Source organism: Glaciimonas sp. GG7 (assembly GCF_052976905.1).
This window is the reverse complement of record NZ_JBRIIQ010000028.1, coordinates 1-47555: the sequence shown is the minus strand read 5'-3', so window position 1 is coordinate 47555 and position 47555 is coordinate 1. Positions and strand designations below refer to the sequence as shown.

The following is a 47555-nucleotide window of genomic DNA, read 5'->3' as shown; positions in this document are numbered from 1 at the left end:
GGGATATTACTGATTGGGCAGATTGGGTGGTTACGCTCGGAATGGTTGCTTCTTTGGCTGCGGTGCGGTGTTTGTGGGCTGTTGTACCGGATCGTTATTGCCGCTTCTGTCAGGTGGATGTGGCTTGGCCGGAGAGGTTGTGTGATGTGGAGTGTCAGGATGATTAGGAAAGGGAACGGACGGCGGCGTTGCGTGCTGGGAGGTGGTTAATTATTAATAGTCATTTGCTTCGATCCATAGCCGCCGACCTTCGACATTCAAAAAATGTCCTGTGAGACTTACTTTTTCTGTTGTTGGATATAGTCTTGAGTACGGCGAACCTCACTCTCCAGACGTTGGACTGATCCGTTTACCATTTCGATAGAGGTAGTCTGCTTAGTGCTCTTTTCGTCCAGATTTCCTATCTTGTTTTTTTCTTCTCTCATATCAGATTTTACGTCAGATATATTTGAATCCATATGATAGAAGAATATTACGATGGATATTAGTATTGCTACACCACCAAGTGCGGTACAGACTTTCTCCCATGTCCAATACGCCGCATGATGTCTTTCAGCCATCGGAGGCAACGGCACATAGTGCAGATTGTGAACTCCAAGATGAGTTCCTAATTCGGCTCTTGGCCCTTCCTTATTATTGGTTCTTGATGTGCCTAAGTTGCTTTTAAGTATTGAATTCGGAGATTGATTAGGTGTTTTTTCAGCACTTGTCCTTTTCATTTCTTGAATCCAAGCTTTAAAATTTGCTCGTCAAACTTCTTTAACTCCTTTTTGAACGCAAAGAAATGCTTTTCAGTTTCTTCTACTATTTTTGTATTAAGAGAAGGTGCGTAATATTTTTGATAGTCGATATTCGCATTAATTTTGCCTTCGATAGGCACGGACGTATCAAGGGCACTATCGTAGAAATCGTGAATGCAATTGGTGAAAGCTCCTTTCATTGTATCTAAGGATGATCCTGTTGATGGAGCACGATTTTCGTAGTGGAGTGTGAAGTGTGCTGGAAATTCCATTACCGGAAGTTTAGTCAGAGTAGCCAACAATTCTGTATTGTTATTTTTTACTGTATTAAATCTGTGCTCTGCGATAAGCCCAATTCTGCGAATCCCTTTGAACTTTATGATTCGTTGAATTACACCAAAAATTGCCATGAACTCCTTGAAAGTCTTATCCAAATCAATGTGGCCGTTATTAGAATATGCACTCTTAGTAAAAAAGATGTTTTCTTTATCAACTAACAGGAGATTGCCGTCACCTTCGCTCATCAAGCTAAAAACCCCATCTAAACCTGTTGCTATGTTTGCGTAGTAATCAATAGGAATGTCAATTCCTCTAGCGTCTAGCAAGGTATCTATCAGCAAACCACGCATCGATTCGACTCGAAAAGCTCTAGTGTCGGGTCGAAAACCTAGGGTTAACTTCCTTACAACATTCATAAGTACCTTTTCTTTTAAATAAGTAAAAACTTGTTGAAAGGTTACTCCTTTCGTTTGTGGCATGCAACGACAAGCGGATGGACATACTGCCACCAACACCCCACAAATAATTGTGTATTCGTGTGTATAATTCCAACATGAACAGCACAGACATCATTAATCAACTCAAAGCAGCGGGCTGGACGCATGTTTCGACTCGCGGTAGTCATCACAAATACCGACACCCGGTTACCGGTAAATCTGTAGTTGTTCCGCACCCGAAGAAAGATTTAGCCATTGGTACGGCCAAGAGCATCTTGAAACAAGCTGATTTGAAATGAGGACGACAATGTTATATCCACTGTATGTATGGAAGGATGCCAATAGCGCTTACAGCGCGAGCTTTCCTGATCTGCCCGGCGTCTTTACGGCGGCAGACGACTTGAATGATCTGCCTGAAATGGCGCAGGAAGCTGTTGCAACGATGTATGAAGGTGAAGCACATATTCCCGAAGCATCGTCTATTGAGAAATGGAAGAATGCGACGGACTATACGGACGGCTTTTGGATGCTGATGAATATTGACCGCTCCAAAATCAACACGCGCCCTGTACGTCTGAATATTTCATTGCCGGAAAGTCTGTTGCATGACATCGACGCTTTTGCCAAATCGCATCATTTGACACGCTCGGGATTTTTAGCGCAGGCTGCGTTAAAAGCAATGGCGCAATAGATACCAACCTGTCTTCGCAGTCACAATAAGCCGCCTTCGGGCGGCTTATTGCATTTAGAGACCTGATGCCTTCGCGGCGACGCAGAACCCTTCATTGAAGCCCCGATAAGATCATTGCGATAATAACAACACAACTCCGACCGCCGGCGCGCAGCTATCCCCCCGCCACGCCTGACCGCTAAATTGAGGGGTTCTGACTCAAATTTTTAAAAGTGATGCGCATAGGGGAAAACTGGCGTCTGAGGGCGAGAACACGCGGCAAAAAAGTGACGCGAAATGACGCACCTGGAGGTGAAAATAGGGTTCCTGATGCGCGCAGGGTAATGGCCACTGAACTGTCGCTTAATTTTGTCAGGGAAAGATCAGTCGAGTTGATGCGGGATTTGTATATTTGGTATCTTAAAGGTACTTAGATCGGGGACATCTACTCCCAGCGCATCGGATACGCGCCGCAAGTCGACAAAGAGTCCAGCGCGAATTGCCGAGCTGCTGTTTTGCTCAATTTGTTTCATGAGTTTGTACTTTTGCTCATGTAACAACATCATGTCGCGGACCTTGAGAACATTGTTGCGCACGCGGTCGCCGAGTGGCTGGACTGGATCACGCGGCAATAACATCGGTAAGCCGTTGATGCTGCTTGAGCGGCTGTTAGCTCCCCTAGTCCAACATCCCATAGGGCATCATCACATTCGTCCTGGTAGCGAATGATTTTTTGTCGCAGCTCCGGTGCCACTTTGTTGGGATTGACTGAATAAAGCCAGGCAGTAATTTTGCGCAATGGCAGACAGGTCATGCTGTATTGCTTGCCATCAGCACCAGTTGTGGTGATTTCCGCGATAACTGAATTAAATTTCTCAGTTAGTTTGACGTGCTGACTTTTCCAATCTAATCCGATATTTTCGACTACCGGTTTCATGGCTACAAATGGCTCATCGCTATGCCCGACCAATAGCAAAGTGTCTTCGTAGAAGGGGATAGGCATCAAGTGGGTGGTCATCATTGGCTCTCACAAAACAGTATTTTTTGGAAAATACCATGCCTGAGAGAGCATGACTATTACTTAAAAGAAATTAAATAACCATCCGATTTCAGGTTTCACCTTGGGGAAAAGGTAACCTTGGTAACCTCGTCTATTTTCCGAGTGTAAGTCATTGATTTATATGGATTTAGATAGTTACCTTTGAAGGGTAATCTTCGGTAACCAGAAAGGTAACATCACGCTAAGTCATTGATATATATAACTATTATTTTATAGCTATATTACCTTCTACTACGGTAACCAGATTACCTTAAGGTTACCCTGATGTTACCTTTCGTCAAAACTCGCAAAGCCTTACCCAGCAACGGTTTCCGACTGATTTCCTGAAAAGGTTACCAATGTTACCTTTTCCCCGAGGGGGACTTTATTTTAGCGGCTTGGCCGTTTTGAGTTGGAAATATTGCCATATTAATATGTGATGCTGGTTCAATTACCAGCATCATCCCTCTATTAATATGGGGCTACTAAGTATGGGAATGACAGCTTTTTGCCAGCATTTCTCGGGCAACGGCTTGATATAAAGGTGTAGCGGCAGTTCGAATCCCCCTTTCTCCGCCAAAACATAACGCGTAAGCCTTTGATTTCAAAGACTTACGCGTTTTTTATTGGGTGATCGATAGGGCTACTGTTGAGCGCGCCCTCAACTCCCTCTACATTTATCAGGCATTGCCAGATACACATCCACAAACATCCTCGCCGTGTAGTAGGCAGAACACTAAAGTAGCTGAGTGGCCGCCGAACAACACGCAGTAATAGAAATTATGCTACAAGTGAACACTCTAATCGGTGCTGCAATCCAAAAATATGACCTCTATTCCAATAGTTTCTTCCAAAGCTGCATCTGTGCCTGGAAAATGTGTGCAATGCAAAGACGTCAATGAGCTGGGATTTGATTTTATATATGCCTATCAGCCTATCGTTGATCTGAGCGCGCGATCAATTTATGCACACGAAGCATTGGTGCGAGGGCCGAACGGCGAATCTGCTTATTCCGTGCTATCACAAGTCACCGATGCAAACCGTTATGCGTTTGATCAAGCCTGTCGGGTAGCAGCTATTCGGGGCGCATCTGAACTAGGCATGCATGAAATGTTATCGATCAATTTTTTGCCTAATGCGGTATATCAGCCTGCAGCTTGCATTCGTAGCACTTTTGAGGCGGCGCAACTGTATAAATTTCCCATTGAACAAATCATTTTCGAAGTAACTGAAGGAGAACAAATTGCTGACCGGGCGCATCTGGTCAATATCTTTCGCGAATACCGAAAGTTCGGCTTTCACACCGCCATCGATGATTTCGGCGCAGGGTATGCAGGGTTGGGGTTGTTGGCGGAATATCAGCCCGATATCATTAAAATCGATATGGAACTGGTCCGCGATATTGATACCAGCAAACCGAAACAAGCAATCGTCAAAGGAATAGTGTCAATTTGCGCGGCGTTAGATGTGAGGGTATTGGCAGAAGGGATTGAAACCATCGCTGAGCGTGATTTCCTGCACAACGCTGGTATCGATCTGATGCAAGGTTACCTGTTTTGCAAGCCTGTCTTGCAAGCCATAGGCATTATCGATCCGACGTCGTGGGTATAGAGGAAAATTGCTCTATAAAATAACTATGTTTATGTTGACTCGACTTTTGTCACGGTAATTCTGTCGATAAAAAACTCACCATCAATGCATTTTCTATGGGGTACGCCGCTAACGACAAATCCATGATTACATTCCTGGATCCATAACTTTGCGACGGTATCAAACTCCTCCGGCTCCAAACCCAGCATGGCCCCCGAAATAATAAATTTCGCACCATCTTTTTGTCTTTTTACAATATCGTCAATTCTTGCCATGTCACTTTCCAGTCGTTTAATGATGCGTCACGAATCATAACGCGACTCGGCGCTGCATCAGTAAGGGATGTGGTTGGAATGTGCAGAAACAGCTAATTGCGTCGGGGGAAATTCGTATTAATTTATACCTTTATTATGCAATTAACTCCCGCTCATAAAGTCAGGGAGTTAATTTTTCATCGTAGATGAATGTGCGCGAAAAAATTAACGCTAGTGATGCTACCGCCAATGACGCTCGCGCCACTCATGTTCACGCCAGCCATCGCCTCTGCGGTAATAACCGGGATGACGATAATACGGTCGAGGGTAGCCTTCCACATAGACAGGTGGCGGTTGAATATACACAGGACGCGGGGCATAAACGACAGGTGGTGGGGGGTAATAAACTGGCGGTGGCGGGTAGTAGACGGGTGGCGGCGGATAATACACGGGGCCGGGAACGCCGATGTTAACCGACCAATCAACCTGGGTCCGAGCAAATGCCGGTGTTGCTGACCAGAGCAGGCTTGCAGCAGCGAATATGCCAACTACTACAATGCGCATAGCTTTTTTCATGACGGTTCCTGATGAATTAAATGAGTAATGCATGCCTACATTTAACCCAAAATTTAACCGCCCTTCCATGCCAAAGTCGTAAGGCTTGTAACAACGTGTATCGCACCAAACAAGTACCCCTCCCCTGACATCTTTAACCGTTGTCGGCTTTCGGCGCACTTAGCATGCGTTCAACATAGCGAGCAATTAAGTCGACCTCCAGATTCACCTGTTTACCGACCATCAGATGCCGTAATGTGGTGACTTGGATCGTGTGTGGAATCAAGTTAATCGAAAACAAACACGCATCCGCAATATCTTCAACACGATTGACTGTGAGCGATACGCCATTGACGACGATTGAGCCTTTGTAGGCAAAATATTTCGCCAGATCGCGCGATGCCTGAATCACTAGCTCCCAAGACTCACCCACTGGCTCAAACTTCGTTACAACACCCAACCCATCAACATGGCCTGACACTAGGTGCCCTCCTAGCCGATCAGCCAAGGTCAAAGCTTTTTCAAGATTGACTTCGCCGATAGCATCGAGACCCACAGTGCAATTGAGACTTTCGCGCGATACGTCAACGGTAAACGTATGATCGGTTTTCCCGGTCACGGTCATGCAAGCACCGTTGAGTGAAATCGAATCGCCAAGAGCGACATCGGCCATAGACAAACCGCCTGCATCTATCTGTAGCAAAACGCCGTCCTCGGCACCTGCGCCTTGGGTTTGGATGGAAGTAATTTTGCCGACTGCGGCGACGATGCCTGTAAACATAGAATGAAGAATAGAAGTTAATCGAATCGTGCAAGGATACGCAAATCTTCGCCAATTTGCTTGACATCATGAAACTGAAGAGAAAACTTGTCCTGTAAATTGTCTAATCCCGGGAGATCAAACATGCCACGTGCGTCACCCAAAATACTAGGGGCCAGATAGAGCAACAATTCATCAACGCATCCCTCATTAATCAGCGAGGCATTCAACTTTGCGCCTGCCTCAATATGCACCTCATTGATCTGGCGTCTGCCTAGTTCCAGCATCACTAGCGGCAATGAAACCTTGCCATGGGCGTTAGGTAGCACCATGATTTCGGCTCCGCGCTTTTTTAATTGTGCTTCTTTTTCAGGATTTTCTACGGCCGAAAAAATTAAAATTGGATCGCCGCTTAATAAGCGTGCTTTAGGATCAATTGCGAGTTTGCTATCGATGATGACCCGCAAAGGTTGGTGCGTGACAGGAATAGCGCGCACAGTGAGTTGCGGATCATCCTCTTTAACCGTACCAATTCCAGTCAAAATCGCACCAGCACGGGCTCGCCAAAAATGTCCATCGTCACGCGCCGCTTGGGAGGTAATCCACTGACTTTGTCCGTTATAAAGGGCTGTTTTCCCGTCAAGACTAGCGGCAATTTTCAGTCGAACCCAAGGCATGCCGCGTTCCATCCGTGAGAAAAATCCGATATTTAATTCTCGCGCCTCCCCTGCCAGCACGCCAGTCTCTACGGCGATTCCAGCGGCCCGGAGTCGCTCAAAACCCTGCCCTGCGACTTGCGGATTAGGATCCTCCATCGCTGCCACAACTTTGGCCAGACCGGCAAGAATCAACGCATCTACGCACGGCGGAGTACGACCGAAATGGTTACACGGTTCCAGTGTGACGTAGGCGGTTGCGCCACGCACAGCGTGACCTTTCTCACGCGCATCGTTGAGTGCCTGAATTTCGGCGTGATTGCCACCCGGCGGTTGGGTAAATCCCTCGCCAATAATCAAGCCATCTTTAACGATGACACAGCCGATAGCGGGATTGGGAGCGCTGGTGGGGAATCCGTGCATCGCCATTCGCAATGCATGGGCCATAAATACGTCGGCGTGGGTCATGATGTAAAAACCTGAAGAGTTAAAAATGAGGAAAAGCAACAACTACACATAAATTGGAAAATAAGTGAGAACTATCGCGCAAAAGCTAGTCACGATACCAGCAATTTCTCGTAACGAAGTCAGCCTGTATTACTCAATGCTGACCGTGTTATTGCGCAGATTAATAATACTGGTCATCACAGCGCGTAAGCCATCACTTTTAGCCTGCTCGATACCGCGGCAATCGACGTAATGCTGCTTCATGCGTGAGGATTCTGGAGCGTGCAGTTGCAAACACAACTTAACCCGGACCACTCTCTTCCAGTTTTGATGCTGATCTGTTGATAGTGCTTCAACGTCTGTAGCACTCAAAAATTGTTGCGCAGAGAACCCGCCAATCTCAGCCACACCAAACGACAGTCGCATGTCTTCAACGTTATTCAGTATTGGCTGTGCGATGTTGAGACCGTTGCCTGTATTACCATGACAATACAGCGATTTCGTTTTACTCCCACTTGGAGTGGCGACAAAAAATCTGTTCATCGCAACGGCTACTTGCTGCCTGATATTGTAGGCTGGATGACTTTTCGGCAAATCGATGACACCGGCTTTGGAGCCGTTGCAATCAGCCCCAGCACTATTGTCGAAAACAAAAGTATCGGCAACCCGATATGCCACTTCGAAGCTCGCGCTTCCTTCTCCGCCATGACAACCGAATTTATAACTCAATGGGTCTTCAAACCCGGCATCGCAACCACGTAATCCTTGCCCCGGTTTGCCATTCGATCTGACGAAATCAGTTCGCTCAATCTCTGCGGCATTCACGCTAGCAGAGGTTAAATGCCCAAACCCGGCCTGCCGTAAATTACTCTCCATTAATAGCATCGCGTAACGACCATCCTGCTGCAAACGAAGACGGGCCTCATTGAGTCGATAACTTGCATTGCTACTCAAAAACAAACTGGCTACTCCCGCTATCAATGCAAAACTAATAACCATCGTCACCAATAGTTCAATCATGGTGACACCGCATTGTTGCGTAGAACTATGTATTCTTGATTTTTTCAATCGGAGGCAGTTTTTTATTTGCATTCTGTCTTTCCCGGCAAGACCCGCATACGACCACTGCGATTAATGCATAAAATGCGTTCAAATTTTTTATTATCGCTAAATACAAGGCTAGTAAAAGTGCTACCTGGTCTGCCAAGACCGTCATACTTTATCGCCCGATTCTTTCCAAGTACGATGATGCTTTCGTTCAAAGCGCCTTGTCGGAGCAAGACTTGATCATCGCTCTCCACCTTCACTATCCAGCCGCTGCCCCAGTCGAGATTGCTGCGCCCTTCGCTCATGCTGACAGCGCATCGCGCCGTTTGATCAAACTCAGCATCAACGCTGCGACAAAGCACCACCGAACGACCGCGCTTAATCGCCTCAGTACGTGCAAACGTGGCGGCGGCAATAAATTGATTTACGCTGACACTCAAGCGTGTTTCGACAATAAAATCACGCATCGATGGCATGCCCATCATCAGCAAAATGCTCACGATACTCATCGTTAGCATTAGCTCGATCAAGGTAAAACCCGAGCGCAAGGTGATCGCTTGAGCGACGTTTAACAGAGTAGGTGGATTGGCAGGTTGCAGCATGAAGAGCCGGCCTCGCATCGAACGAAGGAGCGGCAAATACTATCGGTTTTGGAGCCGTTAAACCACTTTCGGTAGGGGGAGAGGTTGCAAGTTAAGCCGAAGGCCTATCCCATGATTGCTATTTTTTACGCGCAGGGCCAGAAAATTCTTCGATCATATGTTGAAATTCAGCCACATCTTCAAAGCTTTTATAGACCGAGGCAAATCGAATATATGCAATCTTGTCGAGTCGCTTGAGCTCATGCATGACCAACTCACCCACATGGCCCGAAATGATTTCTCGCTCTCCGCTTGCGAGTAATTTTTCCTGTATTTTTTGTAAAGCAGCGTCCAGAGACTCTGCCGAAACAGGGCGTTTGCGCAGCGCCAACATCAAACTGGCGCGCAACTTGGCAGGGTCGAATTCCGTACGGCTGCCATTTTTCTTGACGATGACAGGCATCACCAACTCAACGCGCTCATGCGTCGTAAAGCGTTTATCGCATTTTATGCAGCGACGACGACGACGAATCGCGTCCCCCTCTTCCGACACGCGAGTGTCGAGAACCTGGGTTTCTTCATGATGGCAGAAGGGACATCTCATGATGGCAGCAATCTATATAACGGTGGATCGACGCGTAGCTGGATACTCTTTTATTACCTTAGTACACAAAGCCCACCCTGGCTAAAACCAGAATGGGCCTTGATTAAATGCTGACAAATAGTTAGCGCGCCTTATTTGCCATACACAGGGAAAGCATCGGTCAATTTCTTGACTTCGATTTTGACACGTTCAATCGTCGCTGCATCATGCGGGTTATCCAGCACATCAGCGATCAAATGACCAATCTTTGTCGCTTCCGCTTCTTTGAAACCGCGGGTAGTCAATGCAGGGCTACCCAAGCGAATACCCGAGGTCACGAATGGCTTTTCGGGATCGTTAGGAATCGCGTTTTTGTTGCAAGTCATGTGTGCCGCACCGAGAATAGCCTCGGCTTCTTTTCCGGTAATGTTTTTGGCACGCAGATCAACCAGCATGACGTGCGATTCTGTGCGACCAGAAACAATCCGTAAGCCACGTTCAATCAGTGCTTTCGCCAATGCATCGGCATTCTTGACAACTTGTTGCTGATAAGTCTTGAATTCCGGTGTCAGCGCTTCTCTGAAAGCAACTGCTTTAGCCGCAATCACGTGCATCAAAGGACCGCCTTGTATGCCGGGGAAAATCGCTGAATTGATGATTTTTTCGTACTCAGCCTTCATCAAAATAATCCCGCCACGAGGGCCGCGCAACGATTTGTGCGTGGTCGAGGTAACGAAGTCAGCGTAAGGCACAGGATTTGGATACTCACCGGCGGCGATCAAACCGGCGTAGTGCGCCATGTCGACCATAAAATACGCACCGACCGCTTTGGCAACTTTGGAAATACGTTCAAAGTCGATGCGCAATGCATAAGCAGAAGCGCCGGCAATAATCAACTTAGGCTTTGTTTCATGTGCCAGGCGCTCTAGCGCTTCGTAATCGATTTCTTCTTTTTCGTTGAGGCCGTAGGAAACCACGTTGAACCACTTGCCTGACATATTCAATGCCATACCGTGGGTCAAGTGGCCGCCTTCCGCCAGCGACATGCCCATAATGGTGTCGCCCGGCTTCAATACTGCGAAGAAGACGCCCTGATTCGCTTGCGAACCGGAGTTCGGCTGGACGTTAGCCGCCTCAGCACCAAATAATTCTTTAATGCGATCAATCGCCAACTGCTCGACAACATCAACAAACTCACAGCCGCCGTAATAACGCTTGCCTGGATAACCTTCGGCGTATTTATTAGTAAGCTGCGTTCCTTGCGCTTCCATCACGGCCGGCGAGCAGTAGTTTTCAGAGGCAATGAGCTCAATATGCTCTTGCTGACGGTTGTTTTCTTTCTGGATTGCGCTCCACAATTCTGGATCAGCGCTGGCGATGGTGTGGTTTTTTTCAAACATGAGATATTCCAATCGATAGAGGTTAACCTTTGCAGGTTCTACATCGAATGAGGGCCAGAATAATGGGGGAATGCGGCAGCCTCAGTCGTACGTTCCATTCGGGCTGCCCAGGCGCACGGCGAAAATAAATCTCACGCTTCCCGGTGGATGCCCACCTTTGCCGGAAATCAAGACAGTCGGCCTTAATTCGGTTTTGCGCCAGTTACGTGAGACGAAATGGTGCAGCATTGTAAATGGTAAGTGAAGCGCTTGGATAGAGCAAGATGAGACTATCACGCGTATTTGCGACGACGCAGAGTACGAAAAGACACGCTTTTGCGCAGCATCAATTGCAAAGCAAATAGCTAGTTATCAAGACACATTCTGCCAGTATCAATTTCTGATGCTTATTAGAGCAAGTTTGGGCTACAATTTCTCTTTATTTTGCATTGCAACACCAAAAAATATTACTTAAACAACATGCCTTACCAAGCAGACTCGTAAAAAATACACATACGTGCGATGCACTACGCGAAAATCATCGTCAAACACCCTCTCAGCATCTTCGTTATCTGCACGCCATCGCGTCACTATTCATCTTTTCAAGCAAATTCAACACATCCCACAATGAATTCAGCATTACTTTACACACCAAAAGATTTTAGCTGGACTATCCGCGTGTATTACGAGGACACTGATGCTGGCGGCGTTGTGTTTTACGCAAACTATTTGAAATTTTTTGAACGTGCGCGCACAGAGTGGTTACGTGCTGTTGGGATTGAACAAAGTCGATTGATTGAAACAGATAAGGTCATGTTCGTCGTCAAAAGCACTACAGTCGACTACCACGCCCCTTCTCGCCTTGATGATGAACTTAAATTGACTGTCACGGTCACAGAGACCGGCCGTGTCGCAGTCGACTTCATACAGCAAGCGTGGCGGCAGGATGGCGAGACGCTGAAATTATTGACAACAGGTCGGATTAAGGTGGTCTGTGTCAACGCGCTCACATTTCGCCCTCAGGTAATTCCTCAGCAAGTTCTGGATCGCATTCAGCCATTTCTAACTGCCAGGGGAAGCTAAAAGTGACTCGTTACGTTTACAATCGTTCTTTTTCGCTTATCTACGCACAAACTACCCACTTATCTGTTCAAGTTACCTCAATAAAAAAATCCAGATATGTTTAGCCCTTATGCATGTCGTTAGTTAAGACTGCATCTCAGACCACTTATAGCCAGACCGCCTCCATGACCGTCACTCAAGATCTTTCATTCATCACCCTGATTACTCATGCCTCGGTGCTCGTACAACTTGTCATGCTGCTGTTACTCGCAGTCTCAGTCATGAGTTGGACGTATATTTTTCGAAAAATGTTCGCCATCAAAGGTGCGCGCAAACAAACTGAAGAATTCGAACGCGCCTTCTGGTCCGGTGGTAATTTGACCGAGTTATATCAAGACACAGCATCAAACCGCCGTCGCGGCACAGGTCAAACCGGTGCAATGGAACGTATTTTTGCCGCTGGCATGGATGAATTCAGCAAAATTAAAGCATCCGTCGGCCATAAAGCCAGCACTGACTCCGCTGCCTTGCTCGACGGTTCGCGCCGCGCAATGCGTGCCGCTTACCAGCGTGAGATGGATGCACTTGAGTCGCACCTGGCTTTCCTTGCATCGGTTGGCTCCGTCTCTCCCTACGTCGGCCTGTTCGGTACGGTTTGGGGAATTATGAATGCATTTCGTGGCTTGGCTAATGTCCAGCAAGCAACCCTGGCAGCCGTCGCGCCGGGTATCGCCGAGGCGCTGATTGCGACGGCGATCGGTTTGTTTGCCGCTATCCCGGCCGTGGTTGCTTACAACCGTTTTTCGCACGATGTCGATCGGCTAGCGATCCGGTTTGAAAGTTTCATCGAAGAGTTCTCCAACATCTTGCAACGGCAGGCGCGCTAATGACGGGCTTCTCATCTATGCGCGGCGGTCGTCCGCGCAAATTCAAAGCAGAAATCAACGTGGTCCCATACATTGACGTCATGATGGTGCTACTGGTGATTTTTATGGTTTCCGCCCCCATGGTCAATCCGAGCGTCATCAACTTGCCAACTGCCGCAAAATCTGTCGCCCCACCGACCGAATACATTGAAATAGCGTTGAAAGCAAATGGTGACGCCAGTCTACGTATTAATGGTCAAAAAAATGGCGGAGGCAAAGCGGAAACGGTACAAAAATCCGACCTGAAAGCCCGATTGCAAGCGATGCACGATGACAATCCTGATATTGCGGTCATGATTTCAGCTGATAAAGACATCAAGTATGACGAAGTAATCAAAGCGATATCTGAAGCCAAAACGCTAGGCATTAACCGCGTCGGATTGGCAACCAAGTGACGAACTGCCGCAAAGTGACAGTCTGCTCATGACAGATAGAACCCTACATGCAATCCCAAAAGAACCAGGTCGATGGCGTGCCATCGCACTGGCTGCCGTCGTACATGCGGCGTTAATCGCATTTCTATGGATAGGTGTACATTGGCAAAGCCAGGTACCGGTTGCAATCGAAGCCGAGATCTGGAGCCCGAACGTGAAGGAAGCGGCACCACCGCCGGAACCGACACCCGAACCGATAGAAAAACCACCGCCTACACCTGAACCTAAGCCGGAGCCTAAACCAGTCGTCCAAGAAGCACCACCGCCGCCAAAAGTAGTGGAGCCTATCGCGCCTGACCCGGAAATTGCACTGGAAAAAGAACGCAAGCGCAAAGCCCAGGAAAAGAAAGAGCACGATCACGCGCAACAGGTTCGGGAAGATAAAGAACGCCAGCGTCAAGCGGATGAACAGGAGCGTAAAGATGAAGCAAAAAAAGATGCTGAAAAACTAGCTGAAAAACAAAAAGCCATCGCGGATGCCAAGAAAAAAGCAGAAGCCGAGGCAAAAAAAGCTGAAGATGCGGCAGACAAACTGAGAGCAAAACAAGATGCTGCAAAAAAAGCAGCTAAGGACAAAGCCGAAACGGCCGCTACCGAGAAACGACATAGTGATGACATGAAACGCTTAATGGGACAAGCTACCGGTACTGGTGCATCTAACAGTACTGGCACTGCGGCTCAGTCGCAAGGACCACGCGGTGATCCTGGTTATGGGCAAAAAGTCGGGGCTAAAATTAAAGGCAATATCAACTTTAACGTCCCCGATGGCATGACTGGAAATCCAGCGGTAGAATTCGATGTCCAACTGCTACCGGATGGCTCGGTAGCTGGCATTCAATTGAAAAAATCCTCCGGCATTTCCGGCTTCGACGAAGCGGTGAAGCGTGCAATCGAAAAATCTGCACCTTATCCAAAAGATAAATCGGGTTCTGTTCCTTCAAGTTTCATCGGAATCCATAAACCGAAAGATCAATAATCTATGAAAAAGAATCTACTGAACACGTTAATACCGAAGTTAATACGCACTATCGCAGTGATCGGTATGACGGTCGCCATTCTGGCATCAGCACCCATTGTGCACGCCCAGCTACGTATCGAAACCGCTGGTGTCGGTGCGAGCCAGATCCCCATCGCCATTGCAGGTTTTAGCAATGAAAATCTGGCCCCGCAGCAAATCACGGCGATCATTAAAGCCGATCTGTCTCGCAGTGGCATGTTCAAAATCATCGATACCGGCGACGTCCTCTCCGATGTATCGCAAATTAATTTGGGCGACTGGAAGGCCCGCGGCGCAGATGCCTTGGTTGTCGGTAGCGTAGCCAAACTGGCCGACGGTCGCTTTGATGTTCGCTATAAGTTGCTCGACACCGTAAAGTCAGCGCAATTATCTGCTTTGGCACTGGCCTCAGCGCCGCAGTACACCCGCGTTTCGGCACACAAAATTGCTGATGATATTTATGAAAAACTCATCGGTGTGCGAGGTGCTTTTGCCACCCGTATTGCCTATGTCACCAAATCGGGCAACGAGTATCGACTAGAAATTGCGGATGCTGACGGCGAAGGTACCCAAGTTGCCCTGCGTTCCAACGAGCCAATTATTTCACCAGCCTGGTCACCGGATGGTTCTAAAGTTGCGTATGTTTCCTTCGAACAAAAGAAACCAGTCGTGTACGTACAAAATCTGATTACAAAACAACGCACTGTCATTGCGAACTACAAGGGCAGCAATTCAGCTCCGTCATGGTCACCGGATGGTACCAAGATCGCCATTGCTCTGGCACGCGACAGCTTGACGCAAGTGTATGTGGTCAATGCAGATGGTGGCGACTTGCGCCGTTTGACGAAGACCAACGGGATCGATACCGAGCCGCAATTCTCCGCCGACGGTCAAAGTATTTACTTCACCAGCGACCGCAGCGGCGGTCCACAAATTTACAAAATGAGTGCCAATGGCGGCGATGCACAACGTGTGACTTTTAGTGGTAATTACAATATCAGTCCTCGCATTTCCCCAGATGGCAAAACATTGGCGTATATTTCTCGTCGCAATGGTGGTTTCCAGCTTTATGCAATGGACTTGAGCAACAATCAGGAACAACGTTTGTCGGACACCGTTAAAGACGAATCACCCAGTTTTTCACCAAACGGCCAATACATTATGTATGCCACAGAATCCGGTGGCCGCCGCGGCTCACTTGCCGTTGTATCTGTCGACGGACGTGTTAAGCAACGGTTGACGGTACAGGCCGGGGACATTCGGGAACCGACCTGGGGCCCATTCATGAAGTAGTCAAAAAAGTTGACATTCGTAGCGATATAAAAAGTAAGACCACTCACCTCAGGAGAAACACAATGCGCCACCTCAATAGTTTTGCTCTTATCGTTTCAAGCGCCGTTTTACTGGCTGCTTGCTCATCCCCGGTTAAGCTCGATGACAAAGCAAAAATTGAAGACCGTAGCGGCATGAATGGCGCAGCAGATGCACGCTCTGTCAATGCGGTCAATACTGGCTCTAGCGATCCACTCAATGACCCTCAAGGCATCCTGTCAAAACGTAGCATTTATTTTGACTACGACAGCTACTCCGTCAAGGCAGAGTTCAATTCAGTGATCGAAGCGCATGCCAAATATCTAAGCGCCAATAAAGGTCGGAAGATCATCATTCAAGGCAATACCGATGATCGCGGTGGTCGTGAATACAATCTGGCGCTAGGCCAAAAGCGTGCTGAAGCAGTCCGTAAAGCATTGGCACTGTTGGGCGTATCCGATACCCAAGTCGAAGCAGTGTCGCTGGGTAAAGAAAAGCCTAAAGCACTGGGCAGCGACGAAGCGTCATTCGCTGAAAACCGTCGCGCAGATATCGTCTACAACTAAGTTCATTGATGATCATGCGGATTTTTTCTAAATCAGCGCTGACTGCGGCCTTATTGGCCGCAGTCTCCTTTGCCCCTATGGCGCATGCGGGTTTATTTGACGATGACGAAGCACGACGAGCAATCCTCGATATTCGCAGCAAAATTGATGCGGCAAATGCACGCATCGATGGCAAAGCGGACAAGAGTAGTTCGTTGAGTCTGGCCGATCAAAATGATCAATTGAATCAGGAGATCGCCAAGCTGCGCGGACAGATCGAAGTCTTGACCAACGAGGTTGCCAATACGCAGCAACGTCAGAAAGATTTTTACGTCGATCTCGATACGCGTCTACGCAAACTGGAGCCGCAAAAGGTCAACGTTGACGGACGGGAAGTAAGCATCGATCCCAACGAGCAGAAGTCGTATGACGCCGCCCTAGCCAATTTTAAGGGCGGCGACTACAAAGGCGCTATCGCCGCATTCTCTGACTACCTGCAGCGCTACCCGTCATCAGGCTTTGCTCCCTCAGCACAATACTGGTTGGGCAATTCTTATTTTGCGCAACGCGACTACAAGAACGCAATTGCGGCACAACAAATGGTGCTCAAAAAATATCCTGACAATCCGAAAGCCGCTGATGCACTCTTGAATATGTCGAGCAGTTACACAGAACTGAAAGACAAAGCATCTGCCAAAAAAGCGCTGGAGCAAGTGCTGGCGCAATATCCAAATACGCCAGCAGCGGTAACAGCAAAAGAACGGCTGGGCGGCGCAAAGTAAATATCAGTCCATATTAAACCCGACTTTCATTTAACTAAAATAAAAGCCAATTGACGTTTGACATAGTGACTACACCTTCTCTATAATAGCGATCTTTCGGGTCGTTAGCTCAGCTGGTAGAGCAGCGGACTTTTAATCCGTTGGTCGCAGGTTCGAATCCCGCACGGCCTACCACGAATAAAAAAGGGTTTTAGACAAAATCTAAAACCCTTTATCGTTTCTAGTATTTTCAGAAATGAAGTTCTGGAGATATCGTGGTGTATCAGTAGTGAGAGTAGTAGAAGTTTTAGTAGCAGCATTATTTTGGGTCGTTAGCTCAGCTGGTAGAGCAGCGGACTTTTAATCCGTTGGTCGCAGGTTCGAATCCCGCACGGCCTACCAGAATAAAAAAGGGTTCTAGATTTTATCTAGAACCCTTTTGTGTTTTCTGCGGCATTTTTTATAAAAGCAGATATACGCAAGCCATCGCACCGAATCAAAGACGCGTTAGCAATCCCCTACAGAGCCTCAGGAATCAGCTGTAATCCACGAATGGCGACAGACGCAAGATCGCGACTCAATACTTCACGTAAGAAGTACTGATCTGAATTACGGACATAAAAAAACCGCTGCAATTACCGGCAGCGGTTTGATATTGGAGAGTCCGATTAATCTTGCTTGACGCCTTCAACCTGAATCTCTAGTTTCACTTCCTGCTTGAAACCCATTTGTTTGCCGAAGTCGATACCAAAATTATCGCGATTAAACTTACCTTCAACTTCTGCACCGCAAATTTCACGCTTCAACATCGGATGAATTTTGCAAGTAAAATCATCAATCTTCAACTTAACTGACCTGGTGACGCCATGCATTGTCAGCTCGCCCTCAACCTCTTCCGGTTCGCCGTGCTCAAATTTAGTGAATTTACCTTTATAAGTAATATCAGGAAATTTAACCACATCAAACATCTCCGGACCCTTGGCATGCTCGTTCAACTTATTGTTACCGAAATCAATCGAGGCAGGATCAATTTTGATATCGATCGTTCCCGTTTTAGCTTCACGATCAAGCACAACAGTACCGCTAGTCTTAGTAAACTTGCCGCGCCACTTTGACAACCCCCCCATATGATCAGCAACAAAGCTTGGATAGGTATGCGACGGGTCCAGGTTGTAAGTTACCGGAGCCGCCAGCGCAGCGCCTGCCGACAGAGCCGCGAGTGTAGCAATCAAAATATGTAGTTTCATTGTTTTCCTTTTTCATGAAATAAATAGCTAAACAACTAGCTGGGTACAACACAACAAAATCAGGACTGACTTACCTTATTCAGATTTACTTCTTTGCTGCTATAACGATGTGAAATTTAATTTGCACCTCATCGGCAACCACCGAGGTATCTTTCCAATCGCCCTCGCCGATATTAAATAAGTTGCGCTTGATCGGCAATACGCCATCAAACACACTACTAATACCATCCTGTTTATAGGTTGCTGCCACCACGACATCCTGCGTCTTGCCTTTAATTGTCAGCTTGCCGGCAACATCATACTTACCCGCGGCACCCTGTTTAATGCTACTAGAAACAAAAGTCGCTTTCGGATACTTAGCCGCATCAAACCAATCTTTTCCACGCACTTCTTTGTTGTAGTCTTCGGCCCCGATATCAAAACTCGCCATATCGATATCGACCCTCGCAGATGATTGCGCCAACTGGGCCGGATTGAAATTTACCGTAGCATCAAATTTCTTAAACTTGCCATCCATCGGCACGCCCAATTGCTTAGCAACGATGCTGACCGAACTTTTCCCGGCATCCAACTGGGCCCAGGCTGCATTCGCCATCCATACACCAGCGCCTGCCAAGGCCAAAACGATCGCCGATTTTGCACGTAAATTTTTCACTTACATCACTCCTTAATTATGACATTCTTGATAAATACTGACTGATGCAAAAATAGAACACACTGTCCTGCCCTACTTCAGAAACGGTAACATCCGCGCCAAAGTACCATCACGATCAATCAACTGATGCTTCAACGCAGCTAACACATGGACGACAACAATGGCGGCCATCGCATAATTGAGCCAGACATGCATAGGCCCCAAAATAGATTTTAGTTGATCACTTTTTTCAATCAGCATGGGCATCTGGAACAAACCCAGATACACCACAGGAACACCCGCTGCAGCGCTATAAAAATAACCGGTTAGCGGTATCACGATAATCAACACATACAATAATTGATGCACCAGATGCGCGGCCTGCTGCTGCCATCGTGACATACCGGCAGGCAAAGGCGGAACCGGGTTGAGCAAGCGCCATGCAACGCGGATCACTGCCAGACCAAAAATAGTCACGCCCAGCCATTTATGCCAGGAAAATAATTTGAGTTTTTGCGGGGTCAGTCCGGGAATGTCGGTCATGTACCAACCAATGCCAAACGCCGCAAAAATCAACAGTGCGACCAGCCAATGCATAGCAATAGCGGTTGAGGTATAACGTTTCGGGGGATTTAAATTGTTCATACTTTAAGATTGTGTTCTTGTTGTCTGGGAAGCAAGGCGTTGACTGTACCGTAAGTCGTGAAGTTCTGCATCTTCAAGGATTCATTCAATTTACCTCAATCCAATCTTCGCTATTTCAGCGAATTTTACCAAAATACGCTAGTGGATAAGTCACCTTACAATAGGCGACTTCAGGATGCACGCACACTTATCCACACTAAAAAAGAGGAAGCCCCATGCGCGTTATTGAAATCACGCAACCCGGTGAGCCGGATGTTTTGCAAATCCGCGATCGACCTGTTCCAACACTCAAGGGCGGTGAAGTACTTATCAAAGTGCATGCCGCTGGCATTAACCGCCCTGACGTATTTCAGCGCACCGGTAATTATGCACCACCACCCGGCGCGTCCGATTTACCAGGTCTGGAAGTGGCAGGAGAAATTATCGATGGCGACTTCGCCAATAGCCACTTCAAAAAAGGAGATATGGTCTGCGCGCTGGTGCCGGGCGGCGGCTATGCTGAATATTGCACCACCCCTGCCGTGCAATGCCTGCCGATCCCCAAGGGCTGGACTACACTTGAAGCCGCATCACTGCCAGAGACTTTTTTCACCGTATGGAGCAATGTTTTTGAACGGGCACATTTGACTGACAATGAAACGTTGCTAGTGCAAGGCGGCAGTTCCGGGATCGGGGCTGCCGCAATACAGATTGCTACAGCCCTCGGCCACCAAGTGTTCGCAACTGCTGGCTCAGATGAAAAATGCCGTGCCTGCGAGGATCTGGGTGCAGTACGCGCCATTCATTACCGTACCGAAGATTTTGTCGAAGTAGTGAAATCGCTAACCGGAGGCAAAGGCGTCGATGTGATCCTCGATATGGTCGCAGGGGATTACGTACCGCGCGAAATAAATTGTCTGGCCGAAGATGGTCGCTTAGTCTTCATTGCGACATTGGGCGGCAACAGCGCCAATCTCGATTTCCGTAAAATCATGGCGCGCCGTCTGACGATCACCGGCTCGACATTGCGCCCGCGCCCGATTGCATTCAAAGCAGCGATCGCAACGCAATTACAAACGCACGTCTGGCCTTTGCTGGAAGCAGGCAAGATCAAACCGGTGATTTTTCAGACTTTTCCACTGGAGCATGCCGCCCAAGCGCATACGCTCATGGAAAGCAGCAGTCATATCGGAAAAATTATGCTGACGATGCTATAAAAAAAGCAGCCGATGGCTTAATGCCGTTCAGTTAAGAAACCGTTCGGATTGAGTAGCTTAGCGTATCGAAGGCGCAGTAGCGCTGACTTCGATACGCACGATGGGCTACTCAGCCCGAACGGTTATCTAAATTAACTGAACAGCATTACAGCCGATGGCTGCTTTTTTATGCATGAAAAAAATCCTCAATCGCTAATCCAGCGGCACAGAACGATAACGATTAACTTCAGACGCCGATACCAACGTAGCACTATTTCCCCATGCGTTACGAATATACGAAACAACCGCTGCGACTTGCGCATCCGTCATATCTTGTGCAAACGGTGGCATGCCATAGGGGCGCGGATTACCAGCAGTGGTAGGTGCAAAACCGCCATTCAAGACGACCCGAATAGCATTCACAGGCGACGGCATCGTAATGGCCCGATTGCCCATCAGCGGCGGATAGGCCGGATATACGCCTTTGCCGGACGCAAGATGGCAGGCGACACAATTATCTTTGTAGACGGTTTCTCCTAGCGCCAAAACCCGATCAATCTCTTGCGGACTCGCATATTCTTTCTCAACGACCGGACTCAGATCTGGACGCGGCAAGGTTTTCAGATAAACCGCCATCGCCGTAATGTCAGTCTCGTGCACGTGCTGCAAACTGGCGGCAACCACTTCAGCCATCGGCCCAAACACTGCGCTACGTGGCGACACACCGGTCTTGAGCAAGGATGTGATATGCGTGATTTCCCAATCACCCAGACCGATTTCAACATCGGAAGTCAATGACGGTGCATACCAATTCACCACAGGAATAAAGCCACCACTCAGTTCCCCCTTAAGATCGAGTCCACCCAATGCGTTACGGGCCGAATGGCAGGCGCTGCAATGGCCGAGACCTTGCACCAGATAAGCGCCGCGATTCCACTCTACCGATTGATCACTCTGAGCTTGATATACGCCGGGCCGAAAATACAATGCACGCCATACGTACAACAGCACCCGATTGTTGTACGGAAATCGTAACTCTGGCGCAATATTCTTTTGCGTCACCGCCGGGAGACTACGCAAATACGCAAACATCGCATCGGCATCGTCCCGCGACACTTTGGTGTAGTTGGTATACGGAAAAGCCGGATACAACAAACTGCCATCTTTGGATTTGCCGTTATGCAGCGCACGCCAGAAATCATTTGCGTCCCAACGACCGATTCCCGTTTCCTGATCTGGCGTTAAATTCGGTGCATAAACCTTACCGAACGGCGTCACCACTGCGCGTCCGCCAGCATACTGTTGGCCTCCACGCGCGGTATGACAAGCCATGCAATCCCCCACACGGGTCAGATAAGCGCCACGCGCAATTTGATCGTTGCGTTGATGCGCGTTAAGAGATGCGGAAATCTGAGTCGCCCGGGGATCGGGATCATCCATATTCAAGTACGCCAACACACCGGTGATGCATACCATCAGCGCGGCCAGGCTGGTTATGCTCCATAACCAAAAACGTTTATACCTGATCATTCTTTACTCACTGAATTCGGTACGCTACCGCAAGCAAGCGGTAGTTTTAATGGTCCGGCCACAACCGCGCTCGCCCCTTCTGGAATCGGCTGCGCAGCCAGCCAACTCGCGACCGCAGCAATATCATCAGGACTCAATCGCTGCGCAACTTGCGCCATGCAATCGGGCGCAGCAGCATGACGCACACCGGTCTGCCATGCACCTATCTGCGCCACCAAATAGTCACGCGGCAAGCCCAGCAAACCTGGCGTCGCAGGTAAAACACCCGTCATTGCATTGCCATGACAAGCAATGCAAGCCGGAATTTTTTTGCTCGCGTCACCATCCTGCACCAGCGCTTGTCCTCGCGCAAAATGTGCGGACGATAGATTGAATGGCTGGGGAGCTGGATACGGTGGATGCTGATCCGAAAAGTAGTCGGCGATTTCAAGCAAATAGGCGTCCGACATATGATCAACCATGTAGGTCATCATCGGAAACTGCCGACGCCCGCTACGAAAATTGATGAGTTGGTTATATAAATAACCTGCTGGTTTACCTGCGATGCGCGGATAGTAACCATCACTGGCGGCGCGTCCCTGCTTGCCGTGGCAAGCAGTACAGGCAATAAGCCGTTGAGCGATGGTATCGGGAACCGGTGTGTTGTCTACCTCGGCGCTCGCCCCAGCCTGGCTACTGTAGAGCAAACACATGACTAGCGACACCGCAAAAACCACATTCGTAATGACCTTCAGAACCGTATGCCACGCATGGCGCGATGCCTGCGTGGCGTAAAAAATTGACATTGAGTTTGATCTGGAACGGAATGAAAAAATGATAATAGACGATAAAGAAACAAATAACCGACAACTATCCCGATTTACTTTCCAGCAATTTTAGCCGGAACGATAGGCTGATCTTTGGCAGGACCATCGGTATTCGTATAGATCTGCTCTTCCAAAATATCGAGCTGCTGGCTACCGTCTAGCGCATGGCCGAATGGAGATTGCCTATGCGTAGAAGTCGGCACCTTCTTATTGTCAGTTTGAGCAACCGCTTGATCTGATACTTGCTTGATGTCAGTCATAAAAACCTCCGTTTGTCATTACAGCGCTAATGCAACGATAAGCGAAAGAACATCATCGCCATATACGTAATATAGGACTTCTAGAGATGGTATGTAAGCAATCTTCACTGCATCTTGCGCTTATCCACAACCAACTTTAACTGCTGCCCCATCTCCAGATGTTGCCTGAGCATAGGCAAGAACTTGCTGGCAAAAGCTTTGACGTCAGGATCTTTCGCACGCTTTTGCGCCTGCTGAAACAACGCAATCTGGTCCATATTTGCCAAGACCCCGATTTCACGACTGTATTCCTTATCGAACCGCACTCCAGTTAACTTCGATAGCCTGACAATCGATACTTGCTGTATCTTGCCAGTCGTTTCCGGGAGGATTACTCCCTTGGCCGATGCCAGGCGCGCCAATTCGACAGCGATTATTTGTTGATCTGAAGTCATCGCCTTCGCAAATGTTTGTATTTCAGGGTTGGCTGCGCGACTGATCACTAAACTACTTGCTTCGAGCTCCGCATAACCACCTTCCGCAACATGCATCAAGAATAGTTTTTCATGTCGCGATAAATCAGCGGCACTCACGCTGCCAGCACACAGCAGTGCAACGGCACAAACACACCCGTAGATGAGAAAAAAGAAACGCTGCTTAACTCTTGCCGGTGAGGAGTCCATATCGACCTTCTAAAAAATGGTTTGGTGACCCAATATCTCATGGCACAGCATAAAGCCACTTGTCAGAAAATTCCTACAGCCAAATCAGTGAGTAACCGGTAGCAGCAACAACTCTAGAGGCAAACAATGCTAATACAAAGCGTATGATCTAAGTAAGGCAGCATAATTGTTTAGACTAGGCGCTCCGACGCAGACCGTACGACTACCACGTATAAACGATTATGCGGCCTTACTTAAGACAGGGGAACCTATCTGATACTTATTCCAAAGAGGACGCATTATGAAAATCGTACACACTATTTCCATCAGCGCACTGACCCTGACGTTGCTGGTGTCCCTGAGCGGATGCGGGGGTATGTCAAGACAAGGTGCCGATACTGCCGTCGGCGCTGGCATTGGTGGCGTTGCTGGCGCAGTGCTTACCGGCGGTAGCACTCTGGGCACAGTTGGAGGCGCAGCAGTCGGCGGTGTGATTGGGCATGAAGTCGGCAAATAAAATTGCACCATATAAATAAATGCCGCTACCAGTGACTCTTAAGGCGATTGGTAACGGCATTTTTGTGCATCCATCAATATGTCGAATAAAACCATTTCAACATTTTTACTAAAAGCAATTAATGTAATTTAACCGATGGTTTAGCGTGCTTCATCAAACTGCTGGCCGTTGCCGTGACCCCCGTACGCACTGGCCCCAGCAACGCGTTCAAATGTAACAAATGCAAACTGGCATACATCATCCGGGCGAAAAACCCATCGACAAACCAGCCCAGTTTTGTCAACGAACCCATTAACGTCCCCACCGATGAATATCTCCCGAACGAGACCAACGAACCGTAATCTTTATAGACATATGGTGCATCAATTGCGGCCTGCCCCTTAATCTCCCGCATAAACAACGCCAATAAATAGTCGGCTTGCTGATGCGCAGCTTGCGCTCTGGGCGGCACTAGTCTGCCGTCGGCACCGATGCTGGCAGCGCAGTCGCCTAATGCAAAAATATTGTTGCTCCCGTTCACCCGTAGTGCGCCGTTGACTTCAAGTTGCCCTGATTTAGTCACCGGCAACCCGAGTGACTTCAACAAATCCGGTGCCTTGATCCCGGCCGACCAGACACACAAATCAAACGGATACGTATTACCATTGGCATCTGTGACGAATTTCTCAGCGATACTGGCAACCCGACAATCCGTCATCACCTGCACATCGCGCTCCCGCAGTAGCTTGGTTGCCGCCTTTGACACCCGCTCCGGCAATGGTGCCAACAAGCGTGATGCGCCTTCGAGTATGGTAATGCGGACATCTTTATCGGGATGAAGTCGATGAAAATCGTAGTCGGTATAGACGCTGCTGGCCTCACGCAATTCTGCCGCAAGCTCAACCCCGGTAGCCCCCCCGCCGACGATCACGATATCAATCCCGGCATCAGGCGAAGTCTCTTTTTTGATGTCCGCCAGAGAGAGTAATTTCAGCAAACGGCGACGGAAAGATTCTGCGTCTTCGGTCGAGTTGAGGGAGATGGTGTTTTCTTCAGCGCCAGTCAATCCAAAGTAGTTCGAAACGCTGCCAACGGCGATGACCAGCTTACCAAACGCAATCTGACGCGGCGGGAGCGCATCAGGGTCACCGACATCGCTCGCCCCATGCGACACATCGACCGTGATGGTATTGAGAACCGTGTCGAGTGCGCTCATTGCACCATGCACGAAACGGAAATGATTATCGTGCGCCAGCATTTGATAGGACAAACCTTCTTGATGAATATCGCGCGTTCCAGCGGCAACTTCATGCAGCGATGGTTTCCAGATGTGATAGAGCATACGATCCACCAGCGTGACATAACCATGCCCAAGCTTGCGCCCTAACTTGCAGGCTAATTCGAGACCCCCTGCGCCACCGCCAACGATGACGATTTCGGTCGCTACTTGCTTAGCAGACTCCATCATTATCCGATTCACATTCTCGTCTGACATCCCCTACCCCTTTGTCTTGATACAGTGTTATTTAAGATTTACGCAAAATTGCTCCAACAATGCAGACCATTGATGCCATTACGGTCGGTCGGCCAAGTCAGGCACAACGCCCTTGGGGCAATTTTGCGTAAGTCCTATTATGTTAATTGCTGAAAAATAACATCGCTAAACATGCCTGCAACAGAATGCTGTCTTTTTTATTGAAATACAGTCAACAGTCTACGTTGAGATAACCGGGCAAAGCAAGAGCCGTATCCCAGATAAAACCTGTTGCCCGTCCATTTTGACAACTGGTGACAGCCATCGGTTGTGCGTTATGATAAAAATAGTTTTCACCTCTGGAGGGCATATGTATCGAAAAATTCTTATCGCCTACAACGGCACACCCGAAAGCCGATGCGCCTTGCATGCCTGTATCCGCCTTGCGCCCGGCCCTGAAGTCGAAGTGCATTTGTTGGGTGTCATCAATCTTGCGACCTATCTCATGGCAGGTGAATTCGTGGCCGAATCTGCCATTACCTCAGAAAAAGCCCTCTTAGAACAAGAACTCATCAAAGGACACAAACTGCTCAGCGATGTGGGCCTCAATGTCATCACCCATTTTGAGAGCGGCGAACCGATCAACGTTATTGGTGATTTGGTCGATCAGCTCGACATCGATTTAGTCATCATCGCCCACTCTCGTAAAAAACCCCTGGCATTACGCTGGTGGCGCGGCTCAACCGATAGCCTGCTGGTAGAAAAAATTTCCTGCAGCATTCTTGTCGCAGCAGACAGCTAACTACACAACGAAAAGAGCCCATCGAAATGGTAATGCTGTTCAGTTAATCGAGTTAACCGTTCGGGCTGAGTAGCCTATCGGGCGTATCGAAGTCAGCGCTGATGCAGGTGCGCCTTCGATACTACGCAACTCAGTCCGAACGATTTCTTAACTAAACGGCATTACTATTTCGATGGCTCTTTTCGTTATTACCAGGACTTACGCAAAATCGTTCCAGCAAGGCCGACTGACAACGGCTAGGCGGACGTAATGCCGCTGTGGAGATTTTACGTAAGTCCTAATTCAATGTTAGTGGTGTTTTGGTATGTCTTTAATGGCCTCCTTCACGTCCCCAGCCCGCTTCTGGGCTTTTCCCGCAATTTGCTTTTCTAGCCCTTTTGCCTCTTGATCGTGACTTCCCATCAATTTGCCAGTTTTTTCCTGGATCTTGCCAGCGGTTTCCTTGACGCTTCCTTTGAGATGGTCTTTGTTCATTTTTCGACTCCTGTGAATAGAAAATACGCATAGCGAGCAGCAAACCCGCTCCAAGCAAAGATTCTCGGCAGAAATGATGAAATGTCATTCTGATCCTTTGCATGCAGTTTTAGTTTAAGACGCAATGCGCGCATAGCCATCAGACACTCTCTAATAAGAGTGTAGGATTTCATGAAGTGGCAAACCGCATCGAGGAATGAAAATAATGATCGGATCGCCCCGCCTCGTGTGTAGTGCGTCCGTTTATTGCGCGTCCGTTTGGTCCGTTTGGTCCGTTTGGTCAGTTCTCGATGAGAGCGGCACTTCAACCACTACCATCGTCCCCTTTTTTTCGCCCTCAAATTGCGCTGGTTTAAAGACAACCCTACCGCCCCAAAAACTGGCCCGCTCTTCCAGCCCACGCAACCCATGCGTGTGCACATTCTCTAGGCGATCCTGTGAAATACCGATACCGTTGTCACATACCGTCAGCGCCAACCGGTCCTCATCCACGTCCAATATCACGTGGACCTTGGTGGCGTGCGCATGCTTGGCTACGTTATTTAATATTTCCTGCAACATCCGGTACACCGCAATCTCAATCTTGTGATCAATACTGATACTTTCATCTGGGAAACTCGTCCGGCAAACGATTTCAGTACGCTGAGCAAAGTCGTCTAATTGCTCGGTGAGCGCCACCTTCAGTCCAAACAGATCAAGCATATTCGGGCGAAGTTCAGTTTGAATACGGCGCGTAGTGACCACCAGCGAACGCAATAAATCCTCAATGTGTGCCCGGCGATCCTGCCACAGCGCATCATCGGGCAGCACTTTATAGACCCCCTCCAAATGCATGCTTAATGCCGTGAGCGCAGCGCCCATATTGTCATGCAGCTCACGCGCGATAGCGCGCTTTTCTTCCTCGCGCACATCTTCAATGTGATTGGTTAAATCGCGTAGTAAAGCGGTGCGCTGAAAAATGGTGCGCTCCAATTCCATCTCACGCCGTCGTAACGAGTCTTCAGCATGCTTGTGCTCGGTAATATCGGTCGCAATACCCACAATCCCCATGACCTTACCTTGCGAGTCCGACCACGGCCCCTTGGTCACCTGAAACGTTAAAACACCTTCGTTGAACAAGATTGTCTGCTCTATCGTTTGGGACTTTCCTGACGCTAAAATACTCGCATCATCACGATCGATACGATCGGCATCTTCCTGACGCAAAAACAATTCCCGACTGCGCCGAAGTTTCGCCTCACTCCAGGTCTTCCCGAATTGGCGCAAGCAGGCTGGATTGGCAAAGATGAGATTGCCGGTGCGATTTTTCACAAAAATAGGATCATTTGTATTGTCACTAACGGCGATCAGCAAGGCGCTTGCCTCGGCCAGTTCCGCTGCACTTTGAAGGCGCGCACTATACTCACGGTCGACCTTGCCAGCAGTACGCCAAAAAATAAACAACAACAAACCGCCGCCTATCAACGTTAACAGCGGCGGCACCATATTGTGGTCATACATTCCTCTGCGCGCGCCCCAATCGGCCAGCCAATTCAACACCACCAGCAAGATCAACATCTGCGGTAACGAGCGGCGCAACATTTGTCCACCCGGCGCATGGCGCGTAATCGTTGCCATCAATAAATGACGTGGGCGCGACATCAACAGCGCGACTCCGAACAACAAAAAACACAACGCAACGATCAACGGAACAGCACTCCCGTAGACCATTTTGATCATGACATCAACGTTGTACAAATAGCCAAATAAGGGAATAGCACTGAAAAAAATCAATGCACTGGCTAAATACTCAGACGGATAATGTTGGCCCGCAGTGTGATAATCAAGCGCCAGCAATGACGCCCCGGAAAACACAAAACCCACGGCGGCAAAAGGATGCATGCCGATAAAATCGGACGCGATCCCCGATGAGGCAGGCAGGAAGAAATGATCTATATTTCCGGTATTACCAAGTGCTTCTTGCGTGAGCATGCTCACCACCGGTAGCACCATCAAAATAGCCAGAGTTCGTGCAAACAATTTCACAACACGCTCATCTGCCGCCGATGAACAAAGTAATAACAGGCTCGCGCCACCGCTCAAGAATCCTAAAGCAACAAAAGGATGCAAGGTCCCCAACTCCCCCAATATGCCCGTGTTATCTATCCCATACCATGCATGCGCAAGCATAAATCCCACTACCACCATCACAACAGCGGTCAACGTCACCGCGCTTGCAATCACACGCGAGACGTCACTGCCCGGCGATACAAAGCTTTCGAGTGCGCGACTTTTTACCAGATATTGATAATGCGGATGATCATCGCTGGCTTCGCGTACGGAATGAATGTTTTCACTCACCTTTTCCTCGCGCCTTTCGTCCACAGCTCAATCGAAGAAAAATGCTATTTTTTAATTGCTTGAGCGTTTAAAAACGTCAAAGAGATCAGCTAAGAGTTAGTAGAAAATGTATACGGCGATATGCCGATGTTAGATCATTAAACAGAACTCAATGGTTCGCCATGTCCATGGGACCCTAACTCTTCAAGCAATGTGCGTAATTTTGGAAATTCAGAAGTTTTATCGAAAAAGAATCGCACACCGTATTGCTCACCGGCATGCCGATATGTCTGGCTGACATTGTTGCTAAAAATAATTTTTAATTTATCCAGATATTTATTTGATGTAGACAGTGTTTTAAGCAAACTCATGCCATTGCCCTGTTTCAATTCAATATCCAGAATTAATATATCGTAACGCTCCGCATCAATTTTCTGAAGCGCATCGCTCTCCTCTTCCGAAAATCCCGCCAGCGTAACGCCTTGAATACCTTGCACGGTTTCAATAACCCAGTTACGTACATCAGCCGAATCTTCCACTAAAAAAATACGGAGAGGAGATGTTACTGATGATGAGGTGCTCGTTTTTTTCATAAAATGTGATGCGTTAGGCATCTGTAAGTCCGTAAATAAGTCTGCATAACTGTTTAGCTATAAACAGGTATGCAGACTTACTAATAGTAATAATTTTTTACACCGGAGCCTCCTAATATTGAAGGAAATATTCGCACGAATTAACACCATTTGACTGTATATATTAATCAATTAAATTATTCTTAATTGCATAGTAAATAATATCGGCATTATTCGTCATACGCATTTTTTGCAATACACGGGTACGATAGGTACTGACCGTTTTAACGCTAAGACATAACGCATCAGCGATTTTAGTGACACCTTCACCGAGACTTAATTGATAAAAAATCTCATATTCCCGCTCGGATAACAATGCATGCAAAGGCTTTTGATCATCCGTATCGGGGTCGGCAGTTAATAACTCTGCAACGCCGTAACTGATATATTTATGTCCCTCTAAAATAGTATTAATCGCTTTAACTAATTCAGTTGCGAGCGCTTCTTTTTGTACATAACCATTCGCACCACTACGCAATACCTGCACTGCGTAGCGACTTTCAGGATGCATGCTGAGAATCAACACAGGAAGTTTGGGCTTTTCACGCTTGATCTGTCTCAACACTTCAACCCCGCTTTTATCGGGCATCGCAATATCGAGCAATACAATATCCCAGTCCTGCGCACGCACCATTCTGATAGCCTCTTCAGCACTGGCAGCTTCGCCCCCGATTTCCATGTGCGGTACATCTGCAATAAAGTAATGGACGCCTGCACGCACTACAGCATGGTCATCAACCACTAAAATTTTTATCATAGGTTCAATTTAATCACTATGTAAACATTGGATCGGAGATTGATTTTATGCCCTGCTGACTTTCGTATGAAGGCGCGATTACATGCTTTATGTCTGATATCTTCTATTGATTAAATTGGAGTTTCGCAGCATTAACACATGCATCTTTGGCAGAACCGGATTTAGCATCGCATTTTTCGACAGCAACCTTATACGCTGCATCATTTTTTGCCTTAGTTGCATCGGTATGCGCCTCTGTCACTTCCTCTTTCTCTTTAGCGTTAGAGACAGCATTCGTCATACTCGCTTTGGCTTCCTTTATACAAACATCTTTGGCGTTACCTTTTAGTGCATCACATTTTTCTTTCGCTACGGCATAGTCGGCCTTAGCCTCGGCTTTACGCGCATCTGCCGCTGCTTGTGGCGTATTTTTATACTGAGCTTTAGCGTCTTGTGTTGCATGTTCATACGTTGCCTTAGCTTGTTTGATGCACACATCCTTTGCATTGCCACTGAGTGATTTACATTGTTCTTTATCCGCTTTATACGTTGCGTTTGCAGCATCTTCTGCCGCCTTATAGGCAGCTTTAGAACCCTCGGCGGCCATCACGGCAGAGGCACTGCTCAATGTTGCTACACTCAATAAAATGGTAGCAAATAATGTATTTGGTTTCATTATCTTTTCCCTTTAAAAAAGTTAAATGATTGAGCGGTACACGGAGCGCCCCTAGTTCAATGCTGCCCCCCCCATCAAGGCTGATAATCTTTGTGGTCATCTTCGAATTTCTTTATTTGCTTCTCAGCCTCGTCCTTATTGACGCCATATGTCTCCTGAATTCTGCCAGCCAGCTCATCGCGTTTTCCGGCAATCGTATCAAGATGATCATCAGTAAGTTTGCTCCATTGCTGCTTAACTTTACCTTTAAATTGTTTCCAATTACCTTCAATAATGTCCCAATTCATCACATTCTCCTTGCTGTAAATAAACATTTTCTACACCTGAATTACCCGAGCAGATCGCACATATCATCAGCATGCTCTTCTACCGCCATGATATTAATGAGCATATGACGCGTAGTAGGATCGGCATCGCCAATACGCTCAATCATCTGCCGATAGGTTTCAATGGCGATGCGCTCGGCAATCAGATTTGCCCTAATCATGCTTTTGATATCGCTGGAATCGTCATATTCCGCATGACTCCGATCAGCGATGCCGACAGGATTAAAATCAGGCTTCCCATTTAATTGCACAATCCGCTCGCCGTAAAGTAATGACGCTTGTAACGCATGACGCACACGAGCTCGGTTGCCAGTGCGCTATTCAACAATGCAATGACTTCTTCACGATTGCCCTGATAACCCGACGTTACTGCGCCATCATCTAGATTTTGTGCTGCAGCACGGATTGCTGCGATATCAATCGGAGTTGTTTATGCTGTTTTCGGTTTCTTGTGGGCATCAGGATTTTGTTGCGCATTCATTGTCTTTCCTTCCGTTATCGGCTTAAGTGAAATGGCCAGCAGCTATCGCAATACATCACAGCAACCGGTCACGTCATGGGCGGTGGTTACGTGAAATACATACGCCGGCAAGAAAACCAACCCCCAAGGAAATCGCAACAGAACGCCAGGGATTTTCGTGAACAAAGGTGTCCGTAGTGGCGACTATTTCGCGTCCGCTATCCATTGCCGCATTTTGTACTTGCTGTGCTTTGCTCAAAGTATCGTCCAGCAACCCAAGTCCCTTGTTGATCAACACACTCGCCTTCTCACCTGTTTCAGTAGAGGCCTGACGAAAGATAAGCTGTGCCTCACGGACTAAATTTTGCATATCGTGCTGGGCATTTTTCAAGACGATGTTATGCATGATTAACCTCTTTCATAAAAGCAGGTCAGATGGTGTGGCCAGACCCTCGTTGGTGTTGGCAAGGATTCAGTGGTTGCGCACTATTGCCTCGGCCGATGCGGAGCACCGATTCGATATGAGAATGTTAGCAACCGAGATGGAAGCAAAATATAGGACATGACCTGATTTTTTCGTAGGACAAGCGGCAACTGCAATTCTGAAAAAACACAAAAAAAGCACGCAACGAAAAACTATCCGTTGCGTGCTTTGAATACTCTGAAACTACAAGAATTAGTGTAAAGCGACTTCTTCAACACCATTCTCTTCAGCCTCTTCCCCCAAAAATCCACCACTTTGATGGGCCCACAAACGTGCATAAAGGCCGCCGCTGGCGAGTAGTTCCTGATGGCTTCCTGCTTCTACAATGCGCCCTTTATCCAATACGATGAGGCGATCCATAGCGGCGATAGTCGATAGACGATGCGCGATAGCGACTACGGTTTTGCCTTCCATAAGCCGGTACAAACTAGCCTGTATCGCAGCTTCAACTTCCGAATCGAGCGCACTAGTGGCTTCATCGAGTAACAAAATCGGCGCATCTTTGAGCATCACACGGGCAATCGCAATCCTCTGACGCTGACCGCCAGACAATTTAACGCCACGTTCACCGACATGGGCGTCGTAACCGATACGCCCTTTGGCATCCATCAGATTAAGAATAAAGTCATGCGCCTCGGCACGTTTGGCCGCCGCAATCATATCGGCGTCGGTTGCATTGGGGCGACCATACAGAATATTGTCGCGTACCGAACGGTGTAATAACGACGTATCTTGCGTGACCATGCCGACTTGGGCGCGCAAACTGTCTTGCGTCACATGGTGGATATCCATGCCATCAATCAGTACACGGCCCTGCTCGACATCATAAAAACGCAGCAAGAGATTGACGATGGTGGACTTGCCAGAGCCCGAGCGCCCGACCAGGCCGATTTTCTCGCCGGGAGCAATGTGCAAAGACAGATTTTCAATCACCGGGCGTGGTCCGCCGTAGGCAAAAGTCACATCCTCGAAGCGCACTTCACCCTGAGATACATCTAACGCCTCCGCATCTGGCAAGTCGTTGACCGTATGCGCGCGCGATAACGTATTAATACCATCCTGAACCGTACCGACTTGCTCGAACAAAGATGCCATTTCATACATCACCCAGTGTGAAATACCACTCAGACGTAACGCCATTGCGGTGGCAGCGGCGACCGCGCCGATCCCAACCTGTCCCTGCATCCACAGCCACAGAACCACCCCGGCGGTGCTGAGAATCAACAGCATGCTGAGAATATGGTTGATGATCTCAAAGCCGCTCACCAGACGCATTTGCCGATGCACCGTTTGCAAAAATTCCTGCATCGCTGAACGCGCATAACCAGCCTCACGACCAGCGTGGGAAAACAGTTTTACGGTGGCAATATTGGTGTACGCATCGGTGATGCGCCCAGTCATCAGAGAACGCGCATCGGCTTGCGATTGCGCCACACGACTCAGGCGCGGCACAAAATAGCGCAACGCAATACCGTACAGCACGACCCAGCCTAGGAATGGCAACAACATCCACAAATCAAAGTTGCCCACCACCGCCACCATCGTGACGAAATAGATCATCACAAACACCAGAATGTCACCCAAAATCATGCAAATGTCGCGCACCGCCAGCGCGGTTTGCATCACCTTGGCGGCAACGCGACCGGCGAATTCATCCTGATAAAAATGCATGCTCTGATTGAGCATCAATCGGTGAAAATTCCACCGAAGCATCATCGGAAAGTTACCCGCCAGCGTTTGCTGCTTGAATAATGTTTGCAGCGCAACCACGATCGGACTAGCGACGAGGACGGCGGCCAGCAACAGCAGACTACCCTGCTCCTGCTTCCATAAAAGTGCTGGCTCAACGTGGCTCAGCCAATCAACTATTTTTCCCATCATCACAAACAGTACGGCTTCAAATACACCGATGACGGCAGTGAGCAAAGTCATCGAAATAATGTAGCGGCGCAACCCTTGGGTACAAGCCCATATGAAGGCGCTAAAGCCGCGAGGGGGCGGTGCAATAACCGTATCGGGATAGGGGTGTATTAACTTTTCAAACAGACCAAACATGCGAATGCTCCAGGAAAAAATCTGTAGAAAGAGTGTCTTTCAGATCAGGGGATAGTGTGAATGTAGAGATAGCGTCTTTCAGGTCAGGTGATAGTGTGAAGTTACTAGGAAGGGGTAATGCGTTGTCGACCGTTATCCGTCGTTTCGTATCATCAAACTTCAGCGTCCAACTGATTTTCTGGCGCAGCCTTGATGAAGGCATCGAGTTGCAGGCAATTCTCAGCGATGCGGAGCAAGGTCGGCATGCCGGATAAATCGCACTTCTGGCGCTGCGCATTAAATATTTGCGGCACCAGGCAGCAATCCGCCAGCGTCGGCGTATCGCCAAAGCAAAACTTGCCCACCCGTGGATCGGCGGCAAGCATGGTTTCCAATGCGCTCAAACCTAACTCACACCAATGTCGATACCACGCGTTCTTGGCCTCTTCATCGAGCTTCAAATCCCGTACCAGATAACGCAATACCCGTAAGTTACTAATCGGATGGATATCACAGGCAATCTGCAACGCGATGCTGCGCACGAAAGCACGATCTAACGGAACCTTGGGCATCAAGGCAACCTGCGGGTAAGCCTCGTCAAGGTATTCGATAATTGCCAGCGATTGCGTCAGGATCATCCGCCCTGATGCCGCGTCATCATCGTCAACCAACGTCGGTACCTGACCGCTGGGATTGAGCTGCCGATACATCGGACTCAACTGCTCTCCGCCATGTTTAAGCAAATGCACAGGAATGATGTCGCAAGGCAGCGCTTTCAGATTGAGCGCAATGCGCACCCGATAGGCGGCTGAACTGCGAAAGTAGCTATAGAGTTTCATCAATTCTCCTGTGAACAAATCGTGTTAAACCAACCGTACCCGTAACTCGCCGACGCCCTCAACACTGCCTTCGAGCACATCGCCACGGACTACGGCGGCTACCCCAGCTGGCGTCCCGGTAAAAATCAGGTCGCCGGCGCGCAGTTCATAGAAACTCGACAATTGCTCAATGATTTCAGCGATATTCCAAATCAATTGGTTGATATCGCCCTGCTGGCGCGGTTCACCGTTGATGTTGAGCTTGATCGGCCCTTGCGCAATCACGCCAGTAACACCAATCGGACGGATGGCAGAAATAGGTGCGGACTGATCAAACCCTTTGCTAACACACCAAGGGCGACCCATTTTTTTAGCCTCAGCCTGTAAATCACGACGGGTCATGTCGAGGCCGACGGCGTAACCATAAATATGGCTCAGCGCTTGCTCAGCCGGAATATTTTTACCGCCGCTGCCCAGTGCCACGACCAACTCAATTTCATGATGCAGATTTTGCGTCACCGATGGATAAGGCATTTCGCCGATATTTCCCTGCGTTACCGGCAGGACGGCATCGGCTGGCTTCATGAAAAAGAACGGCGCATCACGGCCGCTGTTGCCCATCTCTTTTGCATGATCGACATAGTTCTGACCGACGCAATAAATCCGATGCACCGGGAATAATTGACTACTACCTTCAATCGGTACGACTGCTTGCTGCGGTGTAAAAGCGAATTCCATGGCGTACTCCATTTTTGTTGTCATGCGAAAATTCATACCGTTTTACGGCCTGAATCGTTGGATCAATACTGATTATTATCGAGGGAAAATCAAGCGAAAAATACTGTCAAACGCCGGACTGCCTCTTGCAAATTCTCCATTGAAGTTGCATAGGACAACCGAATGTAATGCGCTGCGGTATAGGGTCCAAAGTCCAGTCCTGACACCACACTGACACCGACTTCATTGAGAATTTGCTTGGTAAGCAAGTCCGCATCATCGCTCAGATCACTGCAATCGGCGTACACATAAAATGCACCGTCAGGCATCACCGGCACCTTGAAGCCGAGCGCGATCAATGCTGGCACCAGATAATCGCGACGTTGCTTAAACTCGGCTTTACGGGCCTCATAAATAGCGATCGATGCTGGCGCAAAGCAGGCGATGGCGGCGTGCTGGGCGATGGAAGAGGCGCAGATAAACAGATTTTGCGCCAATTTCTCAATCTGCGGCACGAGCACTTCCGGCAACACCAGCCAGCCCAGACGCCAACCGGTCATATTGAAATATTTAGAAAAACTATTGATCACAATAACGTCGTCACCGAGCGATAACGCAGAGAATGGCGCAGCGTCATACGTCAGGCCCTGATAGATTTCATCGACGATGGTAAAGCCATCACGTTCGCGCACTGTGCTGACAATCTTCTCAAGCTCTGAGGCCAGAATCGACGTCCCGGTCGGATTCGATGGCGACGCCAGCAAGACGCCGCGTGTGGCCTCACCCCAATGCGCACGCACAGCGGCGTCGGATAGCTGAAACCGTTCGGCCGGACCGCTAGGGATCATCTTTGCGGTGCCGTCAAAGGCGGCAACAAAATGTCGATTGCAGGGGTACGACGGATCGGGCATCAATACCTCAGTCCCTTTTTCGACCAATGCCGCGCAGGCCAGCAGCAAGGCTGCCGATGCACCGGCAGTGACGACAATCCGGGACGGAGAAATAGCGAGTCCGTAGACTTGCCGATAATGGATTGAGATCGCCTCCCGCAACGCTGGCAGGCCGGTGGCCGAGGTGTATTGCATCTTGCCCGCCTTCATCGCTGCGGTAGCGGCTTCAACGACCAGCGGCGGCGCGGTAAAGTCCGGCTCACCTATTCCCATATGAATGATATGGCGACCCTGCTGTTCAAGCGCGGCCGCCATTTTTGCTAACTCCATGACGTGGAAAGGGGCGATATTATCGAGACGCGAAGCGAGATGGGAGAGATTCATTGAGACGTCTTTGGAATCAGAAACGAGAAGAGCCAGCATGGCATGGACTTACATAGCTTAGTCCTTAGTCCTTACTGCTGGCGAATATTGCCCACCCGATCGAGAGGGCAACTATTTAAGCCTTCAGAGTGACGGCGTAAGAAAGACGACTCAAGAACGACGCGCATTGACTTCCGTTGCCCGTGCTTTCGCGGCAAACTTGTCCAATACACCGTTGACATATTTATGCCCGTCAATGCCGCCAAATGACTTAGTCAATTCAACCGCTTCATTAATGACCACTTTGTAAGGAATTTCCAGGTGATTTTGCAATTCAAACGCACCGATCAACAACACAGCGTGCTCAACCGGGGACAGTTCGGTAATTTTACGATCGATTAATGGTGCCAGTTCTGCACGCAATATTTCTGCATCCTTGATCGCGCCGAACAATAGCGACGTGAAGTGTGGCGCATCGGCCTTATCAAACCCGTGCGCCTCACGCATATTGGTCTGGATGGTATAGACATCCTCGTTACTGATGAGCCATTGGTACAGGCCTTGCAAGGCAAATTCACGCGAGCGATGACGCGGTGTGCGGCTCTTGCTTGGATTGGCGTGCTTAGGAACGTCCTGGGATTTGTTATTCATAATTTTCCGACTTCTGTGCCAGCCTCATGGGCTGGCGATAAACCATTTAATACGCACGGCTGTGGCGCAACTTGCAACTTGTACTATTTTTCTTTACAGCTTATTTTGTTGCTCATTTTTCCTGGCCTATTAAAACTCACCGACTAAATACGTCCGCGTCATCTTCATCGATGTTGAGCTCTGCCAATTCCTCCAGAGCAATGGTCATATTCGCCATCTCAACGGCAACGCGTGCGGCATCGATACCCTTCTCCGCCATCCGTGCTTCAGCTTGCTCGTCATTTTCAGTCGTCAACACAGCATTGGCAATTGGAATCCCAAACTCAAGACCGACCCGATTGATACCCGCACCAGATTCGTTGGAAACCAACTCAAAATGATAAGTCTCCCCCCGAATCACGGCACCGAGAGCAACCAACGCATCGAAATGCAAGGTCTCAGCTAACTTTTGTAAAGCCAATGGAATTTCCAGAGCACCCGGCACGCTTACGTGCAAAATGTCCTCATCCTCAACGCCCAGATGCTTCAATTCGCCCAAGCAAGCCGACAGCAATCCATGGCAAACATCTGCATTGAAACGCGATTGCACAATACCGATGCGCAAACCAACGCCATCGAGGTTAGGTTCGTAAGTTCCGACTGTCATGGTTTTCCTTTTTGCGCAATGCGCGTTATTACATCATTGACGACTGGGATAAATTTTTTGATGAACTAATTGTTCGGCTTATTTTGATAACCCGTGACCTCAAGCTCAAAGCCCGTCATCGACGGCATTTTTCTGGGGCTAGCCAGCAATTTCATTTTACCTACGCCGAGATCTTTCAGAATTTGTGCGCCGATACCGTAAGTACGTAAATCAAGGCGTAGGGCTTTATCATCGCAGCCACTCGCATCTAACGCGGCAAACTTGGCAAATATCTGCTCTGACGATTGCTCACAATTCAACAGCACCACCACACCGCAAGGCGAGGCAGCAATGGCCTCTAGCGCTGAAGTCATGTTCCAGGAGTGATTGGTCGCCTGGGTTTCCAGCAAATCAAGGATAGAAACCGGCTGATGCACCCGCACCAGCGTCTCGACATCAGGCGTCGGGACGCCATGCAGCAAGGCCAGATGCGCGCCGCCGCTTGGCGTATCGCGATAGGCGATGGTCTTGAATACTCCCTGCGCCGTATGTGTAATGCGCTCAGCTAAGCGCTCAATGATGCTCTCATGATGGCTGCGATAGTGAATCAGATCAGCGATCGTTCCAACCTTTAGACCGTGCTCCTTAGCAAACTCCAGCAGGTCCGGCAAACGCGCCATGGTGCCGTCGTCCTTCAAAATCTCACAAATGACCGAAGCGGGCGTCAACCCCGCCATTTGCGTCAGATCGCAACCCGCCTCAGTATGACCGGCACGCATTAACACGCCGCCCTTCTTTGCCTTCACCGGGAAAATATGCCCCGGCTGGACGATATCGCCGGGTTTCGCGTTTTTAGCGACGGCTACCTGAATCGTCCGTGCACGATCCGCGGCGGAAATACCGGTCGTCACACCTTCAGCAGCTTCGATTGAAACCGTGAAATTGGTCCCGTAGGCAGTCCCGTTACGGCTCGTCATCATGCCCAGATCAAGCTGGGTGCAACGCTCTTCGGTCAACGTCAGGCAAATCAGCCCACGGGCATAGCGCGCCATGAAATTAATAGCTTCAGGCGTGACAAAATCTGCCGCCAGCACTAAATCGCCTTCGTTTTCTCTATCTTCTTCATCCACCAAAATAACCATGCGGCCTGCGCGCAATTCGGCGATGATTTCGTCTGTTGTTGCAATTGACATGTTTTGCCCTGAAATAGCCCGTCTTTACCGGGAACCCGGATTTAATCTGACGTCAGGCCGCTATTTTAATAGATTTAACCCGTCTGGAACGTCATATCCGCTATATGAATAATGGCCCTCACGGGCCAAATATCCAACAACAAATAATTAATATAACAACATTCCTATTCATCGCTCCGCATTGCCGTTAAGGGCTGCATCCGTTGCATCGCCCCCAACAACAGCGCAGGGCCGCCAGCAGCTAACTTTTTAGAGTCAGACAACACTTGCCGAAAACTCCGCGCCCCCGGCAAGCCAGCCATCAGCCCCAACATATGGCGCGTAATACTATTCAATCGCAAACCACTCCCATCGCGGCCATACAACTCAAGCTGACGGTAAATATAGGGCATCATCATCTCCACCACTTCAGCACGCGACTTCGGGACGACTTCCGTATCCGCATAGTAGCGAGCATCAAAATCGGCCATCAAATAAGGATTGTGATACGCCTCGCGTCCCAGCATCACGCCATCCACATGCATCAGATGCAGATCGATTTCAGCGGTCGTTTTGATGGCACCATTGATGATAATTTCAAGTTCCGGGAAATCTCGCTTCAGCTGGTAAGCAAAGTCATACTTCAAAGGCGGAATTTCACGATTTTCCTTAGGACTCAAGCCCCTCAAAATCGCATTGCGTGCATGCACAATAAACGTGCGGCAACCGGCGTCAGCTACCGTCCCAACAAAATCGCGCACAAAATCGTAAGACGATATCTGATCAATCCCAATGCGATGCTTGACAGTAACGTCAATGCTGACAGCATCCCGCATCGCCTTCACACCATCGGCAACCAAGCCAGACTCCGCCATCAAACAAGCCCCGAAAGCACCCTTCTGCACTCTTTCGGACGGGCAACCGCAATTTAAATTGATCTCGTCGTAACCCCATTGCTCCCCGAGTTTGGCACTTTTTGCCAGATCAGATGGTTCACTCCCACCGAGCTGTAAAGCGACCGGATGCTCTTCAGCATTAAAGTCCAGATGACGCGGCACATCGCCATGCAACAATGCCCCGGTTGTGACCATTTCGGTGTAAAGCCAGGTATGGCGCGTAATTTGGCGATGGAATACGCGACAGTGTCTGTCGGTCCAGTCCATCATGGGGGCAACGGAGATTTTACGGCCCCCGTAAGCGCTAGCTTTAGAAGGCTTTAGCGGGCTAATGGGGGTATTTTGAAGTAATTCGTTATTCACTTGGATCACGTTATCTTGTTGCAAAAAAATTGCTACAGACATGGCCTTCATTTAAAAATAGGAGCACGTTGGCGCGCTCAACAGCAACGCAAAGGACTCCCGACTGTTACACAGACCTTCGATACAAAGGCATATGCGACTAAGATTGCATCGCATATGCGCGCATAAATATCAGAATTGCGCATTATATCCGACCTCACTCTCGCCAGAGAAATTGACAAATACATACAATATTTGCAAGCCACCGTTATGCCTCCACACTGCCTGACACAAAAGTGGTTGCTGCGGGTGACTATGCCGACAGTCACCTGCAACGTATTTGAACATGGATCGATAACAGTGACTGTTAGCGATCATTCATTTTCAAATGCGTGATGCGGATCAAACATACATCACTTACGCCCGACCAAATACTGCACGCCTTCCGACCCATAGCGTTCTGAATGCGGGACGTTTGCTTGCAAATGGAATATCTGGCCTGGCAGATAAGCCCGCTCTGCTCCGTCAACCAGAAGATGCAATTCACCGGCGAGTATGAGTGCTTTCGCTTCGAAGGGATGTACGTGCGTATCGAGAGCGCCATTTATCTCTCGCTCCACGATGGCGCCCTCTGCAAATCCTTCTTTGTTGATCATGCTGACAAATTCGTCGCGATCCATATTCTTCCTTGTCATTTTTTGTTGGTTTATCGGCGGTATATTTTCTACTAACTAATAGCCGATCTTGATTCGAAATACAATTTCAGGGCCATAATCTCGCGCGAGACATTTACAGGGAAACCTTTGCGGGTGCCTCTATGGTCTAGCAAAAGGTCGACAAATAATGTCTCACAGACACCATGCGTTCCCCACGTATCGGCAAGTTTATTGGCTACTCGTGGGTAATGCTTCATTACCCATAAAGGCCAGACTTCGGTGGGCAGCGTCAGTACCCATTTGTAGGTTGCATCATTCAATCTTAAATCTGCAGGACTTTGCGAGCGTCGATTCGACGTCCAGTCTATTTCTTCTTTTTCTTGCATGCCGTTATTATCCAGGACTGCTTTTGCTTCAGATATGGCGACTTTTTCGAATGCAATTAGATCCATAACATCTTTCAATTCATCACTAAGCACTAGCTTGATTCAATAAAGTTATTGCCGCAACATCCAACTTCAGACGCGTCGCTAATATTAAGTCGTCTACTTGCGATAGTGTCGTGGCGCTGACAATGGGCGCTGTGATGCCAGGGCGGGCGATCAACCAGGCCAATGCTACCTGCGCGGGGTTGGCATTAAATCGCAGTGCAACCTGATCGAGCGCATCAAGTATGCGCAAACCTCGGGAGTCAAGATAGCGTTTTACGGCTTGCCCGCGCGGACTTTTCCCGAAGTCATTTTCGCTGCGATATTTGCCGGTCAGGAAACCGCTGGCTAACGCGTAATAGTTGATGACGCCAATGCCGTGCTTGAGGACAAATGGCTCCAGCGTTTTTTCATAGTCGGCGCGATCGTATAAATTATATTGCGGCTGTAATGATTGATAGCTGGGATAGTTTTGCGCTTCACTTATCGTCAGCGCCTCTAACAGTCGCGGGGCGGAATAATTTGAAGCACCAATGACGCGGACCTTGCCTTGCTCTACTAGCCGCGCATAAGCATCCAGCGTTTCTTCCAGCGGCGTCAAGGGATCGTCTTCATGTGATTGATAGAGGTCGATGTAATCGGTATTCAGACGCCGCAGTGATGCTTCAACTGCTTCCTGAATATACACCTTACTTAATCCTTTTTTGCTTTCACCCATCGCCATCCCGACCTTGGTGGCGATGATGACTTGCTCACGTTTGCCGCTGCGTTTGAGCCAGTTACCGATAATAATTTCCGATTCACCGCCCTCATTGCCCGGCACCCAACGCGAATACACGTCGGCAGTATCGATAAAATTTAATCCGGCATCGACTAGTTTGTCGAGCAATCTGAACGACACAGATTCATCAACGGTCCAGCCGAAGATGTTGCCACCAAATGTCAGCGGTGGAACGTGGAGTGAGGAGCTGCCTAACTTACGGGTTGTCATTGCCATGGCGTCGATCTCTAATAAGTGTCAGGCATTCAGTCTAGTCTCATCCTCAAAAATTTTCCGAAGATGCTGCATACTGGACAGTTACAGCGCTTGGTCCTGACGCAAAAAACCCGTTAAATCTATAAGGCGACGCGCCTCACTTATTTAACGGGTTGACACTATATTGACTACTTTACCTGACTACAGCTAATGATTACTCAGCGTCGCCAGAAGAGCCTCAATTAAGAATCGCGTGACGCTTTTTTACGGTCATTTTCTTTCAAATGACGCTTACGCAGGCGGATGCTCTTTGGTGTAACTTCGACCAATTCATCATCTTCAATGAATTCAACCGCGTACTCCAAAGACATCTGGATCGGTGTCACCAGGCGCACTGCTTCGTCGGTGCCTGACGAACGCACGTTTGTCAGTTGCTTACCCTTGATCGGGTTAACCACGAGATCGTTATCACGGGAGTGAATACCGATAATCATGCCTTCATACACTGGGTCATTGTGGCTGACGAACATACGGCCACGCTCTTGCAGTTTCCAGATAGCGTAAGCAACGGCTGCGCCATCGTCTTGAGAAACCAATACGCCATTGCGACGACCGCCCAATTCAGCTTTGGTATTGTCAACTGGTGCGTATTCGTCGAACACGTGACTCATTAAGCCAGTACCACGTGTCAATGTCATGAATTCGCCTTGGAAGCCGATCAGGCCACGCGCAGGGATACGGTATTCAAGACGTACACGACCTTTACCGTCCGGCTCCATGTTTTGCAAATCACCGCGACGACGCCCCAACTCTTCCATGACGCCGCCCTGGTTTGCTTCTTCGACATCAACGGTCAGGTTTTCATACGGCTCTTGACGTACGCCATCAACCATTTTGTACACAACGCGAGGACGTGAAACAGCTAGCTCGAAACCTTCGCGACGCATATTTTCGATCAAAATAGTCAGATGCAATTCACCGCGACCTGATACTTCGTAGGTCGAATCGTCGTTTTCAGCAGGGACCACGCGCAAGGCCATGTTACCCTTTAATTCGCGGTCCAAACGGTCACGAATTTGACGTGTTGTCACGAACTTACCTTCACGGCCTGCCAATGGTGAGTTGTTGACCATGAAGTTCATGGTCAGTGTCGGCTCATCCACTTTTAGCATAGGCAAGCCATTCGGCGCATCCGGCGCACAAATGGTCGTACCGATACCGATCTCTTCGATACCATTGATCAGTACGATGTCGCCAGCCAACGCTTCGTCAACCAATACACGGTCCAGACCTTTGAATGTCAGAACTTGATTAATACGCGCACGGGTCGGCTTGTCATCCGGGCCATTCAAAAGAACGACATCTTGCAACGCTCTGACGCGACCGCTCAAGATACGGCCAACGCCGATCTTACCGACATAAGACGAATATTCCAGCGATGTGATTTGCAATTGCAATGGACCGTCTGGATCATCTTCGCGTGCAGGAACGTGCTCTAAGACTGCGTCGAACAATGGTGTCATTGTTCCTTCGCGTACTGTTGCGTCCAGGCTGGCGTAACCGTTCAATGCCGAAGCATAAACGACTGGGAAATCAAGTTGCTCTTCAGTCGCGCCCAGCTTGTCGAACAGCTCGAAAGTCGCGTTGATGGCCCACTCTGCACGTGCAGTCGGACGGTCAATTTTATTGATGACAACGATAGGCTTGAGGCCCAACTCCAGTGCTTTACGTGTCACAAAACGCGTTTGCGGCATTGGTCCTTCAGACGCATCTACCAGTAGCAATACGCTGTCAACCATCGACAGTACACGCTCAACTTCACCACCGAAGTCGGCATGGCCCGGGGTATCAACGATGTTGATATGCGTACCGTTATATTCGACGGCGCAATTCTTGGACAAAATCGTAATACCGCGCTCTTTTTCGATATCGTTCGAATCCATGACGCGAGCATCGACGTGCTGATTATCGCGGAAAGTACCGGATTGGCGCAACAATTGGTCGACCAAGGTGGTTTTGCCATGATCGACGTGAGCGATGATGGCAATGTTGCGGATAGCGCGTTTTGTGTTTGACATAGTATGGGTATAGAGAAATTCAGTAAAGAATTCGGTAATTGACGCATCAGGTGCGCGGTAAAAGCCCGCGCAGTACAAACCCTGAGAGGCCTGGTTAATGCAGCGGAATTCGGGAGATCGCGCATTATAACACCATGCAGTGCAAGAAATATTAAAACCAGCGTGATCTCAACGGGTTCTCGGCATGCAGTTTTAACGCTTTGTTATAGCAACGCAACGAGGAGTTTGAGGACCAGAAAACGGAGTCTGTATTCTATTTCTGGACTCAGGTTGCGATCAATCTCTCAGGAGCCAGTACGCCGTAATCATGGTACTGAGCAGTGCCTAGTAATTGCCGCGTCAAACCGTCAGCATGTGCCGCCTCTGCCTGGCGATACACGCGTACTCGCCCTATGGTTGCAGGCATCGGAACGCCCTCTTTGGAGAGTGTCAATCGCTGTCCCTGCAAAAAACGCTGCGCCAATGACTCTGTCAGAACGACTTCAGGAAATGATAGTAAAAGACTATCTACCGGAGCCAACAATCCGGCGCGTTCAGTCTCTGGTATCGCTGTTAGCGTAGCGAGCGTCATGCAACCCGTCAACACTAAATGTCCAACCTTCGTTCGGCGCAATGCATTCAAATGCGCACCGCAACCTAAGGCCGCACCGATATCTTCGCCCAGTACCCGGATGTAGGTTCCTTTAGTGCACTCAACGCGTACGGTCAGATAAGGAGCCTGATAATCGACAAATTCAAGCATATATATTGTTACGTCACGGGCTTCACGCTCTAACGTAATGCCAGCACGAGCATATTCATACAATGGCTTCCCATCGCGCTTGAGCGCTGAATACATGGGGGGAACTTGTTTGATATTACCCCTGAATTGCGCCAATACGGCATCAATTTGCGACCTTGTTACGTTGACATCTTGCGTCTGTAAGATATCACCTTCAGTGTCGCCAGTGGCGGTGGTCAGACCGAGATGAATGATGGCTTCATAGGTCTTGTCTGCATCCAGCAAATCTTGGGCAAATTTGGTCGCCTCACCGAAGCAAAGCGGCAAAACGCCCGTCGCGAATGGATCTAACGTCCCCGTATGACCCGCTTTGGTGGCATTCATCAAGCGCTTGGCTTTGATCAGGGCATCGTTACTTGACCAGCCTACAGACTTATCTAGCAATAAAACACCATTGAGAGGAACGCGTATTTTTTTGGGCGAGTTTGACGCCATGATTAGCTACTTTGATGATGGCAATGACAAACTTACATGGCAGTGCCGGATGAGTTAAACGATACTGATGAACAAGATTACTGGCCCATCAGCTGTTCATGTAAAGCTAAAATGTGCTTTGATCTTCGAGTTGAAGTCAGCGTTTTAAAGCCTGTTAAGAGACCGAGTCTTCGCCATCGTCTTTGGAACGCGTCGCGTTTGCCAAGTCGATTAGCTGCGACATGTGCGCACCACGGGCAGTCGAATTATCATGATGAAAATGCAACGCTGGCAGCGTATGGATTTTCAAGCGCTTGCCTAACAAAATGCGCAGAAAACCGGCAGCTTTAGTCAAGCCGGCAACTGTATTTTGAATCGCCTCAAGATCATCATTTAACATCGTAAAAAAGACCTTGGCATGGGCATAATCCGCCGTCACTTGCACTTCAGTGATGGTAATCATGCCGACACGCGGATCCTTCAGTTCGAATACGATAATTTCCGACAAATCACGCTGGATCTGATCGGCTACGCGCAGTCCGCGTCCTGGGATAGATTTACTATGTTTAGCCATATCTCTACTTAGCCGTAACTTTCACTAATAATTACTTTAGATAACAAAAAACCACAAAGGGAAATCGGGCTTGAAGCCCGATTTCCCTGATCTGTACTTACAAGCAAGCACATTTTTATGTGCATGCTCGTATCAATACCAAATGATTACAGCGTCCGTGCGATTTCTTCAACTTCAAAGATTTCTAACTGATCGCCTTCTTTGATATCGTTAAAGTTTTTCAGAGTCAGACCGCACTCGAAGCCAAATTTAACTTCTTTAACGTCGTCC

At 48.7% G+C, this 47555-nt stretch carries 54 protein-coding genes, 2 tRNA genes, 1 pseudogene and 1 riboswitch; of the genes and pseudogenes, 15 read left to right on the top strand and 42 right to left on the bottom strand.

From position 1 onward, the window contains the following. Window positions 1-278 precede the first annotated feature (278 nt). Both ACVBEF_RS09285 and ACVBEF_RS09280 read right to left on the bottom strand, forming a co-directional pair. Window positions 279-719, bottom strand: a complete 441-nt coding sequence (locus ACVBEF_RS09285) for a hypothetical protein (RefSeq protein WP_447123648.1) — start codon at window positions 717-719, stop codon at window positions 279-281. After that, a complete protein-coding gene (locus ACVBEF_RS09280; protein ID WP_447123647.1) occupies window positions 716-1498 on the bottom strand; it encodes a hypothetical protein in 783 nt (260 codons plus the stop codon). Before ACVBEF_RS09280 ends, ACVBEF_RS09285 begins: the two co-directional genes overlap by 4 nt. 74 nt (window positions 1499-1572) lie before the next feature. Between ACVBEF_RS09280 and ACVBEF_RS09275 the strand changes: the two genes are divergently transcribed. Both ACVBEF_RS09275 and ACVBEF_RS09270 read left to right on the top strand, forming a co-directional pair. Further along, window positions 1573-1755, top strand: a complete 183-nt coding sequence (locus ACVBEF_RS09275) for a type II toxin-antitoxin system HicA family toxin (RefSeq protein ID WP_447123646.1) — start codon at window positions 1573-1575, stop codon at window positions 1753-1755. After that, window positions 1752-2147: a type II toxin-antitoxin system HicB family antitoxin gene (locus tag ACVBEF_RS09270; RefSeq protein ID WP_447123645.1), complete on the top strand. Its 396-nt coding sequence runs from the start codon at window positions 1752-1754 to the stop codon at window positions 2145-2147. The genes ACVBEF_RS09275 and ACVBEF_RS09270 overlap by 4 nt, the downstream gene beginning before the upstream one ends. Before the next feature lie 541 nt (window positions 2148-2688). Here ACVBEF_RS09270 and ACVBEF_RS09265 read toward each other — a convergent pair. Further along, complete coding sequence (locus ACVBEF_RS09265; RefSeq protein WP_447123644.1) at window positions 2689-3144, bottom strand: phage antirepressor N-terminal domain-containing protein; 456 nt, start codon at window positions 3142-3144, stop codon at window positions 2689-2691. Between the two features lie 900 nt (window positions 3145-4044). On the opposite strand from ACVBEF_RS09265, the gene ACVBEF_RS09260 reads away from it, so the two are divergent. Next, window positions 4045-4776: an EAL domain-containing protein gene (locus ACVBEF_RS09260; RefSeq protein WP_447123643.1), complete on the top strand. Its 732-nt coding sequence runs from the start codon at window positions 4045-4047 to the stop codon at window positions 4774-4776. 29 nt (window positions 4777-4805) lie between these two features. Here the strand turns inward: ACVBEF_RS09260 and ACVBEF_RS09255 are convergent, their stop codons facing one another. The 8 genes from ACVBEF_RS09255 to glyA all read right to left on the bottom strand — a co-directional run bounded on the left by ACVBEF_RS09255 (window position 4806) and on the right by glyA (window position 11038). Further along, window positions 4806-5030, bottom strand: coding sequence for a hypothetical protein (locus ACVBEF_RS09255; protein ID WP_447123642.1), 225 nt, complete (start codon window positions 5028-5030; stop codon window positions 4806-4808). Between the two features lie 219 nt (window positions 5031-5249). After that, window positions 5250-5573, bottom strand: a complete 324-nt coding sequence (locus tag ACVBEF_RS09250; RefSeq protein WP_447123641.1) for a hypothetical protein — start codon at window positions 5571-5573, stop codon at window positions 5250-5252. A gap of 145 nt (window positions 5574-5718) precedes the next feature. Next, entirely contained in the window at window positions 5719-6345 is a 627-nt protein-coding gene (locus ACVBEF_RS09245) for a riboflavin synthase (protein ID WP_447123640.1), read from the bottom strand. A gap of 17 nt (window positions 6346-6362) precedes the next feature. Next, window positions 6363-7448, bottom strand: coding sequence for a bifunctional diaminohydroxyphosphoribosylaminopyrimidine deaminase/5-amino-6-(5-phosphoribosylamino)uracil reductase RibD (gene ribD, locus ACVBEF_RS09240; RefSeq protein WP_447123639.1), 1086 nt, complete (start codon window positions 7446-7448; stop codon window positions 6363-6365). Between the two features lie 129 nt (window positions 7449-7577). Further along, the gene (locus tag ACVBEF_RS09235) at window positions 7578-8447 is read right to left on the bottom strand and encodes a PilW family protein (RefSeq protein ID WP_447123638.1); all 870 of its coding nucleotides are present in this window, start codon (window positions 8445-8447) and stop codon (window positions 7578-7580) included. A 62-nt stretch (window positions 8448-8509) separates the two neighbouring features. Then, complete coding sequence (locus ACVBEF_RS09230; protein WP_447123637.1) at window positions 8510-9076, bottom strand: GspH/FimT family pseudopilin; 567 nt, start codon at window positions 9074-9076, stop codon at window positions 8510-8512. Window positions 9077-9194: 118 nt separating this feature from the next. Beyond that, the gene (gene nrdR / locus ACVBEF_RS09225; protein ID WP_447123636.1) at window positions 9195-9659 is read right to left on the bottom strand and encodes a transcriptional regulator NrdR; all 465 of its coding nucleotides are present in this window, start codon (window positions 9657-9659) and stop codon (window positions 9195-9197) included. A gap of 131 nt (window positions 9660-9790) precedes the next feature. Next, window positions 9791-11038, bottom strand: a complete 1248-nt coding sequence (glyA, locus tag ACVBEF_RS09220; protein ID WP_447123635.1) for a serine hydroxymethyltransferase — start codon at window positions 11036-11038, stop codon at window positions 9791-9793. A 98-nt stretch (window positions 11039-11136) separates the two neighbouring features. Continuing rightward, a riboswitch (ZMP/ZTP riboswitch) is annotated at window positions 11137-11254 on the bottom strand. Window positions 11255-11644: 390 nt separating this feature from the next. Here glyA and ybgC point away from each other — a divergent pair. The 9 genes from ybgC (at window position 11645) to ACVBEF_RS09175 (ending at window position 17455) form a co-directional block, all read left to right on the top strand. Further along, on the top strand, window positions 11645-12100 hold the full coding sequence (gene ybgC, locus ACVBEF_RS09215; RefSeq protein WP_447123634.1) for a tol-pal system-associated acyl-CoA thioesterase: 456 nt from the start codon (window positions 11645-11647) through the stop codon (window positions 12098-12100). Between the two features lie 164 nt (window positions 12101-12264). Then, the gene (gene tolQ, locus ACVBEF_RS09210) at window positions 12265-12966 is read left to right on the top strand and encodes a protein TolQ (protein WP_447123633.1); all 702 of its coding nucleotides are present in this window, start codon (window positions 12265-12267) and stop codon (window positions 12964-12966) included. Continuing rightward, complete coding sequence (locus ACVBEF_RS09205) at window positions 12966-13400, top strand: ExbD/TolR family protein (RefSeq protein ID WP_447123632.1); 435 nt, start codon at window positions 12966-12968, stop codon at window positions 13398-13400. Before tolQ ends, ACVBEF_RS09205 begins: the two co-directional genes overlap by 1 nt. Window positions 13401-13428: 28 nt before the next feature. Then, window positions 13429-14415 (top strand): cell envelope integrity protein TolA, encoded by a 987-nt coding sequence (tolA, locus tag ACVBEF_RS09200; protein ID WP_447123631.1) that lies wholly within the window; start codon window positions 13429-13431, stop codon window positions 14413-14415. Window positions 14416-14481: 66 nt separating this feature from the next. After that, entirely contained in the window at window positions 14482-15729 is a 1248-nt protein-coding gene (gene tolB / locus ACVBEF_RS09195; RefSeq protein ID WP_447123654.1) for a Tol-Pal system beta propeller repeat protein TolB, read from the top strand. Between the two features lie 62 nt (window positions 15730-15791). Continuing rightward, window positions 15792-16313 (top strand): peptidoglycan-associated lipoprotein Pal, encoded by a 522-nt coding sequence (gene pal / locus ACVBEF_RS09190; RefSeq protein ID WP_447123630.1) that lies wholly within the window; start codon window positions 15792-15794, stop codon window positions 16311-16313. Between the two features lie 14 nt (window positions 16314-16327). After that, window positions 16328-17074, top strand: a complete 747-nt coding sequence (gene ybgF / locus ACVBEF_RS09185; RefSeq protein ID WP_447123653.1) for a tol-pal system protein YbgF — start codon at window positions 16328-16330, stop codon at window positions 17072-17074. Window positions 17075-17172: 98 nt separating this feature from the next. Next, window positions 17173-17248, top strand: a tRNA-Lys gene (locus tag ACVBEF_RS09180). Window positions 17249-17379: 131 nt separating this feature from the next. Then, window positions 17380-17455, top strand: a tRNA-Lys gene (locus tag ACVBEF_RS09175). Window positions 17456-17721: 266 nt separating this feature from the next. Here the strand turns inward: ACVBEF_RS09175 and ACVBEF_RS09170 are convergent. The 3 genes from ACVBEF_RS09170 to ACVBEF_RS09160 all read right to left on the bottom strand — a co-directional run bounded on the left by ACVBEF_RS09170 (window position 17722) and on the right by ACVBEF_RS09160 (window position 19579). Continuing rightward, window positions 17722-18300, bottom strand: a complete 579-nt coding sequence (locus ACVBEF_RS09170) for a YceI family protein (protein WP_447123629.1) — start codon at window positions 18298-18300, stop codon at window positions 17722-17724. An 85-nt stretch (window positions 18301-18385) separates the two neighbouring features. Then, window positions 18386-18895, bottom strand: a complete 510-nt coding sequence (locus ACVBEF_RS09165; protein WP_447123652.1) for a YceI family protein — start codon at window positions 18893-18895, stop codon at window positions 18386-18388. Between the two features lie 132 nt (window positions 18896-19027). Then, window positions 19028-19579, bottom strand: a complete 552-nt coding sequence (locus ACVBEF_RS09160; RefSeq protein ID WP_447123628.1) for a cytochrome b — start codon at window positions 19577-19579, stop codon at window positions 19028-19030. A gap of 215 nt (window positions 19580-19794) precedes the next feature. Here ACVBEF_RS09160 and ACVBEF_RS09155 point away from each other — a divergent pair, with 215 nt between their 5' ends. Beyond that, a complete protein-coding gene (locus ACVBEF_RS09155) occupies window positions 19795-20775 on the top strand; it encodes an NAD(P)H-quinone oxidoreductase (protein WP_447123627.1) in 981 nt (326 codons plus the stop codon). 192 nt (window positions 20776-20967) lie between these two features. Here the strand turns inward: ACVBEF_RS09155 and ACVBEF_RS09150 are convergent, their stop codons facing one another. From ACVBEF_RS09150 to ACVBEF_RS09135, 4 genes are all read right to left on the bottom strand, one after another. Next, window positions 20968-22284: a c-type cytochrome gene (locus ACVBEF_RS09150; RefSeq protein WP_447123626.1), complete on the bottom strand. Its 1317-nt coding sequence runs from the start codon at window positions 22282-22284 to the stop codon at window positions 20968-20970. After that, on the bottom strand, window positions 22281-22976 hold the full coding sequence (locus ACVBEF_RS09145; RefSeq protein WP_447123651.1) for a c-type cytochrome: 696 nt from the start codon (window positions 22974-22976) through the stop codon (window positions 22281-22283). Before ACVBEF_RS09145 ends, ACVBEF_RS09150 begins: the two co-directional genes overlap by 4 nt. A gap of 167 nt (window positions 22977-23143) precedes the next feature. After that, on the bottom strand, window positions 23144-23350 hold the full coding sequence (locus ACVBEF_RS09140; protein ID WP_447123625.1) for a hypothetical protein: 207 nt from the start codon (window positions 23348-23350) through the stop codon (window positions 23144-23146). Window positions 23351-23454: 104 nt separating this feature from the next. Next, window positions 23455-24012 (bottom strand): DUF4142 domain-containing protein, encoded by a 558-nt coding sequence (locus ACVBEF_RS09135; protein ID WP_447123624.1) that lies wholly within the window; start codon window positions 24010-24012, stop codon window positions 23455-23457. A 280-nt stretch (window positions 24013-24292) separates the two neighbouring features. Between ACVBEF_RS09135 and ACVBEF_RS09130 the strand changes: the two genes are divergently transcribed. Beyond that, the gene (locus ACVBEF_RS09130; protein ID WP_447123623.1) at window positions 24293-24508 is read left to right on the top strand and encodes a glycine zipper 2TM domain-containing protein; all 216 of its coding nucleotides are present in this window, start codon (window positions 24293-24295) and stop codon (window positions 24506-24508) included. 118 nt (window positions 24509-24626) lie between these two features. On the opposite strand, the gene ACVBEF_RS09125 is transcribed toward ACVBEF_RS09130, so the two are convergent. Then, window positions 24627-25982, bottom strand: coding sequence for an NAD(P)/FAD-dependent oxidoreductase (locus ACVBEF_RS09125; RefSeq protein ID WP_447123622.1), 1356 nt, complete (start codon window positions 25980-25982; stop codon window positions 24627-24629). Window positions 25983-26331: 349 nt separating this feature from the next. Between ACVBEF_RS09125 and ACVBEF_RS09120 the strand changes: the two genes are divergently transcribed. Beyond that, the gene (locus ACVBEF_RS09120) at window positions 26332-26763 is read left to right on the top strand and encodes a universal stress protein (RefSeq protein WP_447123621.1); all 432 of its coding nucleotides are present in this window, start codon (window positions 26332-26334) and stop codon (window positions 26761-26763) included. 288 nt (window positions 26764-27051) lie between these two features. Here the strand turns inward: ACVBEF_RS09120 and ACVBEF_RS09115 are convergent, their stop codons facing one another. From ACVBEF_RS09115 to rbfA, 23 genes and pseudogenes are all read right to left on the bottom strand, one after another. Next, window positions 27052-27237, bottom strand: coding sequence for a CsbD family protein (locus ACVBEF_RS09115; RefSeq protein ID WP_447123620.1), 186 nt, complete (start codon window positions 27235-27237; stop codon window positions 27052-27054). Next, window positions 27234-27377 (bottom strand): hypothetical protein, encoded by a 144-nt coding sequence (locus tag ACVBEF_RS09110; RefSeq protein WP_447123619.1) that lies wholly within the window; start codon window positions 27375-27377, stop codon window positions 27234-27236. The genes ACVBEF_RS09115 and ACVBEF_RS09110 overlap by 4 nt, the downstream gene beginning before the upstream one ends. Before the next feature lie 103 nt (window positions 27378-27480). Beyond that, the gene (locus ACVBEF_RS09105; RefSeq protein WP_447123618.1) at window positions 27481-29577 is read right to left on the bottom strand and encodes a PAS domain-containing sensor histidine kinase; all 2097 of its coding nucleotides are present in this window, start codon (window positions 29575-29577) and stop codon (window positions 27481-27483) included. A 137-nt stretch (window positions 29578-29714) separates the two neighbouring features. After that, window positions 29715-30170: a response regulator gene (locus tag ACVBEF_RS09100; RefSeq protein ID WP_447123617.1), complete on the bottom strand. Its 456-nt coding sequence runs from the start codon at window positions 30168-30170 to the stop codon at window positions 29715-29717. Between the two features lie 142 nt (window positions 30171-30312). Continuing rightward, window positions 30313-30945, bottom strand: coding sequence for a response regulator (locus tag ACVBEF_RS09095; RefSeq protein WP_447123616.1), 633 nt, complete (start codon window positions 30943-30945; stop codon window positions 30313-30315). 103 nt (window positions 30946-31048) lie between these two features. Further along, window positions 31049-31600: a hypothetical protein gene (locus ACVBEF_RS09090; protein WP_447123615.1), complete on the bottom strand. Its 552-nt coding sequence runs from the start codon at window positions 31598-31600 to the stop codon at window positions 31049-31051. 74 nt (window positions 31601-31674) lie between these two features. Further along, a complete protein-coding gene (locus tag ACVBEF_RS09085) occupies window positions 31675-31887 on the bottom strand; it encodes a CsbD family protein (protein ID WP_447123614.1) in 213 nt (70 codons plus the stop codon). 41 nt (window positions 31888-31928) lie between these two features. Continuing rightward, window positions 31929-32347 (bottom strand): annotated as a pseudogene (locus tag ACVBEF_RS09080) (ferritin-like domain-containing protein). Between the two features lie 133 nt (window positions 32348-32480). After that, the gene (locus ACVBEF_RS09075; protein ID WP_447123613.1) at window positions 32481-32792 is read right to left on the bottom strand and encodes a DUF883 family protein; all 312 of its coding nucleotides are present in this window, start codon (window positions 32790-32792) and stop codon (window positions 32481-32483) included. Window positions 32793-33062: 270 nt separating this feature from the next. Next, window positions 33063-34925, bottom strand: a complete 1863-nt coding sequence (locus ACVBEF_RS09070) for an ABC transporter ATP-binding protein (RefSeq protein ID WP_447123612.1) — start codon at window positions 34923-34925, stop codon at window positions 33063-33065. Window positions 34926-35077: 152 nt separating this feature from the next. Next, window positions 35078-35743, bottom strand: a complete 666-nt coding sequence (gene maiA / locus ACVBEF_RS09065) for a maleylacetoacetate isomerase (protein ID WP_447123611.1) — start codon at window positions 35741-35743, stop codon at window positions 35078-35080. A 24-nt stretch (window positions 35744-35767) separates the two neighbouring features. Then, entirely contained in the window at window positions 35768-36460 is a 693-nt protein-coding gene (locus ACVBEF_RS09060; RefSeq protein WP_447123610.1) for a fumarylacetoacetate hydrolase family protein, read from the bottom strand. An 89-nt stretch (window positions 36461-36549) separates the two neighbouring features. Continuing rightward, entirely contained in the window at window positions 36550-37713 is a 1164-nt protein-coding gene (locus ACVBEF_RS09055; protein WP_447123609.1) for a pyridoxal phosphate-dependent aminotransferase, read from the bottom strand. 150 nt (window positions 37714-37863) lie between these two features. Beyond that, entirely contained in the window at window positions 37864-38343 is a 480-nt protein-coding gene (gene nusB / locus ACVBEF_RS09050) for a transcription antitermination factor NusB (protein WP_447123608.1), read from the bottom strand. Between the two features lie 136 nt (window positions 38344-38479). Next, the gene (gene ribH / locus ACVBEF_RS09045; protein WP_447123607.1) at window positions 38480-38989 is read right to left on the bottom strand and encodes a 6,7-dimethyl-8-ribityllumazine synthase; all 510 of its coding nucleotides are present in this window, start codon (window positions 38987-38989) and stop codon (window positions 38480-38482) included. A 65-nt stretch (window positions 38990-39054) separates the two neighbouring features. After that, window positions 39055-40161, bottom strand: a complete 1107-nt coding sequence (gene ribBA, locus ACVBEF_RS09040; RefSeq protein ID WP_447123606.1) for a bifunctional 3,4-dihydroxy-2-butanone-4-phosphate synthase/GTP cyclohydrolase II — start codon at window positions 40159-40161, stop codon at window positions 39055-39057. 164 nt (window positions 40162-40325) lie between these two features. Next, window positions 40326-41306, bottom strand: a complete 981-nt coding sequence (gene dusA / locus ACVBEF_RS09035) for a tRNA dihydrouridine(20/20a) synthase DusA (protein ID WP_447123650.1) — start codon at window positions 41304-41306, stop codon at window positions 40326-40328. A gap of 485 nt (window positions 41307-41791) precedes the next feature. Further along, complete coding sequence (locus ACVBEF_RS09030) at window positions 41792-42058, bottom strand: cupin domain-containing protein (RefSeq protein ID WP_447123605.1); 267 nt, start codon at window positions 42056-42058, stop codon at window positions 41792-41794. A 47-nt stretch (window positions 42059-42105) separates the two neighbouring features. Continuing rightward, window positions 42106-42486 (bottom strand): hypothetical protein, encoded by a 381-nt coding sequence (locus ACVBEF_RS09025; RefSeq protein WP_447123604.1) that lies wholly within the window; start codon window positions 42484-42486, stop codon window positions 42106-42108. Between the two features lie 19 nt (window positions 42487-42505). Next, a complete protein-coding gene (locus ACVBEF_RS09020; RefSeq protein WP_447123649.1) occupies window positions 42506-43453 on the bottom strand; it encodes an aldo/keto reductase in 948 nt (315 codons plus the stop codon). A 227-nt stretch (window positions 43454-43680) separates the two neighbouring features. Continuing rightward, the gene (typA, locus tag ACVBEF_RS09015; RefSeq protein ID WP_447123603.1) at window positions 43681-45516 is read right to left on the bottom strand and encodes a translational GTPase TypA; all 1836 of its coding nucleotides are present in this window, start codon (window positions 45514-45516) and stop codon (window positions 43681-43683) included. Between the two features lie 265 nt (window positions 45517-45781). Continuing rightward, window positions 45782-46732, bottom strand: coding sequence for a tRNA pseudouridine(55) synthase TruB (gene truB, locus ACVBEF_RS09010; protein WP_447123602.1), 951 nt, complete (start codon window positions 46730-46732; stop codon window positions 45782-45784). Between the two features lie 154 nt (window positions 46733-46886). Further along, window positions 46887-47285 (bottom strand): 30S ribosome-binding factor RbfA, encoded by a 399-nt coding sequence (gene rbfA / locus ACVBEF_RS09005; protein ID WP_447123601.1) that lies wholly within the window; start codon window positions 47283-47285, stop codon window positions 46887-46889. Window positions 47286-47555: the final 270 nt, after the last annotated feature.

Bases quoted from the DNA above. Each gene is read 5' to 3' on its own strand.
- ACVBEF_RS09285 (WP_447123648.1), bottom strand. From the start codon at position 719: ATGAAAAGGACAAGTGCTGAAAAAACACCTAATCAATCTCCGAATTCA.
- ACVBEF_RS09280 (WP_447123647.1), bottom strand. From the start codon at position 1,498: ATGCCACAAACGAAAGGAGTAACCTTTCAACAAGTTTTTACTTATTTA.
- ACVBEF_RS09275 (WP_447123646.1), top strand. From the start codon at position 1,573: ATGAACAGCACAGACATCATTAATCAACTCAAAGCAGCGGGCTGGACG.
- ACVBEF_RS09270 (WP_447123645.1), top strand. From the start codon at position 1,752: ATGAGGACGACAATGTTATATCCACTGTATGTATGGAAGGATGCCAAT.
- ACVBEF_RS09265 (WP_447123644.1), bottom strand. From the start codon at position 3,144: ATGACCACCCACTTGATGCCTATCCCCTTCTACGAAGACACTTTGCTA.
- ACVBEF_RS09255 (WP_447123642.1), bottom strand. From the start codon at position 5,030: ATGGCAAGAATTGACGATATTGTAAAAAGACAAAAAGATGGTGCGAAA.
- ACVBEF_RS09250 (WP_447123641.1), bottom strand. From the start codon at position 5,573: ATGCGCATTGTAGTAGTTGGCATATTCGCTGCTGCAAGCCTGCTCTGG.
- ACVBEF_RS09245 (WP_447123640.1), bottom strand. From the start codon at position 6,345: ATGTTTACAGGCATCGTCGCCGCAGTCGGCAAAATTACTTCCATCCAA.
- ribD (WP_447123639.1), bottom strand. From the start codon at position 7,448: ATGACCCACGCCGACGTATTTATGGCCCATGCATTGCGAATGGCGATG.
- ACVBEF_RS09235 (WP_447123638.1), bottom strand. From the start codon at position 8,447: ATGATTGAACTATTGGTGACGATGGTTATTAGTTTTGCATTGATAGCG.
- ACVBEF_RS09230 (WP_447123637.1), bottom strand. From the start codon at position 9,076: ATGCTGCAACCTGCCAATCCACCTACTCTGTTAAACGTCGCTCAAGCG.
- nrdR (WP_447123636.1), bottom strand. From the start codon at position 9,659: ATGAGATGTCCCTTCTGCCATCATGAAGAAACCCAGGTTCTCGACACT.
- glyA (WP_447123635.1), bottom strand. From the start codon at position 11,038: ATGTTTGAAAAAAACCACACCATCGCCAGCGCTGATCCAGAATTGTGG.
- ybgC (WP_447123634.1), top strand. From the start codon at position 11,645: ATGAATTCAGCATTACTTTACACACCAAAAGATTTTAGCTGGACTATC.
- tolQ (WP_447123633.1), top strand. From the start codon at position 12,265: ATGACCGTCACTCAAGATCTTTCATTCATCACCCTGATTACTCATGCC.
- ACVBEF_RS09205 (WP_447123632.1), top strand. From the start codon at position 12,966: ATGACGGGCTTCTCATCTATGCGCGGCGGTCGTCCGCGCAAATTCAAA.
- tolA (WP_447123631.1), top strand. From the start codon at position 13,429: ATGACAGATAGAACCCTACATGCAATCCCAAAAGAACCAGGTCGATGG.
- tolB (WP_447123654.1), top strand. From the start codon at position 14,482: ATGACGGTCGCCATTCTGGCATCAGCACCCATTGTGCACGCCCAGCTA.
- pal (WP_447123630.1), top strand. From the start codon at position 15,792: ATGCGCCACCTCAATAGTTTTGCTCTTATCGTTTCAAGCGCCGTTTTA.
- ybgF (WP_447123653.1), top strand. From the start codon at position 16,328: ATGCGGATTTTTTCTAAATCAGCGCTGACTGCGGCCTTATTGGCCGCA.
- ACVBEF_RS09170 (WP_447123629.1), bottom strand. From the start codon at position 18,300: ATGAAACTACATATTTTGATTGCTACACTCGCGGCTCTGTCGGCAGGC.
- ACVBEF_RS09165 (WP_447123652.1), bottom strand. From the start codon at position 18,895: ATGGCGAATGCAGCCTGGGCCCAGTTGGATGCCGGGAAAAGTTCGGTC.
- ACVBEF_RS09160 (WP_447123628.1), bottom strand. From the start codon at position 19,579: ATGAACAATTTAAATCCCCCGAAACGTTATACCTCAACCGCTATTGCT.
- ACVBEF_RS09155 (WP_447123627.1), top strand. From the start codon at position 19,795: ATGCGCGTTATTGAAATCACGCAACCCGGTGAGCCGGATGTTTTGCAA.
- ACVBEF_RS09150 (WP_447123626.1), bottom strand. From the start codon at position 22,284: ATGATCAGGTATAAACGTTTTTGGTTATGGAGCATAACCAGCCTGGCC.
- ACVBEF_RS09145 (WP_447123651.1), bottom strand. From the start codon at position 22,976: ATGTGTTTGCTCTACAGTAGCCAGGCTGGGGCGAGCGCCGAGGTAGAC.
- ACVBEF_RS09140 (WP_447123625.1), bottom strand. From the start codon at position 23,350: ATGACTGACATCAAGCAAGTATCAGATCAAGCGGTTGCTCAAACTGAC.
- ACVBEF_RS09135 (WP_447123624.1), bottom strand. From the start codon at position 24,012: ATGGACTCCTCACCGGCAAGAGTTAAGCAGCGTTTCTTTTTTCTCATC.
- ACVBEF_RS09130 (WP_447123623.1), top strand. From the start codon at position 24,293: ATGAAAATCGTACACACTATTTCCATCAGCGCACTGACCCTGACGTTG.
- ACVBEF_RS09125 (WP_447123622.1), bottom strand. From the start codon at position 25,982: ATGTCAGACGAGAATGTGAATCGGATAATGATGGAGTCTGCTAAGCAA.
- ACVBEF_RS09120 (WP_447123621.1), top strand. From the start codon at position 26,332: ATGTATCGAAAAATTCTTATCGCCTACAACGGCACACCCGAAAGCCGA.
- ACVBEF_RS09115 (WP_447123620.1), bottom strand. From the start codon at position 27,237: ATGAACAAAGACCATCTCAAAGGAAGCGTCAAGGAAACCGCTGGCAAG.
- ACVBEF_RS09110 (WP_447123619.1), bottom strand. From the start codon at position 27,377: ATGGCTATGCGCGCATTGCGTCTTAAACTAAAACTGCATGCAAAGGAT.
- ACVBEF_RS09100 (WP_447123617.1), bottom strand. From the start codon at position 30,170: ATGCCTAACGCATCACATTTTATGAAAAAAACGAGCACCTCATCATCA.
- ACVBEF_RS09095 (WP_447123616.1), bottom strand. From the start codon at position 30,945: ATGATAAAAATTTTAGTGGTTGATGACCATGCTGTAGTGCGTGCAGGC.
- ACVBEF_RS09090 (WP_447123615.1), bottom strand. From the start codon at position 31,600: ATGAAACCAAATACATTATTTGCTACCATTTTATTGAGTGTAGCAACA.
- ACVBEF_RS09085 (WP_447123614.1), bottom strand. From the start codon at position 31,887: ATGAATTGGGACATTATTGAAGGTAATTGGAAACAATTTAAAGGTAAA.
- ACVBEF_RS09075 (WP_447123613.1), bottom strand. From the start codon at position 32,792: ATGCATAACATCGTCTTGAAAAATGCCCAGCACGATATGCAAAATTTA.
- ACVBEF_RS09070 (WP_447123612.1), bottom strand. From the start codon at position 34,925: ATGTTTGGTCTGTTTGAAAAGTTAATACACCCCTATCCCGATACGGTT.
- maiA (WP_447123611.1), bottom strand. From the start codon at position 35,743: ATGAAACTCTATAGCTACTTTCGCAGTTCAGCCGCCTATCGGGTGCGC.
- ACVBEF_RS09060 (WP_447123610.1), bottom strand. From the start codon at position 36,460: ATGGAATTCGCTTTTACACCGCAGCAAGCAGTCGTACCGATTGAAGGT.
- ACVBEF_RS09055 (WP_447123609.1), bottom strand. From the start codon at position 37,713: ATGAATCTCTCCCATCTCGCTTCGCGTCTCGATAATATCGCCCCTTTC.
- nusB (WP_447123608.1), bottom strand. From the start codon at position 38,343: ATGAATAACAAATCCCAGGACGTTCCTAAGCACGCCAATCCAAGCAAG.
- ribH (WP_447123607.1), bottom strand. From the start codon at position 38,989: ATGACAGTCGGAACTTACGAACCTAACCTCGATGGCGTTGGTTTGCGC.
- ribBA (WP_447123606.1), bottom strand. From the start codon at position 40,161: ATGTCAATTGCAACAACAGACGAAATCATCGCCGAATTGCGCGCAGGC.
- dusA (WP_447123650.1), bottom strand. From the start codon at position 41,306: ATGATGGACTGGACCGACAGACACTGTCGCGTATTCCATCGCCAAATT.
- ACVBEF_RS09030 (WP_447123605.1), bottom strand. From the start codon at position 42,058: ATGGATCGCGACGAATTTGTCAGCATGATCAACAAAGAAGGATTTGCA.
- ACVBEF_RS09025 (WP_447123604.1), bottom strand. From the start codon at position 42,486: ATGGATCTAATTGCATTCGAAAAAGTCGCCATATCTGAAGCAAAAGCA.
- ACVBEF_RS09020 (WP_447123649.1), bottom strand. From the start codon at position 43,453: ATGACAACCCGTAAGTTAGGCAGCTCCTCACTCCACGTTCCACCGCTG.
- typA (WP_447123603.1), bottom strand. From the start codon at position 45,516: ATGTCAAACACAAAACGCGCTATCCGCAACATTGCCATCATCGCTCAC.
- truB (WP_447123602.1), bottom strand. From the start codon at position 46,732: ATGGCGTCAAACTCGCCCAAAAAAATACGCGTTCCTCTCAATGGTGTT.
- rbfA (WP_447123601.1), bottom strand. From the start codon at position 47,285: ATGGCTAAACATAGTAAATCTATCCCAGGACGCGGACTGCGCGTAGCC.